Source organism: Halalkalibacter flavus (assembly GCF_036663575.1).
GTDB classification, from domain to species: Bacteria; Bacillota; Bacilli; order Bacillales; family Bacillaceae_D; genus Halalkalibacter; species Halalkalibacter flavus.
The window spans coordinates 1-53,105 of record NZ_JAWRVK010000031.1; the positions used below are offsets into that span (position 1 = coordinate 1).

Below are 53,105 nucleotides of genomic sequence, written 5' to 3' on the forward strand. Positions count from 1 at the left end.
GATCACGGACATAGCCACGATCACGAGCATAGTCATGATCACGGACATAGCCACGATCACGAGCATAGTCATGATCATAGCCATAGCCATAGCCATAGCCATGATCACGAACATAGCTATGATCATGGGCATCATCATCGTTCTTATAAAGATATTGTTAAGCTTATTGAATCAGCAGGTTTTACTCCAAAAGTGGAAGAAACTGCTTTGAAGATTTTTAAGAAGATCGGGGAAGCAGAAGGGCATATTCATAACATGCCATTAGAAACGGTTCACTTTCATGAAGTAGGTGCAGTTGATTCTATTATAGATATTGTAGGAGCGGCGATTCTTCTTGATCAGCTTGAAGTTGACACGATCAAATCTTCACCTATCCCTGTAGGAACAGGAAAGATTAAAATTGATCATGGTGTGTATCCAGTTCCGGCACCAGCTACATTAGAAATGTTAAAAGGAGTTCCGATTGCCCAAAGTGACTTAAAGGCTGAACTTACAACACCAACAGGCGCAGCAATTGTTTCAGTTTTAACTGATGAGTTTTGTGCCTTTCCAGTTTTGAAAGTAAAGAAGATTGGTTACGGAGCAGGAACAAAAACATTTAAAGACCATCCAAATGTACTAAGGGTCATCATTGGTGAGTAAATGATGATGATAAAAAGAGAGGAGTATTGATGATGCACTCTGAACTACCTCCTGACCATCAACACATTGATAATCAAATGGTCAAAATGGAAGTAAATCTAGATGATGTATCAGGTGAGTGGCTTGGCTATGTTATAGATTTACTTTTTGAACAAGGAGCAAATGACGTTTTTTATACTCCTATATATATGAAAAAAAATAGACCGGCTATTTTACTTCAGTTGCTTTGTTCTACCAAAGCATTACCAAAAATGGAAGAAATTCTTTTTAAAGAAACGACAACGTTAGGGGTGCGGTATTATCCATTGACGGTTCACCGCCTCGAAAGACGCTACAAAATAGTAACTACCGAGTGGGGACCGGTCTCTGTGAAAGAGGGAATTTTGAGTGGGCAAGTTGTACAAAAATCACCAGAATTTGAAGATTGCAAAAAAATCGCCCAACATTTTAATGTCCCACTAAAAAAAGTTTATGAACAAGTTTGGAAAGAGGTTGATCTCGACCGTTAATAGAGAAAAACACGGTCGGATATCAAGCTACTAAGAAAAGCAACTAGGAGAGAGTTCTATGAAAATTGCAATGATTAATATAGAAGCGGGTTATTCTATAGTCAATCAATTAACTTATGATATAGTAGGACAACTTATCAATGATTATGAAGTGTATGCAATTGAAGTGAATGGAAACTCAAAACCATTCCTAACAAAAGATTTAGCTGCATGGAGAACACAAGGGGGAAATCTATTACGCTGTTTTTCAATGAAAGATCCATTCCAAATAGAAGCTGCTGTGTTATTATCTTTTGATGCAATCATTGTTTTGGGTGGAGAACAAGGACGATTATTTTCTGACTACGTAGCAAAACAAGTTAAAGTAAAATCGTTATATATTCCTGTATCCATTTACAATGATATTAAAAAGTCCAAGCTGTCACTAGGTTACGATACGGCACTAAATGCTGTTATAGATGATATTTATAAAATTGAAGATTCGGTATCATCGTGTAGGCATGATCGGCATCGCCTCTTTGGGGTTCAGGTTCCGGGGAAAATGGGAAGTCATTTAGCAAAAGATGTTTTTGCAGCAGTCGATGGGCTAATTCCTTATTGGGGAATCAGTTCAGCCGCTGAATTAACAGACATAATAAGAGAGAGAAGTAAGAATGGAAAAAATCATTCTTTCATCATTTTTGATGACAGAATTGATAAAGATACAGTGAAAGAGAAATTACGTCCTATGTTAGCCGATGTATCTTGGAGATACACGAAGGTTGACGAAGCACAGTGTATGGGAATGTTGCCTACAGCAATTGATCGTATTCTAGCTAAGCAAATAGCTAGTGGAGTAAAAATGTGGATTAAATCAACAAAAGTTGACGGATTTTTAGCACTTCAATATAACAAAACAGTGTTTAAACTAGCAATCTAGCTTAAAATATTACGAGAATAAGGGGTTATTTACACAATGCAAAATGTAATAGATGAAAAGCAACTAGACCAATTAGCAATTAATACAATTAGAACATTATCAATAGATGGAATTGAAAAAGCGAACTCAGGACACCCTGGAATGCCGATGGGAGCAGCTCCAATGGCTTATGCATTATGGGCAAAAGAAATGAACCATAATCCAGTTAATCCAAATTGGTTTAACAGAGATCGTTTTGTCCTATCTGCAGGTCATGGATCCATGCTGCTATACAGCATGCTACATTTATTTGGATATGATGTGACAATGGATGATTTAAAGAACTTCCGTCAATGGGGAAGTAGAACGCCTGGACATCCAGAACTTGGCCATACACCTGGAGTAGAAGCAACAACAGGGCCACTAGGACAAGGAATCGCAATGGCTGTAGGGATGGCAATGGCTGAGCGACATCTTGCAGAAACATATAATAAAGATGGATATACTCTAGTAGATCATTTCACGTATAGCATTTGTGGTGATGGCGATTTAATGGAAGGTGTATCAGCTGAAGCTGCCTCGCTTGCAGGACATCTAAAGCTAGGACGTCTAGTTGTGTTGTATGACTCAAATGATATTTCCTTGGACGGTGAATTGAACTTATCATTTTCAGAAAGTGTAGAAGATCGTTTCAAAGCGTATGGTTGGCAAGTGATTCGTGTTGAAGATGGCAATGATATTAACACAATCCAAAAGGCTCTACAAGAAGCAAAAGGAGATCTAGATCGGCCTACGTTAATAGAAGTAAAAACAGTCATTGGTTATGGTTCGCCTAATAAATCAGGTAAGTCAGCTTCTCATGGTGCACCTCTTGGTAAAGAGGAAATTACGCTAACGAAAAAAGCTTATAATTGGAACTCAGAAGAATCGTTTCATGTGCCCGAAGAAGTATCAAGTCATTTTTCACAGTTTGTTAAAATCGGAAAAGAGAAAGAAGAAAAATGGAATAAACATTTTGAAGATTACAAAAAAACGTACCCGAAATTGGCTGAACAATTTGAAGCGGCGTTAGCAGACAAGCTTCCTGAAAACTGGGAAGAAGCATTGCCGAACTTTAACGAGGGTGAATCATTAGCAACTCGTACATCATCAGGAAAAACACTTAATGCAGCTGCTAATGCCATCCCGCAATTAATTGGGGGGTCTGCCGACTTAGCAGGATCAAATAAAACATTCATTACATCAGAAAAAAATTACGGTATCGATAGTTTTGCAGCTCGAAATGTCTGGTTTGGTGTACGTGAATTTGCAATGGGTGCTGCAATCAATGGAATGGCCATTCATGGTGGAATAAAAGTATTTGGTGCAACTTTCTTCGTCTTTTCTGACTATTTACGTCCAGCGATTCGTTTAGCTGCATTAATGAAATTGCCAGTAACCTATGTCTTTACACATGATAGCATTGCAGTTGGAGAAGATGGTCCAACACATGAGCCGGTTGAACAGTTAGCGTCATTACGTGCAATGCCAGGTGTGTCGGCAATTAGACCAGCAGATGCGAAAGAAACGGTTGCAGCATGGAGATTAGCCATTGAAAGTACGGATACACCTACTGCCCTTATCTTGACTCGTCAAGACTTACCTACATTACAAATGGATCAAGAATCTGTCTATGAAGGAGTTAAAAAAGGTGCATATGTTGTATCAGAAGCAAAAGGAGATGTTAGTGGTTTATTGCTAGCATCAGGTTCTGAAGTTTCTCTTGCAATGGAAGCGCAAAAAGAACTTGAAAAAGAAAATATTTTCATATCTGTAGTAAGTATGCCAAGTTGGGATCGTTTCGACAAACAGTCTGTGGAGTATAAAGAGCAAGTGTTACCGAAGCATGTTAAGGCTCGTCTTGGAATTGAAATGGGATCATCCCTTGGTTGGAGTAAATATGTTGGTGATGCAGGTGACGTTATTGCGATTGATCAATTTGGAGCATCGGGACCTGCTAACATTTTGCTTAAGGAATATGGATTCTCGGTTGAGAATGTTGTGAAGAATTTCAAAGAACTACTTGGATAATTTAGGACTAGGAGATTGGAAAAGTAGAGCTATGAAAGAATAAATAGAGTGTCTTAAGCTTCGGGAGTGTCCCAAAAGGTCAAAAAGGACTTTTGGGACACTCCTCTTTTTTACGATTCTCCAGTAGGGCCACTTTATATTAATTTCAAGTCAAAGGGAATGAGGAGGGGTGTGATGTTTGTTCAAGTGGTTACTTTACGTTGTCAAAAAGGTTTAGAAGAGCAGTTGCTTAACAATGGAAAGAAGAATCTGATTTCATATTATCAATATGCTGGATGTGTAAAGGTGGACTTTCTAGAGCCAAATACTGGACATTCCCCATTTAATTATGAGTTAATAAGCATTTGGGAAAACGAAGAAACATTAAATAGAATGAAAAATAGTTTAAGTTACCGTGAATTGCTAAACAGTATTACTCCGATAGTGTATTTATTAACAGAAGTAGTTTATGGCAAAAATCAATCGAAGTATGAAGATGCTAATGTATCATTTATTGAAGTCTCTAAAACAAATTGACGGTGAAAAGGTAATATGATAAAGTAAAAACAATTAGTTTGTTTTGTAAACAAATTAATTGTAAGTGATAGAAATTGGCACTAGTATCTATGAAAAATGTTAGAGAAGGCACTAGAAAGAGGGTATGCTGTAGGGGCAATTTAATATAAATAACTAGAATGGACTCAAGCAATATGAACAGCTGCCGAAGAAGAAGGTTCACCAGTAATCTACGGGGTATTTTAAGGTGCCACTCGTAATGCTATCTAAACTTTTAGTAGTGTTCAACTAATATTTTAAGTACACTGATGGATAGTTAATAAAAGGAGTGAAGGAATTGAAAAAGCAGGGACTTATATTTATCTATTTGCTAGTAGTTATTCTATTTATAAGCGGATGTACGCAATCTAATACTACGGAAGAGTTTGCTAATTCGAATGAAAAAGAAGAGTTGATTTTAGCTATTGGACCGGAACCGGAAGCTGGATTTGATCCTACTACAGGATGGGGACGCTACGGTTCGCCGCTATTTCAAAGTACATTATTAAAGCGCGACAGTGATTTGTCGATTTCGTATGATGTTGCAACTAGTTATGAAATTAGCAGTGACGGTTTGGAATGGACAGTGGAGATCAGAGATGATGTCAGGTTTTCCGATGGAGAGCCATTAACAGCAGAAGATGTACAGTTTACTTTTGAAACAGCGAAAGCTAGTGGATCTGTGATAGACCTAAGCATTCTTGAGAGTGTTAAGCCACTGGATGAACATACGATAACCTTTTACCTAAAAGAACCTAGATCTACTTTTATTCAGTCGTTATTAACGATGGGAATAGTGCCTGAACATGCATATGGTGGAAACTATGCTACAAACCCAATAGGTTCAGGTCCATATAAACTAGTGCAGTGGGATAAGGGACAACAGATCATTGTTGAAGCAAATCTAGAATATTATGACACAAAACCATATTTTGAGAAAGTTACCTTCTTATTTTTAAATGAGGATGCTGCTTTTGGTGCGGCGAAATCGGGACAAGTTGACATGGTATCTATTCCAGCAGCTTTTAGCATGCAGGACGTTCCTGGTATGCGCCTAGAATCAATTCAGAGTGTCGACAATCGGGGCATTATGTTTCCATATGTATCTTCAGGAGAAGTAACAGAAGATGGACTTGCAATTGGGAATGATGTAACAGCAGACTTAGCCATTCGTCAGGCAATAAATATAGCAATTGATAGACAGGGACTAGTTGATGGGGTTTTAGAAGGGCGTGGAACTCCTGGATATTCTGTTGCGGATCAACTTCCTTGGTGGAATCCAGAAACAGTGGTTGAGGATAACGATATGGAGCTAGCACGAAAGATTTTAACTGAAGCAGGGTGGGTTGATGAAAATGGAGACGGAATCCTTCAAAAAGGTACATTGAAAGCCGAATTTACCCTACTTTATCCAGCAAGTGATGTGACAAGACAATCACTTGCCATTGCAGTTGCTGATATGATTAAGCCATTAGGCATTAATATAATAACTGAAGGCAGAAGCTGGGATGAAATACAGTCATTGATGCACTCAAATGCTGTACTAATGGGATGGGGTAGCCACGATCCTTTGGAAATCTATCATGTCTATGGTGGAGACAATATTGGAATAGAGTGGTTTAATCCTGGGTATTATTCCAATTCAAAAGTAGATGAGTATTTAACACAGGCAATAGCTGCGAAAAGTGAGGAAGAGGCAATTGAATATTGGCAAAAAGCCCAATGGGATGGTCAAACGGGTTTCAGTGCAATAGGAGATGCACCGTGGGCGTGGCTTGTAAATATCGATCACCTGTATTTAGTATCAGAAAAGCTTGATATTGGCGAGCAGAAAATTCAACCTCATGCTCATGGTTGGCCTATTACAGATAATATAGTTGAGTGGAAATGGAACGAGTAATAGTGCAGGTGAGGACGATACTCTCGTACTTGGTGAAAAAAAGTATTAGGCTAGCCTCGCTTTTAATTGCTGTATGTTTGTTTTCTTTTATACTCATTAGTTATTCACCAGTCGATCCTATTCAAGCCTATATTGGTGCAGACATGATGAACGTTGGTCCAGAACAACGGGAACAAATTGCAGAGAATTGGGGCCTTGATAAGACTCCAGCTCAACAATTTCTTCATTGGAGTACGGCTGTATTCCAAGGTGATTTAGGAACATCGATGATTTATCGCCGACCTGTATCAGAAGTGATAAGCGAAAAATTTCTTAATTCACTAGCTCTTATGATGACAGCTTGGGTGTTATCTGGAATCATCGGTTTTGTATTGGGAATTGTCGCGGCTATGAAAAGAGGTTCTTGGTTAGATAGAATCATTAAATGGTATTGTTACACGTTAGCGTCAACTCCTACATTTTGGATGGGAATGTTGGTCCTACTTATTTTCGCTGTTTGGTTAGGTTGGTTTCCGATAGGAATGGGGGTCCCAGCAGGGGTTCTTGCTGAGGAGGTTACATTTGTTGAACGAATTCAACATCTGATTTTACCAGCGTTAACATTAAGTATGATTGGGGTAGCCAATGTCGCATTACACACAAGGGAAAAGTTAATTGAGGTCCTCTCAAGCGATTATATTTTGTTTGCTAGAGCGAGGGGGGAGAAAGGTTTTACTTTACTATGGCGACATGGGTTGCGTAACATTGCTTTACCAGCTATTACACTTCAGTTTGCAGCCTTTGGTGAATTATTTGGTGGGGCTGTATTAGCAGAGCAAGTATTCTCCTATCCAGGATTAGGGCAAGCAACAGTTGAAGCAGGGGTTCGGGGAGATGTCCCGCTTCTTTTAGGAGTCGTCATCTTTAGTGCCTTATTTGTCTTCGTAGGAAATCTCATTGCTGATGTGATTTATCGAGTTGTTGATCCGCGGGTAAAGGAGAGGAGAGGGCTATGAACGTTTTAGTAAAGACCAAGCATCTTCTCACATTGCCTTTTCTATTAAATCAAAGGCAAAAAAGTATCGTTGTTATAGTGGCACTTGCACTTTTGTTAGTTAGCGTTATCATTGGTGGTTTTTTTCTTAGTAATGAGAAGATTGCTACGAATTTAGAGTACCGTAACTTAGGACCAATGCTTGCTCATCCTTTTGGAACTGACTGGCTTGGTAGAGATATGTTTACACGAACTATGAAAGGTCTGACGTTAAGTATTGCTGTCGGCTTAGTCGCTGCAGCGGCAAGTGTGATGATTGCCCTTACGTTAGGAATAATGGCTGCAACTATGGGCAAAGTGGTAGATGGCATTATCTCATGGTTAGTTGATTTGTTTTTAAGTGTTCCTCATTTGGTCATTTTAATTTTAATAGCTTTTGCGATGGGGGGAGGAGCAAAAGGTGTGATTATAGGACTTGCTCTTACTCATTGGCCAAGTTTGACGCGAGTCATTCGAGCAGAAGTGATGCAGCTGCGCTCAGCGGAATATGTACAAATGTCGAAACGTTTAGGGAAATCGCGCTGGTATATTGCAAGGGTGCATCTATTGCCTCACCTCATACCACAGCTTTTAGTTGGTCTATTTTTACTGTTTCCGCATGCAATCTTACATGAGGCGGCAGTCACTTTTTTAGGAATGGGATTGTCTCCTCATCAACCCGCTATTGGGATTATTCTCTCAGAATCGATGAGATACTTATCTACAGGTATGTGGTGGCTTGCCTTTTTCCCAGGGCTTTGTTTGTTAGTTATTGTAAGAGCGTTTGATGTGATAGGAGAACAGTTACGAATCATGCTGGACCCACATCGAGCACATGAATAGATCAAATAGGGGACGGTGAAAAAGATGCCTCTTCTTGAAGTTGATGAATTGTCTATATCCTTTAATCAATATTCAAAGGGTTTTAAAAAAAGCGATTTAAAAGTCATCCATAACGTAACAATGTCAATTGATGAAGGAGAAGTTGTGGCCGTTGTTGGATCAAGCGGATCTGGGAAAAGTCTATTAGCTCATGCTATTCTTGGAATCTTACCAAGCAATGCAAAAATAAGTGGTACGATTAAATATGATGGAGATGAGCTTACTCAGAAAAAGCGTACTAATTTGCAGAGTGGTGAAATTGCTCTTGTTCCACAATCTGTGAATTTCTTAGATCCATTAATGAAAACAGGAGCACAAGTAAGGTTAGCTGCAAAGAAACAAGATGCGGCAGGCGCTCAACGCAGAGTTTTTAAACAGTATCGTTTAGACAGAAATGTTGAAAAGCTGTATCCCTTTCAGCTATCTGGAGGGATGACACGTAGAGTCTTAGTATCAACAGCAGTGATCAGTGAAGCGAAAGTGATTATTGCTGATGAACCTACTCCTGGGCTGGATCCGGCAGTCGTTAAAGAGGCCTTATCTTCTATTAGAGAATTAGCTGACAATGGGAGTGCGGTTATGCTTATTACTCACGATATTGATTCTGCATTAAGTATAGCGGATAAAATTGCAGTCTTTTATGCAGGTACAACTGTAGAAATCGCATTAGTAAAAGATTTTTACGGGAAAGGTGAAGCATTGCGCCATCCGTATTCAAAGGCATTATGGAGAGCTCTTCCACAAAATGAATTCTTACCTATTCCTGGTTCACAACCCGAAGCTCACGACTTACCTAAAGGATGTTTATTTGAACCACGATGCGCATTTGCTACTGCACAATGCTCTCGTGAAATGCCAGCTGTCAAAACAGTTCGAGGTGGAATGGTGAGGTGTTTTCATGCAACTTAAAGCAAACAATATTGGTTTTTTTTATGATAGGAGCCGATGGATTTTCAGAAATTTTAATTATACAATTGATGCGGGTGAGATTGTAGGTCTTAGCGGAAAAAGTGGATGTGGGAAGACAACATTTGCACGGGTGCTTTCAGGATATGAACAGCAAAAGGAAGGAACGGTTACATTAAACAATTCTCCGTTACCAAAAAGGGGTTATCAGCCGGTACAGCTTGTGTTTCAGCACCCTGAAAAGGGTGTCAACCCTAAATGGCGTATGGAGAAGGTCTTACATGAAGGTGGCAAGATAGACGGTCAACTTCTAGATCTTTTAGGTATTAAACAAGAATGGCTTACTCGCTGGCCTAATGAATTATCAGGTGGTGAATTGCAACGTTTTTGCGTTGCTAGAGCACTAGGTACCGGTACACGATTTCTTATTGCAGATGAAATGACGACAATGCTTGATGCGATTACACAAGCTCAAATATGGCATGCTGTATTAGAAATTGCTAGGCAACGCAAGATTGGGGTATTGGTAATAAGTCATGAAGAAGCTCTAATCCGAAGATTATGTACTAGAATGGTTACTTTTTCTGAGCGAATTTAAAATTAATTGGGGTTAACTTACAGTATCCAGATTCATGTTTCTTACGATTGTTTAAGAAATGTGAATCTGGATTTTTTTGTGGAATTTGTAGAATAATATAAAAGTTGTTTAGATAGTCCTGATTTTGCAATTATAGTCCTAAATAAAAAGGAGATAATATATTATAATGATTTTTGAAAACGATTTCAAGTGGTTTAGGAGGATTATAGTGGCGAAATTAAAACTAAAAGAAAAAATGTCTTATGGACTGGGGGATGCGGCAAATAATTTAACCTTTTCAATGGTGTCTACTTATTTATTAATTTTTTATACAGATGTTTTTGGAATAACGGCAGCTGCAGTAGGTACATTATTTTTAGTCGCACGAATTTTTGATGCATTTACTGATCCTATGATGGGGGCACTTATAGACCGTTATGGGAAAAACGGAGAAAATGGGAGGTTTAGACCGTACCTAAAATGGGCAGGATTCCCTCTAGTTATATTGGCGGTCTTACTGTTCACTACACCAGACTTATCTGATTCTGGGAAACTTGCTTATGCCTATGTTACCTATATCCTTTTTGGGATGGCTTACACGGCGGTTAATATTCCATACGGTTCACTGGCATCTGTAATGACTAGGGATCCAGTAGAGAGGTCTTCATTAGCATCATTTCGTGGTTTAGGTCAACAAGTGGGGATGTTTGTTGTAGGGGTACTTATTGTTCCGATGATAGCGCTTTTTCCAAGTCAACAAATTGGTTATCCAGTTGTAATTGCTATCATTGGAGTACTCGCACTCATCTTTTATTATTTAGCATATAGAAATACAAAGGAACGGATTCAACCTAATAAATCTGTAAAACCAGAAAAAATGAGCTGGAAGATGATATCACGAACTTTGAAAAATGGACCATTTATGGCGCTTTCACTTATGTCATTTTTTATCTTATCGGCAATGTTATTAAATCAAGCTGTTGCACTTTACTTCTTTACTTATAATCTAGAAAATGAAATGTTGTTCCCTGTATATAACATGATCAATATCGCATCATTATTTGTAATAATCCCATTAATACCTACGTTCACAAAGAGGTTTGGGAAAAAGAATGTTACATTATGTGGTTTTTTAATTGGTTTCATTGCTTTTGGTGGATTGTTTCTACTACCAACTACTCCGGTAATCGTTATTTTTCTTCTTTGGCTTGGTATGCAGGGGATTATGATTCCAAATATTCTTGTTTGGGCTTTTATTTCTGATGTTATTGACTATGGTGAGTGGAAAACAGGAGTTAGACAGGAAGGAACAACGTATTCTTTGTACAGCTTTATGCGTAAATTATCGCAAGCTATTGCAGGATGGGGAGCGGCAATGGGGTTAGCGCTAATTGGTTACGTTCCTAATGTAGCACAATCTCCTGAAACATTATTTGGATTCAAAATAATTATGGCACTTCTACCAGCAATTGCATGCGTCATTTGCTTTATTATCTTTAAATATGGATATCTATTAGATGATGAGAAGTTTAAGAAGATTTCTGCAGATCTTTCTGCTTAAATTAGAACAAAACTGATTTCTAGAAGTAAGGAGTTAGATATCAAATCAATTAATAGAAATAAAGGTAAAGTGTTTCCAAATAAATTAAGTGTGCTAGTATGGTTCGTATAAAAAATGTTATTAAGGATACACTCGATCTATCATTCGGGTGTATCTTATATTTTTCATTCTTGTTAAGACATACTAGTAACAGGCTCCATGTATGAGCCTGTTACTAGTTAAGTTGAGTCTAAACAGCTTCTTTGCTTTCTTTTTTTATGTCCGCAATGGCTTTTTGAATTTCTTCCATTTTCTTATCATCTAGAGGGTAAAATTTCATGGCAATTAATGAAATAATGTAACCGATCATTGGGATACCGAACATTAAAAATAAGGACATTAAAAGTAATGCAGGTGTTAAAGCTTCTCCCACTTCTGGGAATGAATCTCTATAACCAATAAGCGCTACCGCAAAACCAACAATTGCTGGTGCTAATGAAGAGATAAATTTATCGACAAAAGAGAAAATTGTGGCTATCATCCCAGGTACATAACGGCCTGTTCGATATGTCTCATAATCAGAAACATCGGCAATCATCGGTATAACCATGTTCCCCGTTAAACTTTGAAAACCTTGTGCTAAACTATATAAAATTAAAAATACAACTGTTACTAATCCAATGCTCGTTAAAGAAATGGTAGTTGAATCAATGGATAGTAAGAAAATAGTCGTTACACCAAAAAAGAGTAATGCTATCCACGTTCCCATAACGAAGGCACGTTTTAGACCAATTTTTCGAGCTTTCCCAATTCCAAAAAATGTGATGAGAAGCATTGGAGCTAATGTAATTAACCCAATCGTACCACTTAACGCATAATCCCCTAATAAGATGCCAAAGAACATAACCCCAACAGCTGCTTGTCTAGGCATCATGTTTGCTAGTTTATCTGTAGAAGCAGCTAAAACTAACATTTGTAAGGCACGATTCCCTTTTAAAACAGGCCAATAATCACGGAAGCTTGTTTTAACGTTTTGATCTGCCAACCCGTAATATTCTTTTCGGTCTTTCCCTTTTATGGCGATAACAGCAAAACAAGTGAAGATAGCACTAATGATAATGATATAATATTTCAATTCAGAAAAAAGAGGTAACGTAAAGCCGCCATGTTTTCCTACAAGATAAATAGCTATAAACATTTGTCCACCAGTAAATAATACAGCATTATATGTGGCATCAAAAATAGCAAATAGTGGACGTTGCTTTGGATCGTTTGTTAAAACCGTCTGTGCCGCTCTCGTACAAGCTGCTTGGAATGTATAACCGATTATATAAATAATATGAATCGCTACGAAAAAGGCAAATTGCAGTGAATCAGGCATCAAATGTGTAAATGTGAATGTAATGTAAGCAGTCGCAGCTAAGATGATATTTCCTAAAACCATTAATGGAGCAAATTTACCGAATCTAGATTCAGTTTTATCAATGATATAGCCAATGATTGGGTCGGTAATGCCGTCAAAAATCCGCATAAACGTTAAGATTGTACTTACAACGACAACTGTTAACCCGGCAACTCCAGTTGCATAGTATGAAACAAACAACATCAAAAACATATAAAGGTTTGTAGCAGTGTTGTTTAATGCAAAAAATCCTATTTGCCATTTCTTCGCCGTATGGTACTTTTCTTCGTGATTTACTGTTACTGTCGCCATTTTGTTTTCCCCCTAATAGAAAATATAGAACGATGCATTATTTGTTTATAATTAGTTTATTTTGTTTACGCAACAAACTAATTATGGATTCATCATAGATGAAAGCGCTTTAAATAGCAAGTGGTTTTTTAAAAGAATTTTCAAAAGAATATTATTAGGACCTTGGAAGTAAATGCCCAGAAAAAATTTCCAAAAGCTCCTAAGGTAACATTACTAATGGGAGCTTTTAGGAAGTGGATGCAAAGAAATTGGGAGTATATGTTAGAACACCCAATAAGTTAACTTTAAAGTAGTTTTTTCTTAGTGAGCATCTCGATACTTTGTAGGTGTTATTCCCGTAGTCTTTTTGAAAATTCTGGCGAAATACCCAGCATCATCATAGCCAACGGCTCCCGCGATCCAATCAATTGATGTCCGATGTTGCTTTAATAAAATTTTCGCTTCTTCTATTCGAACTTGGTTTAAGAAATTAGTAAGAGTCATCCCTGTTTCTTTTTTAAATTGACGTGATAAGTGAGACGGATGTACGAGGCAATATTGAGAGATTTCATTCACATCAAATGGCTGACTATAATGAATGGTTAAAAAGTGAATAGCTTTTTGCACCAATAACGTATATTTAGTGATGGATCGTTGCTTAACCAGCTCGCAATATTCCTCGCACATTTGTATAATTAGTTTATTTAAATGATCGATACTATTGATTTGCTCAATCTTGATAGAAAACTTTTCTGAAATATGATGTAGAAAGAAAGGATGAACTTTTCCCTTCTCCGCAGAAATGCGAAAGGTTGTATTCAACACGATCAATATATTTTTCATTGCTCTTACCGGCTGATTTGGAAAACGGTCAGCAAAATCAAATAAATTGCCTGTCTTTAAAAAAAACTCCTTAGCTTTTTGTGAATCCCCTTTCTCGACCGCTCTCATTAATTCCTTCTCCAATTTATATCTTAATTCAATTAACTCTATATTGGTCTCATCCTGTTTTTGTACGAATTTACTCAGATGAGATTTTTCTTCATGTTTCTGTGACACTTCTAAGTTTTGAATCGGAACTTGGTCGATTGACCCCATTAGCTTAATCAAGTTTGAAATACTTTGAACTCTTGAAGGACTCACTAATTTTAGTGCTTGAAAAAACTCCCCTAAGCTCATTTGCTTTTTTTGGTCTAATTTGTAAGTAGCTGAAAGTCGATTTATATCGGGGGTTTGTTTTAGAAAAGGACCAATAATTAAACACATAGTTGTGTCTTGCTCAATGGTAAAAGAGTAGGCTAAATAGGAAAGACCAAGTTCATTCGTATACATACCGCATTGGGTTACTTGCTGTTTAGTCCGGAGTTGAAGAATAGCGAGATCTTTTTGATGGATATCGACTAAAAAATCAGGTATGGGATTACGTTCATATGACAAATTAATAGAACCGTTTTTATTTAAAACAAGTGTATTTATATCTGTTAAGTGAAAAATGGTCATGCTGGCGGTTGCTATTGAATGAGATTGAATGCTCATATAAAATTATTATCCTTTCGTATCGAATTAGTCAGGAAAAGCAAATATAGTCCTGTTTGGTTTTAGTCAAAGACAGTATAATCCATCTTGTAAACACTTACAATGTTGAAGTATTAGGAGTAAAACATGCTTTATCCAATCACAACAAATACTTACGAGTTATAAATTAAAATGGAATTTGGAATATAAAGAAGGGTCAAACCGTCTTACTGTAGTAAGTAAATTACGTCGAAGAAGGAGTTTTTCTATTATGGGAGTACTCTTTCTTCTGTAGGTTTAGAAGGTGGTTCGTTTCTGTAGAATCAGGTTGGTTTCTTGAAATCTAGATAGTTCGGATAGGTTTATGAATAATCAGATAGGAATATTTTTCTATGGCAGTGACAAAATAAAAAAACTCAGTTTGGTTGCAGTTTATTATTTGAAAAATTTCAGGGAGCAATTTCTCTTAAATCGTTAACGTTTTCCGTCACCTTAAAGGAGGGTTAATTTAATTGAGAATGAAACATAACAAGCCTAGAAAGATACGGAAAATGAAAAATAGTAAAGTCATAAAAGCACCAGACCAAATGATAGATGAATATCAAAATAAGTGCATTGGCAAAGAATTGAATGAATCCATTGATTTAATTGAACGGTTACTTGGTGTGAACGACGATTTTACTATTAGACGTTTTCATGTTTTTGGGAAGTTTAAAGCAGCAATGGCTTACTTTGAAAATTTTAATAGCAAGGAAGATGTTCAAGAAACATTAAAGTCTTTTATGTACATACCTAGACATTTGGATCACCAAAAAATTGAACGAGAAGAGCTAAAGGATATATTATTTAATGAAGTCCTTTTTCGTGCGGACATTAAAATAGAAGAGCAAATTCCTGCCATTTTACAAGCGGTAATGGAGGGGAATTCCGTCGTTTTAATTGAAGGATTAAATGAAGCCTTTCTCTTTGGAAACCGGAATGTTGACAAGCGATCTATTGATAATCCCGATACCGAACGAGTCATTCGTGGTCCCCGTGAAGGATTTATTGAATCGTTGCAGTCTAACCTTGCCCTCTTGCGTTATCGATTGCAGACTACAGACTTTCGAATTAAATCGATGAAGGTTGGCCGCTTAACGAAAACAAATGTAGCTTTATGTTATATAGAGGGAATTGCTGACCCTAGACTCGTTGAAGAGGTAAAGGACCGAGTAGCCGCAATAGATATCGATAACATTGCCGATTCAGGCTATCTTGAGCAATTTATCGAAGACAATCACATGTCTCCGTTTCCGCAAATCCAAAATACAGAGCGACCTGATAAAGCCGTTTCAGCCATGTTAGAGGGAAAAGTCGTTCTCCTTTCTGATGGTTCTCCCTTTGCGCTTATTGCACCTGCTGTGTTCGCCCAGTTTTTTCAGACAGTTGAAGATTATACAGAACGTTTTATAATGGGTAGTTTACTCAGAATGCTTCGTGTTTTAGCGTTGTCGTTTGCGTTATTTTTTCCGTCTTTTTATGTCGCCATTATTGCTTTTAACCCTGAATTAATTCCGACAGACTTTGCTGTGGCAATAGCGAGCGGACGAGCAGGAGTTCCATTTCCGACTATTATGGAAGTTTTATTTATGGAAATAGCGATGGAAGTACTTAGAGAAGCAACGGTTCGATTGCCGCAACAAGTAGGTGGTGCCCTTTCAATCGTAGGGGTTCTAATTATTGGACAGGCAGCAGTAGAAGCTGGATTTGCTAACCCGATTACGGTTGTCGTTATTGCATTAACAACAATTGGGTCCTTTGCAACACCAGCTTATAACGCCGCAATTGCGCTCAGGATGCTTCGTTTTCCATTGGTCATTCTCTCAGGTATTTTTGGATTAATTGGTTTGATGTTCGGGTTTATTTTAATCATGAATCATATTCTTTCATTAAAATCGTTTGGAATCCCTTATTTGACACCCATCGTCCCAGGCAATTTTCAAGGGATGAAAGATTCTCTTGTGCGGATGCCACTTTGGAAAATGCCAAAACGACCTGGACAGTTTCATCCGCGAAATCAAGATCGCTTAGGTGATGATATTGTTGAAGAATTTAATCAAGAACAAAGCAATCCACTAGATTTACAAGGCGGTTATAAAAGGTGGGATAAGAAAAATGGAGTTTCCAAAAAAGATAACAGTGATCCAAACAGCGATCATAACAGCTAGTACCATTATTGGAACGGGTATGTTAACCATTGCAAGAAGAACAGTTGAATTTGGAGATACAGCTGCTCCGCTCCTTACTATACTAGGAGTTCTTGTTGCCTATTTATCGGTTTATGTCATTTGTCGACTCGGAAATTGGTTTTCAGGAAAGTCTATTTTTCAATATAGTGAAGATATTATTGGTAAATGGCTAGCACGCTTTTTTAGCTTGTTGATTATTGGGTATTTGGCTGTCTTAACAGCTCTTTATGCCCGAGAATTCGGTGCAGTGGTAAGAACCACCGTGCTAAGTGAAACCCCATTAGAAGTTACGACGTTAGCAATACTCATTATAGTTGCCCTTTCAGTACGTAACAATATTACAACATTTGCATATATACACCATTTTTATTTTCCTTTAATTTTAGCCCCTGCTTTATTCATTAGTGCTGTTTCATTGAAGCATGCAAATGTCCTTTATCTTCAGCCGATTATAGGAAACACTCCAACGAATCCAATGATAGGAATACTATTAGTTGCAGCGATGTTTCAAATGTCCTTTATTTTAACGATTGTGATTCCAGCGATGAGAGAAACACACCAGGCGTTAAAAGCTGCTACGTGGGGAATTATCATGGGAGGGGGACTTTATTTAATTATGGTGATCGCTACTGTAGCTGTTTTTGGATCAGAAGAGATTAAAACCTTACTCTGGCCAACTATAGAATTAACTAGAATAACAACATTACCAGGCGAGATCCTCCAAAGGTTAGATGCTGCCTTCTTAGCTGTTTGGGTGACAGCTGTCTATACTACTATATTCTCTTCTTATTTTTTATGTATCTATGGTATAAAGCAACTGTTTCGTTTTAGAGACCATAAAATGTTTTCATTCTTACTTCTTCCGTTTATTTTTTTTATATCTTCTCTTCCACGCAATATAGTAGAAGTGTACGAATTGATTAAAGTCGTTGGGATGGCTGGCCTTATTATTACATTGGGTTATCCATGCTTGCTACTTGTTATAGCATGGGTTCGCAAACGAAAAAGGAAGAAAGGAATCGGAGGGAGTGTCGACCAATATGGTTAAGGTATGTCTTAGCATCTTGCTTCTTTTTATGGGCGCGTTCTTAAGCGGGTGTTGGGACTACACCGATATTGAACAAAGAGCTAATGTATTAGGGATAGCATTTGACCTACCTTCTAAAGAAGAAGTAGAACAGGAAGCCGAAGTTACGCATGAAACTGATACCCCATATCCCATAGAATACTCGGTTAGATTAAATGTTCAAATAGCCATTCCGGGAAAACTTCCGTTAGGTACAGGTGGTGAGACGGGTCAAAGTGGGAAAGAAACTATAAAAGTGGTGGAGGTTGCAGGGCGAACCATTGAAGATGCCTGGGAAAATCTCGAACAACAAGTTTCTTTACCACTGTTTTTAGGGCACTTACGAGTTTTGATTGTAAGTGAAGAGTTCGCTAAAGCTGGTTTGGAGTACGGGGACTTTCTGAAAAGAAATCCTCAAATAAGACGAACAGCTTGGTTAATTGTTTCCGAAGAAGAGGCTTCTAAATATATGAGGATTGATCCTGAATTAGAAAGGATTCCTTCATTATATTTAGTATCAGCGATTGATGAGGCGATTAGAATTGGGAAATTTCCTGATGAGTATATCGGAAAGTTTTGGAGCAAAAGTTTAAGTTTGGGACAGGAGCCTATCCTTCCTTATGTAAGCCTTAAAGAAGATGGAAACCTTGAAATTTCAGGTCTCGCTTATTTTCAAGAGAGAAAGCTGATTGGTACAACGAAAGCGTTAGAGATAGGTCGCTATATGGCAATTATGGAAATTAATCCAGGTGGTTATTCTGTGCTACTTCCATTCCCGCAACATAATGCGACGATAATGTTTAATGCAATAAAGCGGAAGTCAAAAATTGACATCGAAATGAATAACGAACTTCCACATATAAAAGTTCGTGTTCATGTTGATGGTGAAATAAATGAAGTACTGAGTGAAGAGGAATTCGAGCTGAACCAGGAAATGATAGAAGAATTAGAAAAGGAACTTGGAAAGAATGCAGAAGAAAGCTTTATGAAATTGATTCAGACAACCCAAAATGACCAGTCAGACATATTCGGTTTTGGTGAATATGTCCGTGCAAAACACCGAAGTTATTGGAATGAAAATATTGGAACAAAAGAGAAGTGGCATGAATTATATAAAGATTTACCAGTCGATGTAAAAACGACAGTCAGCATCAAGCGGGTTGGTATGAAATATGAGTAGAGAGGAGATAAAGGATTCATGCATCAAGACGGAATACTTTTCATTACGGTTCTCTTATTTGTATTTTCAGGAGTGATGGCTTTAATTCTCGATGTCAAGATTTTAAAGCGTAATAAATTAGAAAAAGAAAAGGAAACGGCTTTTGTGTTTGGCTGGATTAATGTAAGTCTAGGTTTAATGATTTTTGTAGGGTTTTGGGTTTATGAAATCTATTTTTTTTAGTGACAACTGTCACGATGTTCTGTAAAGCTGTACCAAGAAAGAGGTTGTTTCGTTGTTTAAACTATGTAAGAAAGAAGAAAATTCATGCACGTAATGCCTAAGGGTGTTAGGTGCTTTCTATTAGAAGGGAAAAACTATTAAAATTATATATCCTTCAATATAAGTAGATATTAAAAAGCACGTTCAGTCAATTTTGAGTATAAAATAGGCAGTTTGAGGCAATGTAATGTTCTAATATTGTTATTATAATGAAGATAGTTTCATTGGAAGGAATGAGTTATTTGAATGAAACGCTGATAGCCCATTACAGGATGCATGGCCAAAATGAGTATACGTTTGATTATCATTCACATCAAGAATATGAGATATATTTCTTTCATGCGGGATCATGCAGGTACTTAATTCATAATCAAATTTATGACTTAAAGCCGGGTGACCTGTTGTTAATGGATGGAATGACACTTCATAAGCCTAATATCCGTCAAGATAGTGAGTACGTTCGTAGTGTCATACATTTTTCGCCACAGTGGATTAAAGGTGTTCTAACTGAAATGGGAAGCTTGTATTTGCTTGAATCATTTCAAAAATTACACCACTTCTTAATTCGAACGAATGAAAACGCTGAATCGAAACGGTTAGAAGAACTTTTTAGGCGACTAGATGAACTGAAAAACCATTCAGACTCAAACACTATTCAGGTAGAAACTGAAATGAAAGTCCTGTTATTACAAGTTTTAATTATTGTTCATCGTCTTGGTCAAGTAGAATACACAATAACGCCTCATCAAAAAGTAGACAAGGCAGAGCATGCGGAAAATATCGCGGCTTATATTCAGCAAAACTATATGAATAAATTGACGTTAGACATGATTGCAGAAGAACTTACATTAAGTAAATCTTATGTTTCACATGTTTTTAAAGAAATGACAGGGTTTACAGTTATGGAATATGTCATGGGTTGCCGGTTAACTCAAGTCAAATATTTGCTTGAGATGGAACCGGACAAACCATTAAAAGACATCGCTTTTGAGTGTGGATTTGAAAGCGTTTCCCACTTTAGTCGGTACTTTAAAAAGAAAGTGGGCGTAACGGCGAAAGTATATCGTCGCTTACGTCTTAAATAAATACTACCTAATGCTTGCAACAATAGGTAATTGCAGGATGAAGGAGGATCATTACTTATGAATAAAGATTTAAAAATTTCAGGATTCTCAGATGAAATCTCATCTGATTTTGACACCCAACTTGAAGTCGTTTCTAAGTTAGGGATGAATTATATTTCGTTGAGAGGTATTGATGGAAAGAATATTGGTGATTTTACCGTTGATGAGGTGAAAAACAATGTTCTTCCGAGATTGCAAGAAAAAGAGATCCATGTTTCTTCAATAGGTTCGCCGATTGGAAAAGTATTTATCAACGATGAAGAAGGATTTGAAAAACAGAAGAAAATGTTACATTCGCTTAGCCAAATTGCTAATCTATTAAACTGTAAATATATTCGTATTTTTAGTTTTTATATTCCAAAAGGCGAGGATCCAGATCACTATAAAGAGGAAGTGATAAACAAAATAAAAGAATTCACAGCTATCGCAAAGCAGTATGAAGTCGTCTTAGTCCATGAAAATGAGAAGGATATCTACGGTGATATCGCAAGACGTTGCCACGAAATTTTAACAGAGGTTAATTCGCCATGCTTTAAAGGGATTTTCGATTTTGCTAACTTTGTTCAATGTGGTGAAGATGCCCAGAGGTGTTACGATTTACTGAAAAATGAGATTGTGTATATTCATATTAAAGATGCGGTTTCAACAGATAGCCAAAATGTTGTATGTGGTACGGGGGAAGGTAAGATTCCGGAAATACTAGCGCAGTTTATACGAAGTGGTTACAAAGGCTTTTTAACACTTGAGCCGCATCTAGTATTATTCGATTCTTTGAAAGATTTAGAGCTTGAGGATGCTTCTGATGTAATTAAAGATAACAAAGGGCTTGATGGAGAAGGTGGATACAAACTTCAATATGAAGCTTTACTAGAAATTCTAAATAAAATTGAAAATGAGGAGGAGTAATGATGACAGTAAGGTTAGGGATTAGCGGGATTGGTCAACAAGGTGGAGCTTACGCTGGATTTATCTCTGAAGGAAAAGTAAAAAATATGGTAATTGGTGCTATATGTGACATTGATCCAGAGAAGAAAGCAATGTGTGCAGAGAAGTATCCAGATGTACCATTTTTTGATAACTATATTGATATGCTTGAAAGCGGCAAGGTTGATGCTGTTGTTACAACAGTACCACATTACCTTCACCCAGAGATGGGAATTGAAGCATTAAAAAGAGATATTCATGCATTAGTTGAAAAACCAGCGGGAGTTTATACTAAGCAAGTAAAAGAATTAAATGTATTTGCTGCAACAAAACCAGATGTAACATTTGGTATTTTCTTTAATCAGAGAACCAATCCACTTTATCAAAAGTTGAAAGAGCTTATTGATAGTGACGAAATTGGAAAGATTCGTCGTACAAATTGGATTATTACGACATGGTGGAGACCACAAGGCTATTACGATTCAAGTGCGTGGAGAGCAACTTGGGAAGGCGAAGGCGGTGGGGTTCTTGTTAATCAAGCACCACATCAAATTGATTTGCTTCAATGGATTTGCGGAATGCCGAAAAAGGTTTATTCCAATGTGAAGTATGGTTATCAAAGAAATATCGCAGTTGAAGATGAAGTCACAACATTGCTTGATTACGGCAACGGTGCAACAGGTGTATTCATTACAGCAACGCATGACGTTCTCGGTACTGATCGCTTAGAGATATTGGGTGACAAAGGGAAAATCATAGTTGATGATAGCAAGAAAATCACGATTAAACGATTGAATACACCTGAATCTGAAATGAGTGCTTCGATGTCTATGCAAGATGTTATGAAAATCTTCATGGGTGGCGACGTTTCAGATGTGTACAGTGAAGAAGTTCTTGAATTCGAAAGTGTATGGGGGGCTCAACATATCGCGGTGTTGGAAAACTTCGCTGCAAATATCGTGGATGGGACGCCTTTAATTGCACCAGGTAGTGACGGTATCCACGGAGTTGCATTAGCGAATGCGATTCATTTATCAAGCTGGTTAGGAAAAGAGGTAGAACTTCCAATTGATGAAGAACTATATTTAGCTGAACTAAATAAAAAGATTGAAGAAGAAAAAAGTCTAGTAAACCAGTAGTGAAGAGAAGTGTAGTAAGGAGAAATCATCGAACTCATAGCCAGTTGGTTATGAGTTCATTTCAAAGGAGGTGGTCGTATGTTAAAGGTAGCGGTCATTGGGCTTGGAGATATTTCGTCCATTCATATCCAGGCGATTCAAGCAAACTCAAATGTTGAATTAGTAGCTGTCTGTGATATAGATGAATCATTAAAAAATAAGGTGCCAGGTGCAAATTTTTATAGAAATTATCATGAGTTGCTAGAAAAAGAACCAGTCGATTGTGTCCATAACTGTTTGCCGCATTATCTTCATTATCCAGTAACGAAGGCTTGCATGGAGTTGGGCATACATGTATTTCAGGAAAAGCCTTTAGGTTTGAGCGTAGCTGAAGGGGAAAAGTTAGTTAGGTTAGAGGAAAATAATAAAAGTGTTAAATTATGTGTGTGTCTTCAAAATAGATATAACGAATCTTTTGAAATGTTACAGCAGATGGTTATTGACGGACAATTTGGCCAATTAATTGGTTTAAAAGGGATCGTTCCTTGGCATAGACCAAAGTCTTATTATGACTCTAAACCATGGCGTGGAAAAATAGAGTATGCGGGTGGAGGGGTTATGATTAACCAAGCTCTTCATACGTTAGATTTGATGCAATTAATCGGCGGTGAAATAGAGGCGATCAGAGGTTCAATTAGTCACTTATTAGATTACGGAATTGAAGTAGAAGACACAGCCACTGCGAATATTATGTTTGAAAATGGAGCAACAGGTTTATTTTATGCAACAAATGCTCATTCAGAGAATGCTAGTGTAGAGATTGAAGCAATTTTTGAAAAGGGAAGATTCACGATTAAAGACAGCAAACTATTGATGACAAGAGAAGATGGAAAGATAGAAGAACTAGTGGAAGACAAGAAGATGCCTGGAACTAAGTTTTATTACGGTGCCAGTCATTCTAAATTAATAAGTCATTTTTATTCGTGTGTTTTAAACAATTCGGATGATTATGTTCATGCTAGAGATGCACTGACTTCAATGACAGTGATCGATGCAATTCAAAGATCATCTGAGGAGAATAGAAAAATCAAACTGGAGGTATAACCTAATGAAAAAAGGGAAGATCGGCGTTCAAATGATGATGCTGAAAGGAAAAGTGGAGGAATTAGGTGTTTATGAAACGATGAGAAAAATAAGCGAACTTGGCTATCGTGCAGTAGAGGTTTCACAAATTCCGATGACTGAAGAGAATGTATTAGAGTTAAAGAGAGCGAGTGCAGACTTTAATATTACCATTGCTGCCCTTTCGGCTGCTGTTGAGCCAATGTTGCCGGGTGCACCTGGTGAAACCTTGGTAAACGACTTTGAGAAGATTGTAAGCGATTGCGAGACGTTAGGATGTAACTACTTACGTATTGGAATGATGCCGTTAAACAGAATGGGTAGTAAAGAACAAATTATGGAGTTCATTAGCAAAGCTGAAGAAATGGCAAAGAGATTAGCAGAGCATAGTATTGAATTATATTATCATACGCATCATCTCGAATTTCAGAAATTTGATGGAGAATACTTATTAGATATCATGAAAAACAATACATCAAAATTAGGTTTTGAATTAGATGTTCACTGGATTCAAAGAGCTGGAGTAAACCCCGTTGAGTTTATTAAGGAATATGCCGGACGTATTTCTTTATTACACTTGAAAGATTATCGCATAGGTCAAATGGATCTAACTGAAGTAGACTTTAAAGATATGGCTAAATTCATGCATATCTTTACGAATACGATAGAATTTGCTGAAATAGGTGAAGGAAATTTGGATATGAAAGCTATTATTGAGTCTGGTCTTGAAAGTGGTGCCCAGTACTTCTTAGTAGAGCAAGATCAAGTGTACGGACGGGATCCATTTGAATGTCTACAAACGTCTGCTGAAAACCTAAGAATGCTTGGCTATGCTGATTGGTTTTAGAAAAGAGGATAAAACAGAGAAGACTGGTAGCTTCTAACTTAGAATATTTTAGGAGAAAAAAGACTTGATTTAGATAAACGCTTACAATTATAATGCAATTAACCGACAATTAATTTGTTTATTAAACAAATATATAGTTGTGGTTAAAAGGTTATGCCTTAAAAATTAAAAGGGGGAAATTAGGTTGAGTAAAAAGTTATTATCATTACTTGCAACAACGTTTCTAGCTGTAGGCGTTTTAGCGGCTTGTGGCAGCAGTGACACCGGTACTTCAGAAGGGGGAGATGATTCGGGAGATGCTGGGGAAACTGTAACATTAAAACTAGCTGAAAATCAGCCGGAAGATTATCCAACAACAATTGGTGCGAAAGAATTTGCTAGATTAGTAGAGGAAAAAACAGACGGACGCTATAAGATTGAAGTATATGCTGGTGGACAACTAGGTGATGAAAGAAGTGTCATTGAACAATTGCAGTTAGGTACAATCGACTTGACTCGAGTTAATGCTATTCCACTAAGTGAATTTTCAAATGATATCGGTGTCTTAGCTATGCCTTATTTATTTGAAGATGAAGATGAGAAGTGGGATATATTAAATGGAGAGATTGGTCAAGATCTCTTAGAAACGTTTGAAGGATCGAGCTTAGTAGGTCTTTCATTTTATGACTCTGGGGAAAGAAGCTTTTACAACACTCAACGTCCAGTAACAACTCCAGAAGACATAGCGGGATTACAAATCCGTGTTCAACAATCAGATTTAGCCATTGATATTATCAATTCTTTAGGAGCATCTGCTACTCCTATGGAATATGGTGAGGTATATTCGGCCTTACAAACTGGGGTAATTGATGGGGCAGAGAATAACTTCCCAAGTTATTTTACATCTAATCACTTCGAAGTGGCTAAATATTTTACTGTCAATGGTTATCAAGGGGTACCTGAAGTACTGCTAAGTTCAGAGAAACTTTGGAACGAATTGAGTGCAGAAGACCAAGAAATATTTAGGGAAGCGGCTTTGGAATCTGTTTCTGTACAACGTGAAGCATGGGCGAATTTAGTAGAAGAAGCTCAGAAGGCAGTTGTCGAAAATGGAAGTGAACTCGTTGAAATCGACGATATGACACCTTGGAGAGAAGCTGTACAGCCCGTTTATGATAAATATGGCGATCAATTTGCAGAGTGGCTAGAGAGAATTAACAATAATTAGTTTATGGATAATTGGAGAAAGTGGGGACCTTTTCTACCCCACTTTTTATGGTTAGGAGGATCGGTGTATGAAAACGTTAAAATGGATCAGAGACGGTCTTGCTCGTCTGCAATTATTCTTTTCTTTAACGCTACTTACAGTAATGACTTTAACAATTATCTATCAGGTTTTTTCAAGACAACTCCTAGGTACTACACCTGCCTGGTCAGAACAGTTTTCTAAACTGTTATTTGTATGGGTAAGTTTTATGGGGATTGCTTATGGATTTAGAGCGAAACTTCATATTGGAGTTGGCCTGTTTGTAGGAATGCTACCAGAGAAAGTACAAGACGTATTTGATTATATAGCAAAAATACTCATTATCATGTTTGGTATTGTACTCATTTATTATGGATTTGAGTTTACTATTTTAATGAACAACTCTTCTATGCCGGGTTTAGGAGTCCCTTCTAGTGTATTATATGCAGCAATACCTGTTTCTGGCTTTTTCGTATTAGTGTATGGAATAGAGCTTTTATTTAAAAAAGGGTTACATGAGAAGTACGAAGATATAAGTGAGGAGTGATTACGATGGGAATCTTTCTTTTAATTGGTAGCTTTATAATCCTCCTAATAGCTAGAGTGCCCATTGCTCTTTCCCTTATCTTATCTTCCTTTATTACAGGAATGTATTTAGATATTAATTTAGGAGCTCTTGTGCAACGTATGGTAGGTGGGTTAAATTCATTTTCATTATTAGCGATACCTTTCTTTGTTCTAGCTGGAGAAATTATGAATGAAGGTGGAATTTCTCGTAGATTAATTAATCTTTCAAATGTGATCATTGGTAAAATTAGAGGTGGACTGGCACTAGTAAACGTTTTAGCTAGTACCTTTTTCGGTGGAATATCTGGTTCTGCTGTTGCCGATACATCGTCTGTTGGTTCGGTTTTAATTCCAATGATGAAAAAAAGTGGCTATAAAAAGGATTATTCGGTTAGTGTGACAATATCAAGTGCCGCACAAGGGGTGTTAATCCCACCGAGTCACAACATGATTATTTACTCAACTGCAGCCGGCGGTGTATCGGTCGCTGCTTTATTTATGGGCGGGTTAGTTCCAGGAATATTGCTTGGTTTAGTTTTAATGGTGATTGCCTACGTTATTGCCGTTAAGAATAATCACCCTAAAGGTGAGCCTATAAAGAAAGAAGAAATACCGAAAATAGTTCGTGAAGGTCTGTTAGGTTTATTCACGGCAGTCATCATCATCGGGGGAATCGTGAGTGGTTTCTTTACCGCTACGGAATCTGCTGCTATAGGGACATTGTACGCATTCATCATTACGTTTTTTGTTTATCGTGATATTCCACTCTCGAGATTTGGGGTTATTTTGCATAGGACGTTTAAGACCTTATCGATGGTATTATTTTTAATTGCAGCTTCTTCAGCGTTTGGATGGTTGCTTGCGTTATTGAAAGTACCGACTATCGTCGCAGACACAATGCTATCATTATCACCTAATGATTTCTTTACACTACTTATGATCATAGTCATTTTATTAGCACTAGGAATGGTCATGGATATGGCTCCTCTTATCCTTATTGCAACACCAATTCTGTTGCCTGTTGCAACCAGCATTGGAATGGATCCAGTTCATTTTGGTGTCGTGTTAATCCTTTGTTTAGCTGTTGGGTTGATAACTCCACCAGTTGGAACAGTACTTTTTGTAGGTTCAGCAATTGGTAGAATATCAATAGAAAAAGTAACGAAATCAATGATGCCTTTCTATGCTGCTATGGTCATTGTTTTACTACTTATTGCCTTCTTCCCAAGTCTTGTGTTATTTTTGCCAGATATTTTGATAGAATAGCTTGAATTAGTTGAATTTTGATTTGAACATTATTAAGCACTTTAAGCCTAGTACCTTAATACATGAGAACTAGGCTTTTTATCACTGTTTATGACGCAAGGCAAAATAACCGAGGAAGTAATCCTTTGGTTGGGGTTAGAAGGGCTGAACGCCTTTTTTAGAGGTCACGGCTTCAACAGTTCGATATTTGAAAGGGTTAGTAGTGTTAAATAGGACCATTTTCTTATAAAGGCAATAACTTCTAAAAAGGTATTGTAAATAAAAGCGTTTTCAATTAACATAATATTCATATTGTAATTTGTATACTTAACAAACTAAATAAACCGACTTAAAGGCTATTAGTCAATAAAATAATAATTTCAAATAAAGAAAAGGTACATTACTGACAAATTAATTTGTATTGTAAACAAATTAATTTGTCGGTAAATAGTTAAAAAGATTTTGAAGGGGGTGATTGTTTTTTAAGTTTGAATAAGTATCTAATGGTTTTAAATTGTGAAAATATTAACAAGGGAGAGGAAGGTACTAATGTACAAATTTATTCAAGACAAAAAATTGACTAAAATTAAAAAACAATGTAAAAAAGTTATCATGTCAACACTTGCAGTCTCATTGGTAGTTCCAGCTATTTCTGTAGCCGCGGATGATAGAGAAGATTTAGGTTATGTTCCACCATCGGACGGTATAGGTGATGAAGAATTTATCAGTACTTTCGATAGACTACATTTTATAGACTTAGATGGAAACGCTGAACTTGGTATTGCTAATGAAGATAATATTATTACTGAAGATGGACTATTTTTCAAAGACTTAAATGGTAATGGTGTACTTGATCCTTACGAGGATTGGAGACTACCAGTTGAAGAACGTGTTGAAAACTTAGTTTCAAAGATGAGTCTTAAGCAAAAAGCAGGATTAATGAACATAAACACACATAGGATAAATCATGATCTTGATGGAGGAGAATATGTAGCTGATGATGACGAGTTGATCGTCGATAGAGGTATGAGATATACGATTTTCCGTACAACTGAATCTGCTAATGTGGTAGCACAATATACGAACCAACTACAAGAATTAGCAGAGAAGCAACCATTAGGTATTCCAGTAGTAGTTACATCTAACCCTCGTAACCATCCATCTATTAATTATACAGATGTTGTTGATGAACCAGGTCAACACTCCTTTTGGCCAGGACAATTAGGTATGGCGGCTACACGTGATGTAGATATGGTGAGAGAATTTGCTGAAATTGCAGCACAGGAATGGAGAGCAATGGGAATCCGCAAAATTTATGGATATACGGCTGACCTTGCAACAGACCCACTATGGTCAAGAATTGAGGAAACATTCGGAGAGGATCCACAACTAGCTGCAGATATGATGTATGCCTTAGTGAAAGGGTTCCAAGGTGATGAACTAGGGCCAAATAGTATCGCAAAAACAGTTAAGCACTTCCCGGGAGGAGGGGCTCGAGAAGATGGTTTAGATCCTCACTTTCCTGAAGGAAAAAGAAATCCATATCCAACTCCAGGAAGTTTAATGAATTACCATATCGTACCTTTCAAAGCAGTTATTGATGCAGGTGTTAGCTCCCTTATGCCTTACTATTCGTTTCCAAGTAATGATCTAAGTGCAGATCAAGGATTACCTTGGTATAGTGAAGATCAACAGTTTGAAGAAGTTGGTTTTACATTCAACTCAGCGTTTATTAATGATCTTTTACGTGAGGAAATGGGCTTTAAAGGGTATATAAATTCTGATACAGGTGCGATTAATAGTAGAGCATTTGGTCTTGAAGAATTACCTGAAGTAGATAGATTTGCTAGAGCAATTAATGCAGGAACCGATCTTATTTCTGGTAACTCTGATCCACAACCTATTATTGATACAGTGGAGCAAGAATTAGTTCCGGAAGAAAGAATTGATGAAGCTGTATCACGCTTACTTACAGAAATGTATAAATTAGGATTATTTGAAAATCCATATGTAGATCCACAGAACGCTCTTGAAGTTGTAGATCGACCAGAATCTCAAGAAAAGGCCGATGTAGCACACCGTAAATCAGTAGTACTCATGAAAAATGAGGATAATGTATTACCTTTGCGTGATGAGAAGATTGATGACATTGTACTTTATGTGGAGATGTTCACTACAGCAGACAATGACGCTGAAATTACTGCAGGGTTAATGGATCTGATTGAAGAGTACGATGGCGCTATTACATTGACAGATAATCTCGATGAAGCAACACATGCATTTGTTTGGGTTCAACCCGTACAATCAATGTGGGAAAATAATGTAGTCATTACAGTTGGTTCGGGAACAGGAATTGAGGATGTCGATAGAATTGTAGAAATTCAGCAAACAGTTCCGACGATTACAACAATTAGTATGACAAATCCATGGTTATTTGAAGTAATTGAAGAAAATGCGGCAGCTGTTATTGCTACTTTCGGTGTTAAGACAGATGCTTTATGGGATGTCATTAGAGGAGAATTTAATCCAATTGGTTTATTACCATTTACAATTCCTGCAAGCATGGAAGCTATTGAAAATGGCGCAGGAGATATACCTGGTTATTTAGAAGATGAGTCATATGCTTACACAAACTCTGCTGGTGATCAGTATTGGTTTGGATTTGGTTTATCATATGAAAAAGACGACCAAGAACTTTTGGCAGAACTAAAAGATTTAACGGAAGTCTATATAGAATCAGGGGATGTATCTGGTCCAGCAGTAAAGCAATTAACAAATCTATTAAGACAGAGCAAACACCATTTAGATAAAGGTTCCAAAGAGAACGCAACACGCTTTATTGAAAATTATGTATCTCATCTTCAACGTGATACAAATGATCGTCATATCACGAGTGAAGCCAAAGAGCACCTAACGAGAATCGCTAGTGTTATTCTTAATAAGTGAAGATAGGAATAGTAGTTATAAAGGGGAGGCGATATAAGAGTCTCTTCAGAACTGCTAGTTTGATTAAACTACCCATTTGTAATAAGAAGGAGGCTGTCACAATTGACAGCCTCTATCTCAGTAACTTATTTTTTTATTTTGATTAATTCTTTATTTAGGGAATATAACATTTTCTCACTAAATTTTTCAGGAGCCAGTTCAGCCATATCTTCAACGACGAATCCTTGTGCCATTTCAAACATAGGATGGTCTTCAAAGCCTGGCATATATTTTTTTAGAACGGCTTTGGCTTCATCATTTTCTATAAGTTGTCCAAAGGTACAACGTGTGGAATATACATCGTCTGTGATTGCTAGCTCTTCTACTTCTACATCATCAAGATCAGGCATTTCAAACCAGTTAGCTACTGGACCGCCAGCTTCTTCAGGGGCTAAATAGCTCTCATTTGGTTCTTTTACTTTATTAAACGTAGCTGTATCTTCAAAGCTTTCGCCTTTGTGAACTGCAATGACTTTAACTTGATTCAACCCATCTTGTAAAGAAATGTTTGCAAATGTAAAGATACGATTATCACTGTTCTGTGTTGAAACTTCAGAACCATTAATATACAGTGTCACTTCATTACAGTTAGAATAAACTTTCACTTTTATTGCATCATCAGCACGGTCAACAAAGCGTTTGCTTGTAATATGAACAAACTTTTCATCTGACCAATGAGCTTTATACATAAAGAATGCATCTTTTTTAATCTTTCTATCGTATGTGATTAACCCTTTATTGTTTCTACCTTTTACGCCGCCTTCGTCACGGATATTGGCACCAAAATCAAACATATTCCAGACATACGTTGACCAAAGGAAAGGGCGAGCCTCAAAGATTTTCCAAACAGTCTCATGATAAAGTGCATGATATTCTTCAGTATAATCTTTTACCTTCGGATCATTTGTGTGATACTGCAGAATGCCTTCTGCTCCGTATTCTGAGATACCTAATGGAATAGTTGGATTTGTTTTATGGAATCCGTCAATCCAGCCAGCGAAATCTTCAGCTTGACCGTTATACCAACCATAATACTTGTTGTAGCCAATCGTATCCGTTACAGTGTTATATTCATCTTCGTCTTTTACAAACATAACATTAGCCATTGTTGTTAATCTTGTAGGATCTTCTTTTTTAGTTAATTCATTTAATTCTTTAACAAGTTTTCTGAGTTCAGCTCGTTCACCACTAATTTGGATCTCATTTTGTATACCCCAGAACATGATGGAAGGATGGTTAAAGTTTTGACGAATTAATTCAGTCATTTGTTGTTTTGCATTAATCCCTTCAAGCTCCGTTTTGGACATAACACTAATAAATGGAATTTCAGCCCAGATGACCATTCCTTCTTTATCACAAAGATCATAAAAATATTGGTCATGTTGGTAGTGGGCTAAACGAATAGACGTAGCTCCTACTTCTTTGATTAATTCCATATCTTCGTCATGTTCTTTTTTCGTAATGGCCCAGCCCATATCTTTTCGGTCTTGATGTCTAGACACACCATTCAAAGAAAGGTGTTCGCCATTTAAGAAGAAACCTTTTTCAGGATCGACTTTAAAGTATCTAACTCCAAAAGGAATGACTAGTTCATCCATTGTGTCGTTAAAGCTGACTAATGACACTTTAGCTTCATACATATATGGGTTTCTCTTCCCATTCCAAAGCGTAGGGGATTGGATGACGATCGGTTGCTCAACTATTTTCGTTTCACCTGCAGCTAATACAACCTCTGTTGCCGCATAGGAAACTGATTTGCCGTCTTTATCTAATAAATCTGTCCAAAGTCTAACTTTCTTTTCTTCATCGTTGTCATTGACTAATCTAGATTTTACTGTTAACTCAGCTCTTTCATTTGAAACATCATCTTGAACGATATAGACTCCCTGTGAACCATAATCTAATAAATCAAGATGAATAGGATTTGTAATGATAAGATTTACATCACGATAAATCCCTCCAAAAAATGTGAAGTCAGCAACTTGCGGATATACATCATCAACAACTGTATTATCTACTTTGACCGCAATTGTGTTAGTTGCTCCAAATTCAACTTCATTCGTTATATCAAATCTAAATGTGGAATAACCACCTCTATGTTGTCCCAAATGTTGTCCATTCACATAGACATCTGTGATGCTGTTAGAGCCTTGAAATTCAATATATACTTTGTTTCCTTGATTTATTGAATCGATAACAAGCTCTTTTCTATACCAACAAGCACCTTTGTAAAAATCATACCCGTTGGCACCATCAATAGCGTTCCACGTGTGGGGAACATTTACAACTTCCCAGTTTTCATCTTGAAAAGATTTATCTATAGCTTTTGCTTCATCTTGTTTACTAAATTTCCATTGATTATTAATGTTAATTGTTTTTCTCATTTGGATTCCTCCTATTTACTCAACTGTATAACTAAGCACTTACAAAACATTTACGTTTTGCTTTGTTGCTCAAATTGATTATATAATACCGCTTTCATTTTCGATCGTACTATTTCAACTTTATTAGTACGGATTTTGCAAGTTGAAGGGGGTTTTGAGGTATGATATAAGAAAAAAACGGGGGTGATTAAGTGGTAGATGCAATTGAAGCTGATTTTAGTGAAGTTAATAAAATTTGTAACTTACTGCATTCGGTTACAAAAATGGATGTAAGATTTATTGAAAATAGTGGCACGGCTATCGTGCAATTGGTCAATCTTGCAATTCCAGCAGCAATCCAAAACCTTAATAATGATTTTAGTGCGATTAACGAAGTACTAAAGAAAAATGCAAGTAATAGTTATTATTTCTATATTAATTCATATGGTCTTGAATATATTGCTTCTGGCGTATGGCACGATACATTTTTCTATGGTGCGATAATGATAGGTCCGTTTCTATCACGGCTACCTTCGATTGATTTTATCAGTGATATTATCGCTAAAAATAAACTGCCAATAAGTGAAAGAAAACAAATACATGAATTTTATCAATCATTATCGGTCATAAGTAGCACTGATTCGAATAGTATCGGAGATTTAATTGTTAATTTGTGTAACCACAAACATATTGATTCACAGCTGATCACTTCAGAGATAAGTAAAGCAAATATAAGCAAAGAAGAGGTAAGGTCGAATATAGCTGACAGCAAGGATGTCATAGAGTTTCGTTATCATTATGAAAAGAAGATTATGAATTCAATCGCAAAAGGGGACAAAAAGGAAGTTGAGCGAATTGCAAAGGAATCTAGCAGTATCTTTATGATTTCCGATCGAATTCCAGAAAGTCCAATTAGATCATTAAAAAATATATCTTTGGTTCTCAATACAATCTGTAGAATAGCTGCCGAGAGGGGAGGGGTTCATCCGGTTTATGTTCATACTATTTCTGAAAAGTTTGCGATCTTAATTGAAAGAGCACCAAACTTACCTCATTTAAAAAAACTCGGTCTCGTAATGATGACTGAATATTGCGATATGGTACATGAATATTCCACAAGTAAGTATTGCTCAATTGTTAGAAAGGCAATTGACTTGATTGACTTAAATATCGATAAACCATTAACTCTTTCAGAGATTGCCGAAACCATTCATGTCAATTCTTCACACCTATCTAGACAATTTAAGAAGGATACGGACATGACTATCATCGACTTTATTAATAAAAAAAGAGTGGAAGAAGCAAAGTTGTATTTACAAAGAGGAAATATATCAGTAACAGAAGTCGCTTTTATGGTAGGCTTTAATGATTTAAATTACTTTAGTCGTGTATTTAAGAAGTTTGCTTCGACAACGCCATCTCAATATATGAAAAGTGTACAAGATTTTTAGCGTTTGGTTCTCTTTATCAAACGCTACTTTACACTAAAGTTGTACCAACTAAATTTACTTGCATAAACAAGTAAATTGGATGTATGATGAAAAAGAAGGAGGGAATGTCATGTCTCAATATCGGTTGGAGGATGCTCTGGGTTTTCTTTTGGGTATGGCTGGGCGATCATTATCAAATAGTGTCCAACGTACTTTTTCTGAACATGGTTATAATGTAACAACGGAGCATTGGATTATATTAGTACAGTTATGGAATCAAGATGGACTTACTCAACTTGAGCTTGCAGAAAGAACAGGTAAAGATCAAGCAAGTGTATCTAGATTAATCCAAAACATGCTAAATCGCGAGCTTATTTATAGAATGAAGGATGCTGATGACGCAAGATGTAAGCGAATTCATTTGACGGATAGTGGAAAAGATCAACAAGAGAAGTTGATGGAACTTGTTAAACAAACATTAGCGGAGGTAACAGAAGGAATTACTGAAGAGGATATGGCGACAACTAAGCGAGTATTAAAGAAAATTGCGTCAAAGAATCTAGCAACAAATAGAATATTTGAAGAGGTTGATAGAAAGAAGGGAGAAAATGAATAAAAAGCTCATAAAACTAGCAATTTTATCTGTGTCGCTTCTAACGATCATGGCAGGTGCTGCGGTCTCTCCAGCGCTAGGTGACATTGCCCTTGCATTTCCAAATGCCAGTGAAACAACGATTAAGTTAATTTTAACCTTACCCTCAGTCATGATTATACCATTCATTTTTGTTTCTAGCTTTTTAACAAGGCGATATCAAAAGAAACAAATTCTTTTTGTTGGGATGCTATTTTACTTAGTTGGGGGACTTGGTGGAGGTTTGGCACCAACGATAGAACTTCTTTTATTTTTCCGGTCTGTATTAGGCATAGGTGTTGGACTTATGATGCCTATTTCTACATCCCTTGTAGCTGACTTTTTTGATGGTGAGGAGCGAACGGCTACGATGGGGCAAGTAAGTGCGGCAAATAATTTAGGTGGAGTCGTTTTATTTATTATGTCTGGGGTGCTAGCTGCAATTAGCTGGAGAATGGCATTTAGTGTGTATATTTTAGTTCTTGTTGCTGCCATCATTGTGTTTTTCTATTTGCCAAAAACAAAGGTTGATTATAGTCAGCAGGAAATAAAATTACAACCATTACCAAAACAGATTTACGTGTTTGGGGTTGCTATGTTTTTCATTGTGCTAGCTTTTCATTCTATTCCTGTAAATGTAGCTTTGTTTATGCAGCAAGAGGGAATCGGTAACGCTCAAATTGCCGGGATCGTCATTTCAGTTGGAACCGCGGCTGGTTTTGTTGCCGGGCTTTTATTAGCACGATCGAAAAGGTTGTTACACAATTACTTTATAACGATTATGCTCGTAATAATGGCCTTTGGATTTTTGACAGTAGGTATTTCACAAATCTCATTCATAACTGGTCTAGGCGTTGGAATATTAGGGTTTGGATTTGGTTCAATTATGCCAACGGTGTTTGACGAAGTATCACGTCAAGTACCAAGAGTGCAAACCGTTCAAGCAATGGCCGTTGTAACAGGTATGTTATTTTTTGGACAGTTCTTTTCACCAATTCTATTAGATAGTGTTGGATATTTATTCGGTAATGAGTCAATTCGATTTACCTATCAGTTTCTTTCTGGAAGCATGTTTCTTGTGGCCATTGTCTTTTTCTTAAAAACGATGTTGATGCAGAAGAAGATCAAGGAGTTAGAGGTAAGGCGTAATAAGCCAATCTCTACATTAGCTGCTAAAGAAAAACAACGAAGCATTTAAAGATTCACCAGAGAAGTGCTATGAATGACTGAATAAGGAAGAATGGTTGAAGAAACAACGATGGTAAAGGTCCATTCATACCTCCTTTATCCTTGACGTGTAAGGAAAGGGAAGAAAATGACATTGACTGAAATGATTAGACATGGTAGATTAAGCACATAATTAATTTGACTACAAAACAAACTAATTATGTGTTTTTTCTTTTTGTAAGGGTTTCCTTTGGCCGCTTTAAAATAGGAAGGAACAAATTCTTTTAGTTATTATGAAACTCCTATATAAAGTGTAAAAAAGAATCTGAAGAAAGATGAATGCGCTTTAACGAATGTTTATAATGGGGGCGATGCATAATAGATAGAAGGAAAAGTTGCAATATCTAACAATAAAACAAGAACAGAAAGAGATAGGGGGGAAAGAAATGGTTACCGTATCAAAAAAAGAATTTATAAATAATGCAAAGTTATGGCAAGTTGGTTTGTTTGCCTTAAATAATACTGCAACGAATTTATACTTTTTTATTATGGGTTTCGTTTCTTATTATGCAACTGGGGTTGCCGGATTAACAGTTATGATTATCAGTTCAGTTTTAATGGGAATGAGGGTTTTTGACGGAATAACAGATCCAATTGTCGGTTATTTCATTGACAAAACGAATTCTAAGTTTGGAAAATTTAGACCATTTATGCTTGCCGGAAATATCATTCTCGCAGCAACTGCTTTAATTATTTTTAATGTCACACATCATCTTCCGCAAGAATTTCAATTGATTTTCTTTATCTTTGTATATGCTATACACATGATCGGCTATACGTTTCAGGCAGCATGTACAAGAGCAGCGCAAACTGTTTTAACGAATAACCCAAAACAAAGACCACTTTTTTCTGGTTTTGATGCAACTTATAATATTGGGGTATTTATTGGGGGACAAATCTTAGTTGCTTCTTACCTTGTTCCTAAATATGGAGGGTTTACCGAAGGGTTATTCCTAGAATTGAGCCTTTATGTTGTAATACTATCTGCTTTGTTTACTGTACTGGCTGTCAGTGCTATTTGGGAAAAGGATCAAACGAAGTATTTTGGTTTTGCAGAAAAAACGGTTAAAACGAACTTTAAGGATTACTGGCCTGTTATTAAGAGAAACCGACCTTTACAAATGTTAGTTCTTGCAGCATCTACAGATAAATTAGCTAACAGTGTTTTGAGGCAACCGGCTGTACCAGTCATGTTTTTTGGGATTATGCTTGGTGATTACGCATTAAGTGGAACATTGTCTGCTGTGACAATCATTCCAACATTAATTATTACGTATGCAGGGATCATGTTTGCTAGAAAGACAGGTTTAAAAAATGTGTTTGTAATTGGAACTTGGGGGGCACTCTTGTTTTTTGGTCTTACACTAGGACTGCTATTACTAATTGACCCAGCTACGATTTCATTTTCTAATTTAACATTAACAACGATTCTCTTTTTTATTTTGTATACGTTAGGGTATTCTTTTATGGGCTTTACAGGTAATATTGTTATCCCAATGATTGCTGATACTTCTGATTATGAAACTCATGTAACAGGAAGATACGTACCAGGTATGATTTCTACCATTTTCTCTTTTGTTGATAAATTGATTTCATCTTTTGCAATCACACTTGTAGGTATTCTTTTAGCATTTATTGGGTATAGGGATGAGTTTCCACAAGTTGATGAACTGTTAACTCCATCACTTTTTGTTATGACGATTATTTTGTACTTTGCTATACCGATGATCGGATGGATTATTTCATTAATTGCGATGAAGTTCTATGAGCTTGATGGAAAACGAATGAAGGAAATCCAAGATGAAATTGCAGAGGTAAAACAAATTTACGTTGAAAAAGATGCAATGCCATCATTATTAGATGAAAAGAAGTAAGAATAGTAGAGTATAACTCTGTTTATAAGATTAAGAATTAAACAGAATAAGTCGTTTATATTTCTACTTTATATTGACATAAAGTCTCTTAGAATGATATTCTTCAATTGACCTAACATTAATTTGTTTAATAAACAAATTAATGTTAGGTAGGTGTTAATAAAAATTAAAATCGTCTTATACTAAATAGAAGAAAGGAATATAACTATGTCAAAACAACAAATTGGTGTTATCGGTCTAGCTGTAATGGGAAAAAACCTTGCGTTAAATATTGAAAGCCGTGGATACTCTGTTTCCGTGTTTAACCGTTCAATTGAGAAAACGGAAGAGTTTATAAAAAATGAGGCAGCTGGGAAAAATTTCTTTGGTGCAACTAGCATTGAAGAGTTCGTAAATTCATTAGAAAAGCCTCGTAAAATATTATTAATGGTAAAAGCAGGTGGCCCGACAGATGCGACAATTGATTCATTGAAGCCATATCTTGAGAAGGGTGATATTCTGATCGATGGAGGGAATACCTTCTTTGAAGATACAATCAGACGAAATAATGCTTTAGACGAAACTGGGATTCATTTTATTGGAACAGGTGTTTCTGGGGGAGAAGAAGGAGCGCTTAAAGGGCCTTCTATTATGCCTGGTGGTCAAAAAGAAGCTTATGAACTTGTCGAACCAATTTTTAAAGCAATTTCCGCAAAAGTAGATGACGACGCATGTTGTACCTACATTGGACCTAATGGTGCTGGTCACTACGTAAAAATGGTTCATAACGGAATTGAATATGGCGATATGCAATTAATCTCTGAAGCATATTTTATTTTGAAGAATATCCTAGGGTTACGTGCACAAGAGCTTCATGAAGTATTTGCCGAGTGGAATAAAGGCGAACTAGACAGTTATTTAATTGAAATAACAGCAGATATTTTCACAAAATTAGATGAAGAAACAGGGAAACCACTTGTTGATGTTATTTTAGATACAGCTGGACAGAAGGGAACGGGTAAGTGGACAAGCCAAAATGCTTTAGATCTTGGAGTACCTCTTCCGATTATTACAGAGTCTGTCTTTGCTCGCTATATTTCAGCTATGAAAGAAGAACGTGTGAGGGCAAGTAAGTTGTTAAGAGGGCCAGATGAAAAATCATTTGAAGGGAAAAAAGAAGAGCTTATTGAAGCAGTACGTAAAGCCTTATATATGAGTAAAATTGTTTCTTATGCGCAAGGCTTTGCTCAAATGCGTGCAGCTTCTGAGGAATATGATTGGAATTTACGTTATGGTGATATCGCGATGATTTTCCGTGGTGGTTGCATTATTCGTGCACAATTCCTTCAAAAGATTAAAGAAGCGTACGATCGTGACTCTGAATTACCTAACTTATTATTAGATCCTTACTTTAAAGAAATCGTTGAGAATTACCAAGCTTCTTTACGTCAAGTCATCTCGCTAGCAGTTGAGGCTGGAATCCCGGTACCTTCTTTCGCTAGTGCGATTGCCTACTATGATAGTTACCGTACGGAAACATTACCAGCAAATCTCTTGCAAGCACAGCGTGATTATTTTGGTGCACACACGTATCAACGAGTGGATAAAGAAGGCGTGTTTCACACGAATTGGATGTAAGATTCCGTTTTCAAACTGATAAGTATTGCTAAAACGTGTTTCATCATAAGTAGTGAGTTAAGCTTATATAATTTTACTTTTTAGATATGGCTTGAGTTAGAATTGGATACAACTGTATTTAGTTCCTATTGAAGTGTAAAGAACAATATATCTCGAAGCCATAGTTAGATAGTAAAGATTAGGAGGAGCTAAAATGCAATTTAACCATAAACAACCAGAGTTAGAGGTAAGATCCAAAAAGATCATTGAAGTAGATGGGTTGAAATTTAAAGATTTGAATAACGATGGGAAACTAAACCCCTATGAGGATTGGCGTTTAAGTCCGAAAGAGCGTGCGGAGAACTTAGTATCATTGATGAATCTCGATGAAAAAGTGGGTATGATGCTTATTAATACTCGTCAAATGGGTCTTTCTCAAGAAGATAAGAGTAAGACAAGTCACGATGGAGTGTTAGATGAAGGAATTGTTGAAAAGGGTGAAAGTATTTTCGCTATCACGAAAATATATGGATCAACACATACTATTGAAAAACTGAACCTTCGTCATTTCATCTTACGAGACAACTGGAGTTCAGCTCAAATGGCAGAGTGGGTTAACGCAATGAATGAAGTGTGTGAAGGAACACGCCTAGGTATCCCATGCTTAATCACTTCTAATTCTAGAAACGAAAATACAGAATTCGTTTTTGGAATGAATGACGCTGCTGGAATATTTTCAACATGGCCAGGGACATTAGGGCTTGCAGCTGCTGCTAAGGGAGATATTAAGAATGGTGGTGATGCATCACTTATTAGCGAATTTGCTAAAATAGCACGTGATGAGTGGGATGCTACCGGAATTAGAAAAGGTTATATGTATATGGCTGACACGGTCACAGACCCAAGGTGGCAACGGACATATGGTACGTTTGGTGAAGATCCTGAATTTATTGCTGAAGCAATTGGACGCATTATCGACGAATTCCAAGGGGAGAGCATAGGAAAACATAGCATTGCGATGACAACGAAACATTTTCCAGGCGGAGGAGCAAGAGAAAATGGATTTGATCCACATTACAAAGAAGGTAAGTGGAATCTATACCCAACTCCAGGAAGCTTAGAAACGTACCATCTGCCACCATTTAGGGCAGCGGTAGAACATGGAACGTCATCGATTATGCCGTACTATTCTATCCCAAGCATTAAAAAGAGTGTAGTTCAGGAATTTGAAGGTGAAGACATTCCTTTCGAAGAGGTTGGTTTTACATTTAATCATTATTTCATTAATCATATTCTTAGAGAAAAACTAGGATTTAAAGGCTATGTAAACAGTGACAGCGGTATTACAAGTAAAATGAGCTGGGGCGTTGAAGAGTTAAGCGAAGCTGAACGTTTTGCAAAAGCAATCAATGCCGGTACAGACATAGTGGCTGATACAAATGATGTTGAAAATTTAAAGTCAGCCATTAATAATGGCTGGATAAGTGAAAAACGCATTGATGAAGCGAATGTGCGCCTGCTCACTGAAATGTTTGCATTAGGGTTATTTGATGATCGTACGTACGTTTCGCCTGAAAACGCGACATCAGTAGTTAGTAATCCAGCGAACTGGGATGCTGCTTATGAAGCGCATAAAAAGTCAGTAACGGTATTGAAAAATCAAAATCAGACATTACCTTTAACAGCTGAAAAGCTAGATAGCAAAAAGGCTTATGTGGAAGTTTTTCATAAGGAGCCAGAACGAGCAACATCTTATACTGAGGATGCAAGGAAAGAATGTAAGGAGCTTGGACATTTTACCTTAACTGATAATTATGAGGAAGCGGATGTAGCTATCTTGTTTTTAAATCCAAAATCAGGAGCTTATTTCTCTGCGACACCAGGGCTTTTAGAACTTGAAATATGTGAAAATAAAACGGAAACAGCTTTGGATGGTACTACGTATCAGGAAACTACTTTAAGTGGTATGGATCATTTAAAGGAGGTCGCTGACAGCATCCATAGTCGCGGTGGTAACGTAATTATAAGTGTTAACATCATTATGCCGTGGATACTTGGAAATATTGAGCCTTTAGCTGATGCATTGATCACTGGATACGATACATTCTATAAGGCTCAGTTTGAGGTGATGGCCGGTAACTTTAGCCCAGTTGGTGTGTTACCACTAACATTACCAGCAAGTGAAGCAGTCATTGCAGTCGATGAAAATGGTGATTGTGTATCAAGAAATGACGTCCCAGGCTATGATAAGGACAAATACATGCCGGAAGGACTAAGCTACGCATATAAGGATAGTGACGACAATATTTACAAGCTAGGTCACGGATTAACTTATTAAATATTAAAATAGTCCTGTAATAGGTACCCCTCTTTAGATAGACGTAAAAAAAGAGAACGTGTTTATATGTATGTTCTTAACAGTCTACCTAAAGGGGTTTTTTAATAAAGGTTGTTTTCGCATACTTTGTTGTTTTTATGGGTTGCGTGTCCTTCACATGTTCGTTCCATTGCGCTCCAGCCACTCGCTTTCCGCGGGGAGGTGCCGAGCCTCCTCGGCCTGTGGGGTCTCGCCCCTACCTCTGCATGAGGCTACTGAAAAAGGCCTTTTAAGTGGATTCGAGGAAGCAGCAATGGCTCCACACGTTGCGCGCCTGCTATGAGAAAACCACTCATAGTAGGCTTTAAGACAAAGCAACGGTTCCGCTCATTGCTTAAAGGCCACTGAAAAAGGTCAAAACCGTACCTTTTTCAGTGGCCTTCCTCTGCATCTCGCAGGAGTCGAGTGACTTCCACTCCATTTTACTCCGAAGAAAAACTAGATCATAGCAACAATCTTTACTAAAAGCCTTGAAAAAGTAATGGGAATTCAACCTGAAATTAACATACTAAATTGAAGCGAAGAAAAGAGTAGCAATTGACGCTACTCTTCCTCTTATTCTTTGTAAATTAGACCCTTATTATAAATTTAAAAGGATTTATATTATATAATTGGACCTTTCGTAATTTCAGTAAGTTTAGAATTAATGTTGAAAATTATTGCGTTTACATCTGTTATTCCAAACCCAGCTAACCTTATAGAATGCATATCTAAATATTTTTCAGCTGTTTCTTTCGTTTCGAAGATATAAATTCCTCCGACATCATTCGTTTCTTGATTTTCAGTCCAAATTTTCCACATGAACCCTTCTTCTTCGTTAATACTTTTCGCTAAATCAGAAAATTTTTCCGCCATTTCATCTCCAAATGGCCCATCCATTTTGAAATCTACTTGTAATACGTATGCCATTGTTATTCTCCTCGTCTTACTTTTTATTCTGTAGTTTTCAAATATAATTCTCCTAGTATTTCCTTCACTTCATAACTATTTGGTGAAAGCTCTTTTTCAACAAAAGCAAGCATGTCTGATTTTTTAACATCATACATCACTTCAATTTCTTTAGAAAATAATAGTTTTTCTTTTTTTAGTAGGCGTAAAAGTGATGGCTGTTGATTTGGTAGAAGCTTCTCTGTATTTAGAACTTGCTTTAACCCAACAACATAGTTTTCTAGAGCGTGAGCTCCGACTATTTTGACACCTTTACTATCTTTATTTACGATGATAATGGTTGGAAATCCTCGAACCCCTAGGCTGGCAACAAGGTTGAAATCTTGAATTAATAATTGCTGTCCGCTTGGAAGTTCAGCTTGCCTTACAATCGCATCACCATCCAGTCCAAGGTTATTCACTATTTCTCTTAATATAGAATGATCTGCAATATTTTGATTAAATGCAAAAACAGCCTCTCGAACTCTGCGTAAATATACATTTGCTAACGCTTTGTTTTGTTCTTGAATTACTTTAAATACACGAGAAGGAGGGTAGGAAGAATGAATAGGGTTATCATACCAAAGTGTACCATCAATAGGCATACGGCTATGTTCACCAACTTCTCTCCAGTGTCCAGCCACATCTGCTGGTTTTGAAATTCCATTAGCTGTATCACCAAATCCGTCCCATCTTTCTAGCAGTCCCCCCATAACCGTGTGGAAGTTAAAATACTGTCCATACTGTTGTACAAACCGGAGCAGTACTGGTTCGAGTGCCCAGCAATGAGAGCAGATAGGGTCTGTCACATAATATAGATCAATCGTATTCTTTGGGTCATTTAAACTAATTACTTCCATATCTTCCTCTCCCGTTATCCCACATACACCTGTATCTAAATCACAAATCATATTATTTTTCATGATAATATCCCTCCTTAATTACGTGTGAATAGGAAAAACAAATACAATGAACTCTTTTTAGATTTGAGTTAATATTTGTTGTATAGTTGAATTCTAGATCATATTGAAATACAACAATACCAATAGATAATTGCATTTATCGTATATACGACACATTGAGTAAATTGTTTAAAAAGTAGGGGGCATTTGAAGTGAGTGAATCAAAAACGGACCCACGAATTCTTCGGACACGTAAATTAATCATGGATTCTTTTATCGAGCTTTCAGGAAAAAAAGAATTCAAGGATATCACAATAAAAGATATTACAAACGAGGCTATGATCAACCGAGCGACGTTCTATTACCATTTCGAAGATAAATATGATTTATTAGAAAAGGTATTGTCAGAAGTGCTATTGATTAACTTGAATTGCGATACGATCGATCAGAACGAACTGAATGAAGAGGCGTTCGTCCAAATCTTCTTAGCTATTACAAACTTTCAGAAGTCATTATCCAATCGTTGTCATAGAGGATATGAAGATACGATTGCTCGTATTATAAGGGAACAATTAGAAATTATCTTTTACAAAATGTTGTTAAAAAGACATTTAACGGACGAGGATCAAGCTCTAAAGATAAATGCGATTGTGTTAAGTTGGGGAGTTTACGGGGCTTCTGTAGAATGGAGGAGGAATAGCAATATCCCTCCAGAAGAATTTATCAAGTTAGTAATACCTCATATTATGAAGGGGGTTGAATTTGAATCTCTCTAAGAAGGTTGTTAGGGACAACGAAAATTCAATTATTAAAGAAAAGAGAATGGCCAGACTGGGCAATGAAATCGAAGTAGAACTAAGTTTGAGATCTCGAGCACACCATCTTTAGTGTGCTCTTTTACTTTGATAAATCAGCAAATTGTGCAGTTATTACCTCTGCTAAATCCTCTACCTTCAGTTCAATTTGGACACCAATCAGTCCTCCACTCACTATAATCGTCTCAAGTGATTTTGCCTGTTGATCAATAAACGTAGGAAATAACCTCTTCATGCCAATAGGTGAACACCCCCCGCGAACGTAACCGGACACTTTGGTTATCTCTTTTACGGGAATCATTTCGATTTTCTTTTCTCCTGCCGCTTTTGCTGCTTTCTTTAAATCAAGCTCAGCTTCAACGGGAATGACAAAAACGTAATAAGACTTGCTTGATCCTTGAGCAACAAGTGTTTTGTAAACGACGGTAACCTCTCTGCCAATTTTGTTTGCTACTGCTATTCCATCTATTTTTCCATCATCGGCTTGGTATGTTAGCATATCATAATCCATTTTTTCTTTATCCAACATACGCATGGCATTTGTTTTCCCCTTTTTCATATCAACCCTCGTCTTTCTACTATTTTCTATTTATTGTAAACTGATTATGTAGCTTTTAACAGAGTCACATACTAGAAAACGCTTTACTTATTAGAATATTTTCATTAGGGTGATACTTATAGTAAGGAAACGTGATTGGGAGGTACAGTATGAGTAATTACAACGATGACAGCTTAGCACTACATACAGATGCATATCAAATAAACATGACTGAAACGTATTGGCACGATCATATGCATAATCGGAAAGCGGTATTTGAATTATATTTTCGCACCCTTCCGTTTGGCAATGGTTATGGAGTGTTCGCAGGGTTAGAACGAATTATTGAATACATAAAAGGTTTTTGTTTTTCAGAGAGTGATATTGACTATTTACGTGAGGCTGTTGGATATGAAGAAGAGTTTCTAGATTACTTAAAAACAATTCGATTCACAGGTACCATTCGCTCGATGAGGGAAGGAGAGGTTGTATTTGGCAATGAACCGATCTTACAAGTTGAATCAACATTGGCAGAGGCACAGTTGATTGAAACGGCCCTTTTAAACATTGTGAACTATCAAACACTAATTGCCACAAAGGCTTCAAGAATTAAGCAAGTAGTAGGGGACGAAAAAGTACTGGAATTTGGTTCACGTCGTGCACAAGAAATGGATGCAGCTATTTGGGGGACAAGAGCAGCTTTCATTGCCGGATTTGATGCAACAAGTAACGTAAGAGCAGGAAAAAAATTCGGGATTCCTGTGTCTGGTACTCACGCCCACTCAATGATTCAAGTGTACAAAAGTGATTACGTAGCCATGAAAAAATACGCAGAGAGCTGTGTTAGAAGAAAAAATAAAGTGTTTATTCCTCTTGTTGATACGTATGATGTTTTGCGTTCAGGTGTACCAGCTGCAATTAAAGTTGCAAAAGAATTTAAAGGAGAGGTTGATTTTAAAGGGATTCGTTTGGATGGTGGCGATATGGCTTATTTATCAAAGAAAACAAGAGAAATGCTCGATGAAGCAGGATTCCAATCAACTCAAATTGTTGCATCAAGTGATTTAGATGAGCAAACAATTTTAAGCCTAAAAGCACAAGATGCCAAAATTGATGTATGGGGAATAGGAACAAAGTTAATTACTGCCTTTGATCAGCCTGCACTTGGAGCTGTTTATAAAATTGTTGCGATTGAAGATGATCATGGAGACATGGTCGATACAATTAAAATCTCTTCAAATCCGGAAAAAGTGACAACACCAGGAGAGAAGAGAGTGTATCGAATTATTAATAAAAAGAACAATAAGTCAGAAGGCGATTACATTACACTAAAAAATGAAGAGCCACAAAAAGATGAACGCTTAAAAATGTTCCACCCGACACATACGTTTATTAGCAAATATGTAACGGATTTTGAAGCAAGAGAGCTTCTCACTGATATTTTTGTGGATGGAGAATTGGTTTATGAGAATCCTGATATTTTGGATATTCAAAAGTTTGTAGCTGACAATTTAACTGTTCTTTGGGAAGAGTACAGGAGAACGTTAAATCCTGAAGAGTATCCGGTTGATTTAAGCCAAGATTGCTGGGACAACAAAATGAAAATTATTAAAGAGATTAAAGAAGAAATCAAAGGCTAAACTGGGCAATAAACAAGTAGAAGGCAAGGGGCTTCGTCAGCCCCTTGCCGATTTTTATTTTTTAAAAGGTGTACGTGGAACCTACTATAACAAGTAGGATAAATAACACGACGATTAAAGTGAAGCTAGTTCCAGTAACGTAACTCATGAAGAATTCCTTCTTTTTAGAGTAGCTACAAGACCATCTTATGAATTATCGGGTGTAGTGGGTGGGCTATCGTGAGAATAGACGGGTGTGTTTTTTTGACTGAGTTTGGTTTTGGTGAGAAAAATGGAGGTTGCGGTGAGTAATTGAAGAGTTATGGCTAGTAAGCAATAAGGTATGGCGAGTAAACAACAAGTTATGGCTAGTAAATTAGCTTGCGGTTCTACGTAGCCTTATAAACAGCAAAAAGGGGTGTCTCAAAGGTCTGTTTTTGACCTTTTGAGACTTTTGAGACCTTCCTGATGTATTATTTTTTATCTGGTAATTCGCATCCATTATCACAAGCTGCACCTGGTTGATCGACAGTAAGACCATCTTGTTCAATAATCTGTTGCAACGATTGAACAAACACGTCAGTAGACTGTGCACCGGTGATAGCATATTTTTTATTGATAAGGAAAAATGGAATGCTCCTGATACCATATTGTTCAGCTTCTTGTTCATCTTGACGAACAGCATTGCTGAATTTGTTACTTGAAAGCATATCTGCTACTTCGACTCGATCTAATCCGACCTCTTCAGCTAGCTCAACCAACGTTGCATGATCTCCAATATGCTTTCCTTCGGTGTAATACGCACGCAAGAGGCGATCTGTCATCTCATGCATCCGTCCATGTTCTTTGGCAAACATCACTAAACGATGTGCATCAAAGGTATTCGTTAAGATTTGAGTGTCGAACCTGAAATCTAAGCCAAGTTCATGTGCCATTTGTTCCATGTTTCGGCAGTTGGCTTTTGCTTGATCCAGGCTCATTCCATATTTCGAAGCTAATTTTTCATATATATTATATCCTGCATCCCGTTCCATCGTAGGGTCTAATTCAAAACAACGATAGTCTACTGTGATAGGATGGTTTATTTTTTGAATGGCGTCCTCCAGACGCTTCTTGCCAATATAGCAAAATGGTCAAGCGAAATCAGTCCACATTTCAATGTGTAACATCTTGATCCCTCCAATTGAGTTTTCTGTTTCAACGTTTCACTTTTAGTATATCGATTAAAAGGGGAGTTGACCAATAAGTTGCACCAAAGAAAAAGAGAAAATATATGAAGTAGTATCCTACATTGTTACAGCAATGACAAAAAAGGATTAATAATAACCCGATTCCATTTCCTCCGCCTTATCGTGCACCTATTTTTCAATGTCTCCCCTTAATATAGGGGATGTGAGCTAACATCTTTTGATTGGGCTCGCACTCAAGGTTTTTGAGAGGTCGCTCTGTTAGAGATAGCCATGATACATAGGCTTCACAAATGCAGAATGAACATAGTCAATCATCGTTTTAAAATCAAATACAGGTATGCTCGTTGCTTCTTGCACTTTAGAAGATGGGGAGGTGGTTGAACAGGAGTTTAGGTTTTAAGTATTTCTTTTATGAGACGATGTAATTTAAAAACATCGTCTTCTTTGAGTTTGTTCTTCTTTTCATGGGTCTTATAAACCAAAGCCTGAAATAACTTTGAATTTAAGTAGATAGTATATAAAAAAAATATATTGACTCAAATGAAGGTTAAGTCTATACTAAACGCAAGGACAAATGATCACCATGTGCTCAAATGAGCAAGTGCTTAAAAGATATTAATAGTTAGAATGGAGGATGACGTTGTCTAACTGGGAAGAAAAACGTTTACTTGTCAAAGTTGCACAAATGTATTATGAAGCAGATATGACTCAAAATGAAATAGCAAAAGAACTTGGGATATATCGTACGACAATTGGAAGAATGTTAAAAAAAGCAAGAAAAGAAGGTATAGTACAAATTCATATAGATAGCACTTCTTATGAGACATTCGAGTTAGAGACTAAACTACAACAAGCTTTTCAACTAAAAGATGTTATTGTTGTTCCATCTAATAATGAGGACACAGAGGAAAAAAGACTTGCGAATTTGGGGCTTGCTACATTGGATTTGTTAAATCGAATAATTAAGGACGACGATACAATTGGTTTTGCGTGGGGAAGAACCATGGGAAGTATGATTGATCAACCAGTGGAATACAAGGAAAGAAGGGCTGATTTTGTCCCTTTAGTTGGAGGGCCAGGAACATTAGATAGTAAATATCATGTTAACACAATTGTTTATAACGTCGCTAAAACGTTCGGTGGCTCATCTCATTTTATTGATGCTGCTGCTGTTGTAGAAAAGAAAGAAACAAAAAAAGATATTGTTAATTCCAATTATTTTAGGAAGATTTTGTACATGTGGAATAATATTTCTATTGCAGTCGTTGGTATTGGTGCTCCGTTAGCGTCATCGAACATGATTTGGACTGGGTTTTATGGAGATACAGAAATAGAGGAGCTTAACAATCTGAATGTAGTAGGAGATATTTGTTCTAGATTTTATGATATTAATGGTCAAGTTATTGAGTCCGAGGTTGCTGAAAGAACTGTAGCGATTGAGTTAGATAGATTGGCAGAACTTGAATACTCAATTGGAGTTGCTGAATCAGAAAATAAAATCCCATCCATTTTAGGAGCTTTAAGAGGAAAATACATTAATGTCCTTATTACAAATGAAAGTACAGCAGAACAGCTTTTAAAGAAAGATTAGTTTTTTTTAGGAACCTAATGAAAACGTAACCATTAAAGGGGATTTTTTCCATTATATGTAGCTTGTTGAAGGAGGCTAAATTAATATGTTTATTTATTTAATTATATTAGTGGCTACAGCTTGGCTTGTTCAGAGCTTTTTAGGCTTTTTTCAAATTAAAAATTTCAATAAACATTACGCTTTGTTAAGACAAAAAGGGAGAGTAGCAATTGGAAGAAGAAGAGGGTTCTTCAAAGCAGGTACAGTATTACTGATTGCTATTAATAAGGGAAATAAGATTTTAGAAGTAAGAAAAATGCAAGGGGTTACAGTATTTTCGCGGGTGAAACCGATGAAAGGTTTAGATGGCAAAGACTTGCTGAAACTTACAAAGCAAGACTTGCACATATATGACAAACTAACAGTTGCTGCAATTCAGGATGCTGTTGCTAATGTCAAGATTATTTCTAAAGGAGGTGAGATTCCAATTCAAAAAAGCTTGTTTGAACGTCTAGTACAAAAACTAACATTAAAAAAAGAGGTGAATTAATATGGAATACATCACTATGATAGCTGATGGATTTATGAATTTGTTTGAAAGAGGTGGCGAGGTATTTGTCGATCTTGTCACAGGCATTGTTCCTTTATTAATTTGTTTACTAGTTGCGATGAATGCTGTTGTTCGTTTAGTAGGAACCGATAGAGTGGAGCGCATTGCTTCAAAATCAGGGAAGAATGTATTTGCTAGATATCTTATTTTACCAGTATTCGGTACGTTTTTCTTTGCGAATCCTATGACACTTTCATTAGGACGATTTTTACCAGAGAAACACAAACCAGGTTACTATTCAGCTGCGTCGTTTTCTTGTCACACACACAATGGTTTATTTCCGCATGTAAATCCAGGAGAACTATTTGTCTTTTTAGGAATAGCGGCAGGGATTACTACGTTAGGACTTCCAATTGGTGAGTTAGCTGTGATGTACTTTTTAGTAGGTGTAGTTACCAACTTTATGCGTGGTGTAGTAACAGACTGGACAGTGGCGTACGTATCAAAACAACAAAAAGTTCAACTGAAGAGCACAGTTGATTTATAGGGGTGAGCAGAATGTCAAATTACAATTCAGCAATTGTTCATGCAGGTCCTGGTGGTTTCGGTGGACCATTAAATATTATTGTAAATGAAAAGAAAAACAAAGTTGTCTATATTACTGGTGGAAATCAACCAGATATTGCAAAAAAGCTTGCAGATTTAACAGGAGCAGAACTAGTTGATGGCTTTAAAACGAAGGTACCAGATGAAGAAATGGCTTGTGTGATTATTGATTGTGGTGGGACATTACGTTGTGGCATTTATCCACAAAAAAGAATTCCAACCATCAATATTATGCCAACTGGTCAAAGTGGACCGTTAGCTAAATTTATAACAGAAGATATCTATGTTTCAGGAGTTAAGGTTAACAATATTGAAGCAGCGAATGAAGAAGTAGCAGCTAGTGCAGAAAAAAAGAGCGCTTCTGTCGGCGAAACAGAAACGCAAGAGAATAAAAATAAACAATTCAAGTATAGCACAGACAAAAAAATTAGTGAACAACAGAAGCCAAAAGGTCTTATGGTCAAGGTAGGGATGGGAATAGGTAACTTTACTAGTACACTATTCCAAGCGGGGCGTGACACGATTGATACAGTATTAAAAACGATTCTTCCATTTATGGCGTTTGTGGCCATGCTTATCGGGGTAATCTTAGAATCTGGTATTGGGGATATATTTGCAAATTTCCTATCACCATATGCGGGTTCGTTACCGGGGTTACTACTAATTTCATTAGTTTGTTCATTTCCCCTTTTATCACCGTTTTTAGGGCCAGGAGCAGTTATTGCGCAGGTGGTCGGTGTGTTAATTGGTACGGAAATTGGACAAGGGAATATCCCGCCACAACTTGCTTTACCAGCGTTATTTGCGATCAACTCACAAGCAGCAGCTGATTTTATTCCTGTAGGTTTAGGGTTAGCGGAAGCGGAACCAGAGACGGTTGAAGTAGGGGTGCCAGCTGTATTATATTCGAGGTTTTTGACCGGAGCACCAACTGTTTTTGTAGCATGGCTGGCTAGTTTTGCAATCTATACGGATTTTTAAAAACAATAAGTGCATATTACTAAAAGAGAAATATATTTAATAAGCAGGTGGATGAAATGAGTAAAGTTTATTTTACAAATGTAACAAGCATTGGGCCTATGGCAGCAACTTTTTATGAAGATAAGATGATCATTTTATTTAAAAATGATGCACCAGATGAACTAAAAGAGTTTTGTATTGTCCATGAGAAAAATGAATTAAATGGAGAAATAATGGTTGGAGATATCTTTAAAATCGGTGAAACAGAATACGAAGTGACTGCTGTTGGTAGTGCAGTTAATCAAAATCTAGGTAATCTTGGACATATTACTATTAGGTTTAACGGAAGTTCAGAAGCGGATTTACCAGGGACCCTTTGCCTAGAAGATAAAGAGATTAAAGAAATTACTGAGGGAGAAACATTAGAGATCATTCGATAAAAGATATAGGAGTGGAGAAACCATGAGCGGATTACAAAAAGTAGCAATCGTAGCAGGCGGTGGACAAAACTTAGGGGAAGCACTTTCCCATCGATTGGCTGAGGACGGTTATAATGTTGTGGTAGCTGACCTAAATGAAGAGAACGCCAAAAGTGTAGCGTCGAAAATAGCATTAGAGTATCGTATTAAGGCGATTGGTATTAAAACCGATTTAACAAATGAAGCAGAAGTAGCAGCTATGGTCGAAGAAACTGTTTCTAACTTCGGACAAATTGATTTACTAGTATATAATGCAGGTTATGCAAAAAGTTCAAAGATAACTGATTTTAATTTAAGTGCATGGGAAACGTCTATGGCTGTCAACTTAACAGGTTATTTCTTATGTGCTCGTGAAGTATCAAAGGTGATGATCGAGCAAGGGTACGGAAACATCATTCAAATCAACTCAAAGTCGGGTAAAGTAGGCAGTAAGCATAATTCTGGTTATTCTGCCTCTAAATTCGGAGGAGTAGGTTTAACTCAAAGTCTGGCATTAGATCTTGCAGAACATAATATTCGTGTTAATTCAATTATGCCAGGGAATCTATTAAACTCTCCTATGTTCCAGAGTTTAATACCACAATATGCAAAAAAACTTGGGGTTTCAGAGAGTGAAGTCAAACAAATCTATATTGATAAAGTACCGCTAAAACGCGGTTGTGAGTATGATGACATTGCCAATGCTGTCCTGTTCTATGCTTCAGATAAAGCAGCTTATTGTACTGGGCAATCAATTAACGTTACTGGTGGGCAAGTAATGTTTTAATAATTTGAAAGTCATTATGTGTAAAACATAATGACTTTCAGATTGTCGAGAAACCCCACTTTTTTAAAGTGGGGTTTCTATTTTGACTTTATTTCATTCTCTAAGATTTAAGAAA

At 36.9% G+C, this 53,105-nt stretch carries 46 protein-coding genes; 38 read left to right on the forward strand and 8 right to left on the reverse strand.

The genetic code is table 11. From position 1 onward, the window contains the following. The 11 genes from larC to SAY88_RS17715 all read left to right on the forward strand — a co-directional run. The coding region (gene larC / locus SAY88_RS17665; protein WP_332633481.1) for a nickel pincer cofactor biosynthesis protein LarC at positions 1 to 642 on the forward strand (642 nt) is incomplete at its 5' end. A 32-nt stretch (positions 643 to 674) separates the two neighbouring features. Then, positions 675 to 1,151, forward strand: a complete 477-nt coding sequence (gene larC2, locus SAY88_RS17670; protein ID WP_332633522.1) for a nickel pincer cofactor biosynthesis protein LarC2 — start codon at positions 675 to 677, stop codon at positions 1,149 to 1,151. 58 nt (positions 1,152 to 1,209) lie between these two features. Continuing rightward, the gene (locus SAY88_RS17675) at positions 1,210 to 2,070 is read left to right on the forward strand and encodes a 6-phosphofructokinase (RefSeq protein WP_332633482.1); all 861 of its coding nucleotides are present in this window, start codon (positions 1,210 to 1,212) and stop codon (positions 2,068 to 2,070) included. A gap of 36 nt (positions 2,071 to 2,106) precedes the next feature. Then, on the forward strand, positions 2,107 to 4,119 hold the full coding sequence (tkt, locus tag SAY88_RS17680) for a transketolase (RefSeq protein ID WP_332633483.1): 2,013 nt from the start codon (positions 2,107 to 2,109) through the stop codon (positions 4,117 to 4,119). 174 nt (positions 4,120 to 4,293) lie between these two features. After that, on the forward strand, positions 4,294 to 4,635 hold the full coding sequence (locus SAY88_RS17685; RefSeq protein ID WP_332633484.1) for a hypothetical protein: 342 nt from the start codon (positions 4,294 to 4,296) through the stop codon (positions 4,633 to 4,635). A gap of 316 nt (positions 4,636 to 4,951) precedes the next feature. Then, positions 4,952 to 6,553 (forward strand): ABC transporter substrate-binding protein, encoded by a 1,602-nt coding sequence (locus tag SAY88_RS17690; RefSeq protein WP_332633485.1) that lies wholly within the window; start codon positions 4,952 to 4,954, stop codon positions 6,551 to 6,553. Further along, a complete protein-coding gene (locus SAY88_RS17695; protein WP_332633486.1) occupies positions 6,541 to 7,548 on the forward strand; it encodes an ABC transporter permease in 1,008 nt (335 codons plus the stop codon). Before SAY88_RS17690 ends, SAY88_RS17695 begins: the two co-directional genes overlap by 13 nt. Continuing rightward, entirely contained in the window at positions 7,545 to 8,408 is an 864-nt protein-coding gene (locus tag SAY88_RS17700; RefSeq protein ID WP_332633487.1) for an ABC transporter permease, read from the forward strand. The genes SAY88_RS17695 and SAY88_RS17700 overlap by 4 nt, the downstream gene beginning before the upstream one ends. A 24-nt stretch (positions 8,409 to 8,432) precedes the next feature. After that, entirely contained in the window at positions 8,433 to 9,356 is a 924-nt protein-coding gene (locus SAY88_RS17705; protein WP_332633523.1) for an ABC transporter ATP-binding protein, read from the forward strand. Continuing rightward, positions 9,346 to 9,951 carry an ABC transporter ATP-binding protein gene (locus SAY88_RS17710; RefSeq protein WP_332633488.1) on the forward strand — a complete coding sequence of 202 codons (606 nt, stop codon included), beginning with the start codon at positions 9,346 to 9,348 and terminating at the stop codon, positions 9,949 to 9,951. The genes SAY88_RS17705 and SAY88_RS17710 overlap by 11 nt, the downstream gene beginning before the upstream one ends. Positions 9,952 to 10,159: 208 nt before the next feature. Beyond that, complete coding sequence (locus SAY88_RS17715) at positions 10,160 to 11,491, forward strand: glycoside-pentoside-hexuronide (GPH):cation symporter (RefSeq protein WP_332633489.1); 1,332 nt, start codon at positions 10,160 to 10,162, stop codon at positions 11,489 to 11,491. A 229-nt stretch (positions 11,492 to 11,720) separates the two neighbouring features. Here the strand turns inward: SAY88_RS17715 and SAY88_RS17720 are convergent, their stop codons facing one another. Continuing rightward, complete coding sequence (locus tag SAY88_RS17720) at positions 11,721 to 13,184, reverse strand: MFS transporter (RefSeq protein WP_332633490.1); 1,464 nt, start codon at positions 13,182 to 13,184, stop codon at positions 11,721 to 11,723. A gap of 300 nt (positions 13,185 to 13,484) precedes the next feature. Continuing rightward, the gene (locus tag SAY88_RS17725; protein ID WP_332633491.1) at positions 13,485 to 14,699 is read right to left on the reverse strand and encodes an AraC family transcriptional regulator; all 1,215 of its coding nucleotides are present in this window, start codon (positions 14,697 to 14,699) and stop codon (positions 13,485 to 13,487) included. 497 nt (positions 14,700 to 15,196) lie between these two features. Here SAY88_RS17725 and SAY88_RS17730 point away from each other — a divergent pair, with 497 nt between their 5' ends. The 13 genes from SAY88_RS17730 (at position 15,197) to SAY88_RS17790 (ending at position 30,531) form a co-directional block, all read left to right on the forward strand. Continuing rightward, a complete protein-coding gene (locus tag SAY88_RS17730; RefSeq protein WP_332633524.1) occupies positions 15,197 to 16,885 on the forward strand; it encodes a spore germination protein in 1,689 nt (562 codons plus the stop codon). Further along, positions 16,833 to 17,954, forward strand: a complete 1,122-nt coding sequence (locus SAY88_RS17735) for a GerAB/ArcD/ProY family transporter (RefSeq protein WP_332633492.1) — start codon at positions 16,833 to 16,835, stop codon at positions 17,952 to 17,954. The genes SAY88_RS17730 and SAY88_RS17735 overlap by 53 nt, the downstream gene beginning before the upstream one ends. Then, positions 17,947 to 19,152 (forward strand): Ger(x)C family spore germination protein, encoded by a 1,206-nt coding sequence (locus SAY88_RS17740; RefSeq protein ID WP_332633493.1) that lies wholly within the window; start codon positions 17,947 to 17,949, stop codon positions 19,150 to 19,152. The genes SAY88_RS17735 and SAY88_RS17740 overlap by 8 nt, the downstream gene beginning before the upstream one ends. 18 nt (positions 19,153 to 19,170) lie before the next feature. Continuing rightward, the gene (locus SAY88_RS17745; RefSeq protein ID WP_332633494.1) at positions 19,171 to 19,374 is read left to right on the forward strand and encodes a CLC_0170 family protein; all 204 of its coding nucleotides are present in this window, start codon (positions 19,171 to 19,173) and stop codon (positions 19,372 to 19,374) included. 281 nt (positions 19,375 to 19,655) lie between these two features. Next, a complete protein-coding gene (locus tag SAY88_RS17750) occupies positions 19,656 to 20,498 on the forward strand; it encodes an AraC family transcriptional regulator (protein ID WP_332633495.1) in 843 nt (280 codons plus the stop codon). 57 nt (positions 20,499 to 20,555) lie between these two features. Then, positions 20,556 to 21,443, forward strand: coding sequence for a sugar phosphate isomerase/epimerase family protein (locus SAY88_RS17755; protein WP_332633496.1), 888 nt, complete (start codon positions 20,556 to 20,558; stop codon positions 21,441 to 21,443). Beyond that, on the forward strand, positions 21,443 to 22,600 hold the full coding sequence (locus SAY88_RS17760) for a Gfo/Idh/MocA family protein (RefSeq protein WP_332633497.1): 1,158 nt from the start codon (positions 21,443 to 21,445) through the stop codon (positions 22,598 to 22,600). Before SAY88_RS17755 ends, SAY88_RS17760 begins: the two co-directional genes overlap by 1 nt. 78 nt (positions 22,601 to 22,678) lie before the next feature. Next, positions 22,679 to 23,683, forward strand: a complete 1,005-nt coding sequence (locus SAY88_RS17765) for a Gfo/Idh/MocA family protein (RefSeq protein ID WP_332633498.1) — start codon at positions 22,679 to 22,681, stop codon at positions 23,681 to 23,683. A gap of 4 nt (positions 23,684 to 23,687) precedes the next feature. After that, complete coding sequence (locus tag SAY88_RS17770; protein WP_332633499.1) at positions 23,688 to 24,548, forward strand: sugar phosphate isomerase/epimerase family protein; 861 nt, start codon at positions 23,688 to 23,690, stop codon at positions 24,546 to 24,548. A 184-nt stretch (positions 24,549 to 24,732) separates the two neighbouring features. After that, positions 24,733 to 25,755 carry a TRAP transporter substrate-binding protein gene (locus tag SAY88_RS17775; protein WP_332633500.1) on the forward strand — a complete coding sequence of 341 codons (1,023 nt, stop codon included), beginning with the start codon at positions 24,733 to 24,735 and terminating at the stop codon, positions 25,753 to 25,755. A 67-nt stretch (positions 25,756 to 25,822) separates the two neighbouring features. Beyond that, a complete protein-coding gene (locus tag SAY88_RS17780) occupies positions 25,823 to 26,320 on the forward strand; it encodes a TRAP transporter small permease (protein ID WP_332633501.1) in 498 nt (165 codons plus the stop codon). 5 nt (positions 26,321 to 26,325) lie between these two features. Further along, positions 26,326 to 27,606, forward strand: a complete 1,281-nt coding sequence (locus tag SAY88_RS17785; protein WP_332633502.1) for a TRAP transporter large permease — start codon at positions 26,326 to 26,328, stop codon at positions 27,604 to 27,606. A gap of 528 nt (positions 27,607 to 28,134) precedes the next feature. Continuing rightward, the gene (locus SAY88_RS17790; protein ID WP_332633503.1) at positions 28,135 to 30,531 is read left to right on the forward strand and encodes a glycoside hydrolase family 3 protein; all 2,397 of its coding nucleotides are present in this window, start codon (positions 28,135 to 28,137) and stop codon (positions 30,529 to 30,531) included. 125 nt (positions 30,532 to 30,656) lie between these two features. On the opposite strand, the gene SAY88_RS17795 is transcribed toward SAY88_RS17790, so the two are convergent. Next, positions 30,657 to 32,954, reverse strand: a complete 2,298-nt coding sequence (locus SAY88_RS17795; RefSeq protein ID WP_332633504.1) for a glycoside hydrolase family 2 protein — start codon at positions 32,952 to 32,954, stop codon at positions 30,657 to 30,659. A 191-nt stretch (positions 32,955 to 33,145) separates the two neighbouring features. On the opposite strand from SAY88_RS17795, the gene SAY88_RS17800 reads away from it, so the two are divergent. The 6 genes from SAY88_RS17800 (at position 33,146) to SAY88_RS17825 (ending at position 42,029) form a co-directional block, all read left to right on the forward strand. Then, positions 33,146 to 34,384: a helix-turn-helix domain-containing protein gene (locus SAY88_RS17800; protein WP_332633505.1), complete on the forward strand. Its 1,239-nt coding sequence runs from the start codon at positions 33,146 to 33,148 to the stop codon at positions 34,382 to 34,384. Positions 34,385 to 34,493: 109 nt separating this feature from the next. Continuing rightward, positions 34,494 to 34,979, forward strand: coding sequence for a MarR family winged helix-turn-helix transcriptional regulator (locus SAY88_RS17805; protein ID WP_332633506.1), 486 nt, complete (start codon positions 34,494 to 34,496; stop codon positions 34,977 to 34,979). After that, positions 34,972 to 36,192, forward strand: coding sequence for an MFS transporter (locus SAY88_RS17810; protein WP_332633507.1), 1,221 nt, complete (start codon positions 34,972 to 34,974; stop codon positions 36,190 to 36,192). The genes SAY88_RS17805 and SAY88_RS17810 overlap by 8 nt, the downstream gene beginning before the upstream one ends. A gap of 415 nt (positions 36,193 to 36,607) precedes the next feature. Beyond that, on the forward strand, positions 36,608 to 38,095 hold the full coding sequence (locus SAY88_RS17815) for an MFS transporter (protein WP_332633508.1): 1,488 nt from the start codon (positions 36,608 to 36,610) through the stop codon (positions 38,093 to 38,095). A gap of 207 nt (positions 38,096 to 38,302) precedes the next feature. Continuing rightward, positions 38,303 to 39,712, forward strand: coding sequence for an NADP-dependent phosphogluconate dehydrogenase (gndA, locus tag SAY88_RS17820; protein WP_332633509.1), 1,410 nt, complete (start codon positions 38,303 to 38,305; stop codon positions 39,710 to 39,712). Positions 39,713 to 39,905: 193 nt separating this feature from the next. Then, positions 39,906 to 42,029 carry a glycoside hydrolase family 3 protein gene (locus SAY88_RS17825; protein WP_332633510.1) on the forward strand — a complete coding sequence of 708 codons (2,124 nt, stop codon included), beginning with the start codon at positions 39,906 to 39,908 and terminating at the stop codon, positions 42,027 to 42,029. Between the two features lie 642 nt (positions 42,030 to 42,671). Here SAY88_RS17825 and SAY88_RS17830 read toward each other — a convergent pair. Together SAY88_RS17830 and SAY88_RS17835 are read right to left on the reverse strand one after the other, a co-directional pair. Beyond that, complete coding sequence (locus SAY88_RS17830) at positions 42,672 to 42,977, reverse strand: monooxygenase (protein WP_332633511.1); 306 nt, start codon at positions 42,975 to 42,977, stop codon at positions 42,672 to 42,674. Positions 42,978 to 43,000: 23 nt separating this feature from the next. Continuing rightward, the gene (locus SAY88_RS17835) at positions 43,001 to 43,918 is read right to left on the reverse strand and encodes a DsbA family protein (protein ID WP_332633512.1); all 918 of its coding nucleotides are present in this window, start codon (positions 43,916 to 43,918) and stop codon (positions 43,001 to 43,003) included. Between the two features lie 191 nt (positions 43,919 to 44,109). On the opposite strand from SAY88_RS17835, the gene SAY88_RS17840 reads away from it, so the two are divergent. Further along, a complete protein-coding gene (locus SAY88_RS17840; RefSeq protein WP_332633513.1) occupies positions 44,110 to 44,673 on the forward strand; it encodes a TetR/AcrR family transcriptional regulator in 564 nt (187 codons plus the stop codon). Positions 44,674 to 44,794: 121 nt separating this feature from the next. On the opposite strand, the gene ybaK is transcribed toward SAY88_RS17840, so the two are convergent. Beyond that, on the reverse strand, positions 44,795 to 45,271 hold the full coding sequence (ybaK, locus tag SAY88_RS17845; RefSeq protein ID WP_332633514.1) for a Cys-tRNA(Pro) deacylase: 477 nt from the start codon (positions 45,269 to 45,271) through the stop codon (positions 44,795 to 44,797). A gap of 149 nt (positions 45,272 to 45,420) precedes the next feature. Between ybaK and SAY88_RS17850 the strand changes: the two genes are divergently transcribed. Next, entirely contained in the window at positions 45,421 to 46,890 is a 1,470-nt protein-coding gene (locus SAY88_RS17850) for a nicotinate phosphoribosyltransferase (RefSeq protein ID WP_332633515.1), read from the forward strand. Positions 46,891 to 46,951: 61 nt separating this feature from the next. On the opposite strand, the gene SAY88_RS17855 is transcribed toward SAY88_RS17850, so the two are convergent. Together SAY88_RS17855 and SAY88_RS17860 are read right to left on the reverse strand one after the other, a co-directional pair. After that, on the reverse strand, positions 46,952 to 47,038 hold the full coding sequence (locus SAY88_RS17855) for a YjcZ family sporulation protein (protein ID WP_332633525.1): 87 nt from the start codon (positions 47,036 to 47,038) through the stop codon (positions 46,952 to 46,954). Between the two features lie 304 nt (positions 47,039 to 47,342). After that, positions 47,343 to 47,990 (reverse strand): DsbA family oxidoreductase, encoded by a 648-nt coding sequence (locus tag SAY88_RS17860; RefSeq protein WP_332633526.1) that lies wholly within the window; start codon positions 47,988 to 47,990, stop codon positions 47,343 to 47,345. Positions 47,991 to 48,699: 709 nt separating this feature from the next. Here SAY88_RS17860 and SAY88_RS17865 point away from each other — a divergent pair. From SAY88_RS17865 to srlD, 6 genes are all read left to right on the forward strand, one after another. Then, positions 48,700 to 49,650, forward strand: a complete 951-nt coding sequence (locus tag SAY88_RS17865; RefSeq protein WP_332633516.1) for a sugar-binding transcriptional regulator — start codon at positions 48,700 to 48,702, stop codon at positions 49,648 to 49,650. An 85-nt stretch (positions 49,651 to 49,735) separates the two neighbouring features. Further along, entirely contained in the window at positions 49,736 to 50,179 is a 444-nt protein-coding gene (locus tag SAY88_RS17870; RefSeq protein WP_332633517.1) for a transcriptional regulator GutM, read from the forward strand. A 1-nt stretch (position 50,180) separates the two neighbouring features. Further along, on the forward strand, positions 50,181 to 50,726 hold the full coding sequence (srlA, locus tag SAY88_RS17875) for a PTS glucitol/sorbitol transporter subunit IIC (protein ID WP_332633518.1): 546 nt from the start codon (positions 50,181 to 50,183) through the stop codon (positions 50,724 to 50,726). An 11-nt stretch (positions 50,727 to 50,737) separates the two neighbouring features. Continuing rightward, positions 50,738 to 51,766 (forward strand): PTS glucitol/sorbitol transporter subunit IIB, encoded by a 1,029-nt coding sequence (gene srlE / locus SAY88_RS17880; RefSeq protein WP_332633519.1) that lies wholly within the window; start codon positions 50,738 to 50,740, stop codon positions 51,764 to 51,766. A 56-nt stretch (positions 51,767 to 51,822) separates the two neighbouring features. After that, on the forward strand, positions 51,823 to 52,185 hold the full coding sequence (locus tag SAY88_RS17885) for a PTS glucitol/sorbitol transporter subunit IIA (protein ID WP_332633520.1): 363 nt from the start codon (positions 51,823 to 51,825) through the stop codon (positions 52,183 to 52,185). 22 nt (positions 52,186 to 52,207) lie between these two features. Further along, positions 52,208 to 52,990, forward strand: a complete 783-nt coding sequence (gene srlD / locus SAY88_RS17890) for a sorbitol-6-phosphate dehydrogenase (protein WP_332633521.1) — start codon at positions 52,208 to 52,210, stop codon at positions 52,988 to 52,990. Positions 52,991 to 53,105: the final 115 nt, after the last annotated feature.

Excerpts from the sequence above, each read along its gene's own strand:
- larC2 (WP_332633522.1), top strand. The coding sequence starts at position 675 with ATGCACTCTGAACTACCTCCTGACCATCAACACATTGATAATCAAATG.
- SAY88_RS17675 (WP_332633482.1), top strand. The coding sequence starts at position 1,210 with ATGAAAATTGCAATGATTAATATAGAAGCGGGTTATTCTATAGTCAAT.
- tkt (WP_332633483.1), top strand. The coding sequence starts at position 2,107 with ATGCAAAATGTAATAGATGAAAAGCAACTAGACCAATTAGCAATTAAT.
- SAY88_RS17685 (WP_332633484.1), top strand. The coding sequence starts at position 4,294 with ATGTTTGTTCAAGTGGTTACTTTACGTTGTCAAAAAGGTTTAGAAGAG.
- SAY88_RS17695 (WP_332633486.1), top strand. The coding sequence starts at position 6,541 with ATGGAACGAGTAATAGTGCAGGTGAGGACGATACTCTCGTACTTGGTG.
- SAY88_RS17700 (WP_332633487.1), top strand. The coding sequence starts at position 7,545 with ATGAACGTTTTAGTAAAGACCAAGCATCTTCTCACATTGCCTTTTCTA.
- SAY88_RS17705 (WP_332633523.1), top strand. The coding sequence starts at position 8,433 with ATGCCTCTTCTTGAAGTTGATGAATTGTCTATATCCTTTAATCAATAT.
- SAY88_RS17710 (WP_332633488.1), top strand. The coding sequence starts at position 9,346 with ATGCAACTTAAAGCAAACAATATTGGTTTTTTTTATGATAGGAGCCGA.
- SAY88_RS17720 (WP_332633490.1), bottom strand. The coding sequence starts at position 13,184 with ATGGCGACAGTAACAGTAAATCACGAAGAAAAGTACCATACGGCGAAG.
- SAY88_RS17725 (WP_332633491.1), bottom strand. The coding sequence starts at position 14,699 with ATGAGCATTCAATCTCATTCAATAGCAACCGCCAGCATGACCATTTTT.
- SAY88_RS17730 (WP_332633524.1), top strand. The coding sequence starts at position 15,197 with ATGAAACATAACAAGCCTAGAAAGATACGGAAAATGAAAAATAGTAAA.
- SAY88_RS17735 (WP_332633492.1), top strand. The coding sequence starts at position 16,833 with ATGGAGTTTCCAAAAAAGATAACAGTGATCCAAACAGCGATCATAACA.
- SAY88_RS17740 (WP_332633493.1), top strand. The coding sequence starts at position 17,947 with ATGGTTAAGGTATGTCTTAGCATCTTGCTTCTTTTTATGGGCGCGTTC.
- SAY88_RS17745 (WP_332633494.1), top strand. The coding sequence starts at position 19,171 with ATGCATCAAGACGGAATACTTTTCATTACGGTTCTCTTATTTGTATTT.
- SAY88_RS17755 (WP_332633496.1), top strand. The coding sequence starts at position 20,556 with ATGAATAAAGATTTAAAAATTTCAGGATTCTCAGATGAAATCTCATCT.
- SAY88_RS17760 (WP_332633497.1), top strand. The coding sequence starts at position 21,443 with ATGATGACAGTAAGGTTAGGGATTAGCGGGATTGGTCAACAAGGTGGA.
- SAY88_RS17765 (WP_332633498.1), top strand. The coding sequence starts at position 22,679 with ATGTTAAAGGTAGCGGTCATTGGGCTTGGAGATATTTCGTCCATTCAT.
- SAY88_RS17770 (WP_332633499.1), top strand. The coding sequence starts at position 23,688 with ATGAAAAAAGGGAAGATCGGCGTTCAAATGATGATGCTGAAAGGAAAA.
- SAY88_RS17780 (WP_332633501.1), top strand. The coding sequence starts at position 25,823 with ATGAAAACGTTAAAATGGATCAGAGACGGTCTTGCTCGTCTGCAATTA.
- SAY88_RS17785 (WP_332633502.1), top strand. The coding sequence starts at position 26,326 with ATGGGAATCTTTCTTTTAATTGGTAGCTTTATAATCCTCCTAATAGCT.
- SAY88_RS17790 (WP_332633503.1), top strand. The coding sequence starts at position 28,135 with ATGTACAAATTTATTCAAGACAAAAAATTGACTAAAATTAAAAAACAA.
- SAY88_RS17795 (WP_332633504.1), bottom strand. The coding sequence starts at position 32,954 with ATGAGAAAAACAATTAACATTAATAATCAATGGAAATTTAGTAAACAA.
- SAY88_RS17805 (WP_332633506.1), top strand. The coding sequence starts at position 34,494 with ATGTCTCAATATCGGTTGGAGGATGCTCTGGGTTTTCTTTTGGGTATG.
- SAY88_RS17810 (WP_332633507.1), top strand. The coding sequence starts at position 34,972 with ATGAATAAAAAGCTCATAAAACTAGCAATTTTATCTGTGTCGCTTCTA.
- SAY88_RS17815 (WP_332633508.1), top strand. The coding sequence starts at position 36,608 with ATGGTTACCGTATCAAAAAAAGAATTTATAAATAATGCAAAGTTATGG.
- gndA (WP_332633509.1), top strand. The coding sequence starts at position 38,303 with ATGTCAAAACAACAAATTGGTGTTATCGGTCTAGCTGTAATGGGAAAA.
- SAY88_RS17825 (WP_332633510.1), top strand. The coding sequence starts at position 39,906 with ATGCAATTTAACCATAAACAACCAGAGTTAGAGGTAAGATCCAAAAAG.
- SAY88_RS17830 (WP_332633511.1), bottom strand. The coding sequence starts at position 42,977 with ATGGCATACGTATTACAAGTAGATTTCAAAATGGATGGGCCATTTGGA.
- SAY88_RS17835 (WP_332633512.1), bottom strand. The coding sequence starts at position 43,918 with ATGAAAAATAATATGATTTGTGATTTAGATACAGGTGTATGTGGGATA.
- ybaK (WP_332633514.1), bottom strand. The coding sequence starts at position 45,271 with ATGAAAAAGGGGAAAACAAATGCCATGCGTATGTTGGATAAAGAAAAA.
- SAY88_RS17850 (WP_332633515.1), top strand. The coding sequence starts at position 45,421 with ATGAGTAATTACAACGATGACAGCTTAGCACTACATACAGATGCATAT.
- SAY88_RS17855 (WP_332633525.1), bottom strand. The coding sequence starts at position 47,038 with ATGAGTTACGTTACTGGAACTAGCTTCACTTTAATCGTCGTGTTATTT.
- SAY88_RS17870 (WP_332633517.1), top strand. The coding sequence starts at position 49,736 with ATGTTTATTTATTTAATTATATTAGTGGCTACAGCTTGGCTTGTTCAG.
- srlA (WP_332633518.1), top strand. The coding sequence starts at position 50,181 with ATGGAATACATCACTATGATAGCTGATGGATTTATGAATTTGTTTGAA.
- srlE (WP_332633519.1), top strand. The coding sequence starts at position 50,738 with ATGTCAAATTACAATTCAGCAATTGTTCATGCAGGTCCTGGTGGTTTC.
- SAY88_RS17885 (WP_332633520.1), top strand. The coding sequence starts at position 51,823 with ATGAGTAAAGTTTATTTTACAAATGTAACAAGCATTGGGCCTATGGCA.
- srlD (WP_332633521.1), top strand. The coding sequence starts at position 52,208 with ATGAGCGGATTACAAAAAGTAGCAATCGTAGCAGGCGGTGGACAAAAC.